Genomic DNA, 40,686 nt, shown 5'->3' with positions numbered 1-40,686 from the left:
GCGCTCAGCTCTCCGTCGCTGGCGACCAGTCGGAACACGTACACGCCCGGCTCGCTGAAGCCGACTTGGACCACCAGCGCATTGGTCGCACTGAACTGCACCGGGGCCGGCCCGCTGACCAGTTCCCACCACGCCGTCAATTGTCCCGGCACCAACGGCAGACCATCGTCGCCCGCCTGTCCAGCCAACACAACCCCGCCGGGCAGTCGCACCGTCTGATCCGGTCCGGCATCGACCACAGGGGCCTGGTTGATCGGGAGAGGCGGCTCTACCCTCACGGCCACCTCATCAGTTGCGCTCAGCTCTCCGTCGCTGGCGACCAGTCGGAACACGTACACGCCCGGCTCGCTGAAGCCGACTTGGACCACCAGCGCATTGGTCGCACTGAACTGCACCGGGGCCGGCCCGCTGACCAGTTCCCACCACGCCGTCAATTGTCCCGGCACCAACGGCAGACCATCGTCGCCCGCCTGTCCAGCCAACACAACCCCGCCGGGCAGTCGCACCGTCTGATCCGGTCCGGCATCGACCACAGGGGCCTGGTTGATCGGGAGAGGCGGCTCTACCCTCACGGCCACCTCATCAGTTGCGCTCAGCTCTCCGTCGCTGGCGACCAGTCGGAACACGTACACGCCCGGCTCGCTGAAGCCGACTTGGACCACCAGTGCATTGGTGGCACTGAACTGCACCGGGACCGGCCCACTGACCAGTTCCCACCACGCCGTCAATTGTCCCGGCACCAACGGCAGACCATCGTCGCCCGCCTGTCCGGCCAACACAGCCCCACCGGGCAGTCGCACCGTCTGATCCGGTCCGGCATCGACCACAGGGGCCTGGTTGATCGGGAGAGGCGGCTCTACCGTCACGGCCACCTCATCAGTTGCGCTCAGTTCTCCGTCGCTGGCGACCAGTCGGAACACGTACACGCCCGGCTCGCTGAAGCCCACTTCAACCACCAGTGCATTGGTGGCACTGAACTGCACCGGGGCCGGCCCACTGACCAGTTCCCACCACGCCGTCAATTGTCCCGGCACCAACGGCAGACCATCGTCGCCCGCCTGTCCGGCCAACACAACCCCGCCGGGCAGTCGCACCGTCTGATCCGGTCCGGCATCGACCACCGGCGGCGCGTTGGTGGGTTCGGGGGGATTGGGAACCGTGTAGCTGACCTCGTTGGAGGGCTCGCTCTCGAGGCCGTCGGCGGTATAGGCCGTTGCAACAAAATAATAGGTGACGCCGGGCTCCAGCCCGTCGATCACCGTGTTGGTCACATTCCCCACATCGACGCGAATCGGATGCACACCACTGACGGTGCCGTAATGGATGGCGTAGCCGACGACCCACTCGTCCGGGCTGGGATCCCACACAAGACCGACTTGTCCGGCGATGACCGGAGTCCCACCTCCCAAGAGCCCCACCAGCAGAGCCAGCCGACTCAGCAGGCGACGCGTTCGATGCAGCATGGCCAGCACGTCCTCATGCGTGTCCTCCTCCCCAGAGCACCAGCAGTGCCAGGCTGCACACCGCGCGAGTCAGATCGAAGCCCTGCCCCTCGTAGCGGCCCGAGTCAAACGGCCCAACCCGACTCCAGCCCTGGAAAACAGGCCAAAAACAGGGTTTTCCTCCCCACTTTGCCGACAGCGATCAAGACGATGGAAAGGCCCCCTTGCGAATCTCCCCACCTCCCGAGGCCGTCCTCACGTGTCACAAACTGCCCAAAAACAATGCACGGGCCGTCCAACATTGGGAAGCCATTTTCCCGCGGGGCCCTCAGTTTTGAAGCAATCCAAAGGCTCAGTCGCGCAGAATCAGGACACGTGATCACAAGGTGGGTTCATCGGACCGGGGAGTTCGCGGGCTCGACCCGGTCTGCGCTACATTCGGCACGGCTTTCGCTGCCCGGGGTCAGGCCAGCCAAGGGTAGATGGAAAGTCCCGACAAAGGGGGCCTCGCAGACCGGGCCGCAAGCCAATGGCAGTGACCTCCTGTGGATCAGGCCGTGCATGGTCGAGGCCTTTGCCGGAGTCGATGCCGCCTGCTTGCGCTGTCCGTCAACCTGGCACTCCACCCCCCGGCCGGGAACGGAGACCTGCCCCTGTCAGGGTTCACCGGTCAACAACGTCGCAGGACACTCTCCATGGCGGAGGCTGGCTGAACGGCCCTCGCCGTGCGGAAGGTGCACGATCCCGGGACGTCGGCGGCAGCCCCGCGGTCCGGGGATCACCCCCTTCCCGGGACGGTTGGGCGGGAGGCCGTTGCACCCGCAGCTCCACGGCTGGACAGTGACCGAGTGCCCGGCCCTGCCGGGCAAGGCCCGATTTCCCTCTTGCACCGGAGCCGGTCCCGGGCTTCAATAATGACGGCTGTTCGAGGTGGCTGGATAGCTCAGTTGGTAGAGCAGAGGACTGAAAATCCTTGTGTCGGCGGTTCGATTCCGTCTCCAGCCACCATTTCCTTTTTCGCACTCATCCCATCAGTGCCCGAACCAACGGCAGGCAGGTTCCCGGCGACGCGGCCCGAGGCGTGGCGCCATTGGTAGCGACCTTGGGCTGTCTTTCGCGAGGCAGGAAGGCCACAGCGTGGGATTGGAGTCGCCCAGGCCAATGGCTCAAGCCGAAGGTGAGCCCTTGACCCCGCCGCGGCCTTGCCCCCTGGACTTCGGTTCGGCTCGCTTGGATAAACCGACGGCGAATCGTTGCCCCCAGGAATCCTGACCTGCGCCGGAGGTGATGGCCACCGTCTGATCCCCATGAATGGGTGCATGCCGGGCCGTGTTCGACGCCCAAGCCGGGAGCGGGGCCGAAGAGACCAACGCGACGAGGGGTGGTCCGGATCGTCTTTCACCGGCCCGGCAAGGGCACGGGGCTTCCCGGCTCCGGGCTCAAGGTTCCCGGGCGAGCGGCCACGACGTCAATGGCGAAGAAAGAACCCCGTCCATGGATTGGCCATCCCAGACTCCCTTACTGCGGCATCCGAGTGCAACAAAAGTCGCACCTGACTCCGTTCCCGGGGACTGCATCCGGCCTACGCCGCCGGCTTCAGATGGGCGGGAAAGTGCTGTCCACAGCTCCGAGCCCTACCGTCTGTTGAACGCGTTCAAGCGTGCAGGATCGCCGCGGCTTGGGCCCCGCCGCTTCCCGTTGAATCGAGTGCGCTCTCGAAACCCGATCTGAGCCCGACTGGTCGGCTCCCCGTGGGGCGCGCCCCTCCGGTCTTTGGAGCGGGTTGTGACCGACCGTGGGTCCGCCGGAGGTGCGGCGCTGAGTTCGCGGGCGAGACGTTCGAAATCCTACCGCGCCTGACGCACGCGAATGGTGAATTTTCGCGCCTGGTTGTTCATCGAAACAAAACGCACCTGTTCCGTGGCGTTCTCGGTGAGGATCAACGTCTGGAACGGGGTTTCGTCGCCGATGCCGAAACCGTTGGCGTCCTTGAACACGCAGTTCACCTGCACCTCGATGCGACGGTTTTCGCGGTTGCGAATCTGGGCGATGACCTCCAGTCGGCCATCCGGCAAGACCCGCTCATGAATCCCGGAGCAGGTCACGGACCGCTGGGTGCCGGGATCCAACAGCACGAAACGCTCGGTGCTCTCGTAGGCCGGAGTCTTGGGCGTTTGCGGCAGATAGGGGCCCTTGTCGTGCGTCTGGCATCCGGTCAGAACCGCGCATGCGGCCAACGAAAAGAGCAAGGGGAGGTTTTTCATTGGGTCTGAGGTGTGATGGAAGTGTCGCTGACAAACAGGACAGCGTCCCGACCGTCGGTCGGCACGCGGAAATGGATGGTCTTGGTGCGGTTGGGGAGCGGTTGGCCGTTGGCGCCCAGGAACTCGATCGTGGCCGTATGCTCTCCCGGCGGCAGCCGCAATTGCACGAAGGTCAGGTACTGGGGCAGGTTGTCCCAGGTACGCGTATCGGCCTGCGGCCGGGTGGCGGCGGAAACCAGTTTGCTGGCAAGCCCGGCCACGACCAGCGCCGCGCCGGCTTCGTCCACGGCACTTTTGCGCCCCTGACCGGCCGCCGCGAGCACGGCTCCCCCAAAAATGGCAGCGTCACCGGCAGTGTCCGTCGCCTCCTTGAAGACTGCCTTGTTGCCCAGGATGTGGTCCATGACCCGTCCGCCGCGGGTGGTGGCCTGATAGTTCACGTCATCCACGGGCGCGGCCTGGATGCTGAGCCCGGCAACCTGCAATCGGGCCGATCGAACCGGAGACGAGGTGGTGCGGAACCGGAGTTGTTCGCCGTACGCTCCGGTCGCATATTTCAGCGGTCCCGGACCGAATTCCAGAAACACCAGGGTGTTGATGGCAGGATCCAAAGGCGGGAGGCTCGCCCCGCGCACATTGGCCTGGGCACGCCGGAGGGCATCCGTGGGATCGCCACCCAGTTTGGCCGTGGCCAGAGCCTCCAAATAATCCGGCAACACCCAATCGCCCGCGTAGGCCCGCTGTTCGGTGTCGCTGTCCTCGAACTGTGCGCTGCGGAAACAGGCCCGCGCATTGTCCAGCTCGCCATCGCGCCAGTACAGGATCCCTCGGTAAATGTAGGCCATGCTCCGTTCATAGGGCTCGCCCAAGAAGGGTTTCACCGACTCGGGCCGGAACAGGCTTCGGGCCTTGCGAGCCTCCGGGTTGGGACCGTGAATCCCCTGCAAGGTCAGCAATGCATCGTCCAACAGGGACCTGGCCAGGTCGAAGCGCCCCTGCCGCAGGGCCGCTGCCGCTGTGCGATACTGCCAGAGCACTTTGTCGCGCGGCGGTCCCTCGGCGATCATTCGCGGTCCGTCCACCAGGATGTCCCCGGTCAAGGGCGGGGCGGCCGGCCTGGAGGCAGCACAACCCAACAACAGGACCGCCGCAGAAACGGCACACACGCTCCACCCCAGGGACACACTCCGCCGCCCCGCTCCCGGAGTACACGACCTCCCTCTCGGAGATGCGCTCCGCACAACACCGCGCATGCCGGAACCCTGTTTCATGAAACAATCGACCAGCGCCCGCCCGGGGCTGGCGGCGACCCTCCGCATCAACGGTACGCGGCGTCTTCGAGCCCCTGCTTTTTCACTTCGGCCATGTCCTCCCACACGATGGCGCTGGTGCGGGCGTCGATGAGCTGGAAGGTGTACAGAATGTAATCGCTCGTGCCCGCCCGTGTCCGCGTCGACAACCCCTCCAGAGTTCCGGTCAGGAAGTAGTCCGCCCCCTTGAACTCCTGAACGTTCGGGTCGGTGGCCGCAGTCACGGCTCCCTCACGTTTCAGATTCCGCTCTCGTTCCAGCGTGGCCATGCGGTCGCGGGCCAGAAAGATGACCCTGCCCTGCGCCCGCGAATTGAGCTGGGCACGAATGCGCGTCAGGAAAATGTCCTTGTTGATGGGGAAACGGGTCTTGTTTTCCACGGGATCCAGCACCACCACCGGCGGCGTGGCCGCCTGCGCGATTTGCGGAATGGCCAGGATGCTGCGGGCCATCTTGTCGGCGACCGCCACCAGGTCCTGCGACTCGATCCCGGTGCCGGCGACGAAGCCCTGCTCATCCGGGTTCAATCGCGTCACCGGCACGCCCGAAGGGTTTTTGACGCCGCTGGATGCACAGCCGGTCATCCACAGGCTCAGAAGCAACATGCCGCAGCAATGGGTAATGGTTCTCATGCGAAGCTCTCCTTTCCATCGGACACAGGGACAGACTTAAAACCGGGGCGCTTCCGGAACGCGCGGAGCATCGGGAATCGGTGGCGGCGCCGTCCAGTAGTAGGTCGAAGTGGGACAGGGTCTCGAAGTGATTTGAGCGTGCGGAGAGGGAAGCGAGGGTGTCGGAGGTTCGGTGGTGACCCGGGGTGCCGACGACGCAGCAGCGGGAGCACAGGACGCCGCGGTCCCCGTGCTGGCCTGCGCCTGTTGCTCGGCCAGGGTCCCGACCAGCAGCCCGGCAGCGGCTCCGATCGCCAGGCCCGGCCCCACCGCCCGGGTCCCTGCTCCGATCAAGGCCCCGGAAGCCGCGCCTGCCAACGTCGCGGGCAAGATGTAGTTGGGTCTCTGTCCTGACACGGGAGCCGCAGCCGGCGTACCCATCGGGGAAACAAACGCGGTCGAGTAGCCGATCCATCCGCCGGATCGATGCGTGGTGTACCCGTAACCCACACTCACCGTGGACGCGGCAGGCCAGGTGCATCCCGGATCGCTTGCGCATCCCCCGGTTGCCACGTCGCGACTCAGGCCAAGCAACGTACCTGCGGCCAGTCCAATGCCCGCGCCAATGGCGGCGCCGTTTCCGGAAAAGACCTGCCCGCAGTCGGCTCCGGCCAGACCGCCGATCAACGCACCCAGGGCTGCCCCCCCGAAGGCTTCACGGGGCCACCCTTGAGCGGGTGTCAGCGCCGGGCACACCAGCGCCCCCGCCACCACCCAGCTGAACCATTGCAATCTCATCCCTTCCATTCGACGCAGTCTCCGCACCGCTATTCGTCAACTACATTACCACGCCACAAGCCGCCGGCAACGAACGGGGGAATCGTGTCCCTCGTTCAGACCCGGACTCGCTGCCTGCGATGACGATGCAGGGGTCGGCGCCGGAGTGGAGGAGAGAGACAGATGCGCCCGGGAAGTTTCGTGTAACACCTTGAAGCGCAGCGGGCATCGAAGCCCCTCCCCGTGTCGCCCGCACTGCGCGGAATGCGGGAGAGCAATCAGTCATTTAGCGCACATCGCCCCTGACGCTGCGATGCGCAGGCGCCAGATCCGTGAGGCAGGTTTCCCCGGGACCTGTTCGTGCTCGTCCGAAAACCGTCTCTGGCCTACCGGGCCCCGGTCCTTTGGTTCCCCGCGGGCCGTAAACCCGGAAACAGGACACGGCGCCATTCCTGAAGCCGGAATCCCGCACCCGGCGGGAAACCGCGTTCGGTGCACCCCGCCGCGCCCGCACATGCGTTGCGGACCGCGCACCCAGCAAGAAGCAGGGCCGGGTCCGCGTCCGATCCGGTGCAATCAAGCCCGCCTATTGTTGCGTTTTCAATTCGATGACATCGTGGGGTGCGGCCTCGCGCATGCCGGCGGGCGTGACGCGGATGTAGCGCGCCTTCTTCTTGAGCTCCGCCAGATTGGCCGCGCCGAGGTAACCCATGCCGGCCTGAATGCCTCCGATGAGTTGGGCCAGGACGCGATCCACCGAGCCCACGGCCTCTTTCAGAGCCTCGATGCCCTCCGGAGCCACTTTCTGATTCGGATTGTTCTCGTGGCCATAGCGGGCGGCCGAACCGGCCTTCATCGCGGCGAGGCTGCCCATGCCACGGTACCGCTTGTAGAGTTTGCCACTGATCTCGATGATCTCGCCCGGGGCCTCGTTGCAGCCGGCAAACAGCCCCCCACAAACCACGCCGTCAGCCAGCGTCAGCGCCTTGACGATGTCCCCCGACTTGTTGATGCCCCCATCGGCCAGAATCGTCACACCCAAACGCGCCGCCGCACGGCTGCAGACGTACAACGCCGTCAACTGCGGAATGCCCACCCCCGCCACCAGCCGGGTCGTGCAGATGGATCCCGGTCCCTGCCCCACCTTGATGATGTTGGCGCCGCATTGGGCCAGGTACTCGACCCCCGCCGCGCTGGTCACGTTGCCTGCGATGATGGGCAACTTCGGAAAGGCATCGCGCAACAGGCGTACCGTGTCGCCCACCCCTTTGCTGTGGCCGTGGGCCGTGGACACGGCCACCACGTCCACACCCCGTTCCACCAACGCGGCGACGTGATTGAGGATGCGCTCGCGATCCAGCTCGCCGAACGCATTGCGCACAGCGCTCACGGCCGCCCCGCAAATCAGCCGGTATTGTGCATCGCGGGCGGGTTTGAACTGGGACTTGCGCTCCTGGGCGATCCGTTCCACGTCGTTCATGGTAAAGAGGCCGCGCAGCTTGTCCTCGTCATCCACCACCAGCAGCTTGTGAATGCCCGGATGCTCCGTGAAAAACTTGTCCGCCCGCGCGATGGGATCGCGGCCGAGTTCCTTTCGATTGATGGTGTGCACCTGGGCGCGGGGCGTCATGACCTCGGCCACTTTCCGCTGGGCGTACCTGGGTTTCACCACATGCCCGGGGAGTAATCCCACCAGCCGCCCCTCCTGGTCCACAACGGGGAAGGTGCTGAACCCGTATCGCCGCTCCTCGATCATCTTCACCACGTCCCCGACATACTGGTCGGGCCCCACTTTGATGGGATCCGGAATCATGCCGGGCACGTGGTACTTGACGCGGCTGACCTCGGAGAGCTGCTGGCGCTCGGGCATGTTGTAGTGAATGAGGCCCAGGCCGCCGTTGAGGGCCATGGCAATGGCCATGCGCGACTCGGTCACCGTGTCCATGTCCGCAGAAACGATGGGAATGTTGAGCACGAGCCCCTCCGCGAGCCGCGTCTCCAGCTGGGTGTCCCGGGGCAGAATCTCCGAGTAAAGCGTCGCCAGCGTGACGTCGTCGTACGTGAACGCTACATGCGCATTGGCGGTAAAAAACTCATCCGCCGGAAGGTAAAACCGGGCGTCGAGGCCCTCTCGTTTTTGGGTAGCTGCCATGCCAGAGCATGCCGGCGAACTGCGGGCCGGGGCAAGTCCGAAATCCACCCCGCCGGAAGCCGAAGGTTCGCTGATCGAAGGAACCCAGCCGTTGGCCCGTGCGCAGTCACCGTGGGACGGCAGTTCTACAAGTACCCCATTCCAGGGAGCCGCGGTGGCCGACGGGGCCTGCAGGCCGCGGACCCACCCGAGAACCTCGCCAAGGTCGCGTTGCCGGGTTCCTCTGCCGCCGCCCCCCAACCGCTCGTGGGCGCGCATTCAAAACGCAGCAATCGCTTCTGACCCGCCAGGGCTTCGTTCGAACCGCCTGTCGGCTGATGGGCCCCCTTCATGGCACGCGAGCCCGGGCAGGGTGGATCAATGGAGACTCGCAAAGGCCCGGGTCTCATCCGGGTCGACAGGTCCATGGCGCCGGCTCTTCGCCGTGCCCGGGCCGGGCGGAGCCCATCCAACCTCAGGCCCGGGCCTCTTGGGTCCTGCCGGCCCTGAAGCCGTTCGGGCGGGTGGGCGCGAATGAAGAGCGTCAGAGTCCCGGTCCGGTGCAGTGAACTCTCGAGCTTGCGAATCCCGGCGCCGATTCGCAGGGCGATGAAGCCGGATCGGCGCAACGGAGGTGATCGTTTCCCCTCCGCCTGCGCCAAGCTTGTTCCCTCCCGCCCGGGTGTTAGAATGCGATCGTGAGTCAGACCTCCAGCAAACCGCTGAAGATGGTCACCTGCGAGGGGTGTCAGACCAAGGTCTTCATCCCGGGTGATTTGGAACCGCTGTCCACCATCCCGTGCTCCAAGTGCGGGCACCCCATCATGATGCCGATGATGATCGAGCACTTCGAATTGCGCAGCGTCATCGGCAAGGGTGGCATGGGCAAGGTGTACCGCGCCTACGACACGGTCCTGCAACGCATGGTGGCCATCAAGCTGATGCGCAAGGAACTGGCCGAGGACCCCAAACAACTGGAAGCCTTCTATCGCGAAGCCCGCATCTGCGCCTCCCTCAATCACACCAACATCATTCACATCTACAGCTTCGGCAATTACCAGGGCCAGCTCTACCTGGTCATGGAGCTGGCCGATCAGGGCAGTCTCGACTCCCGCATCGAGGCCCATCATCGTCTGCCCGAACTGCAGGTACTGGACATCGGCATCAAAATCGCCTCGGCCCTCGACCTCATGCTCAAACACAACCTGATCCACCGCGACATCAAGCCGGGCAACATCCTGTTCAATGCCGACAACGAACCGAAGCTCGTGGATTTCGGCCTGGCGCGGCGCGCCGACGCCCCGGCGACCGAAGAGGACGGCGCCTGGGGCACGCCCTACTACGTCGCTCCGGAAAAGGTCAAACGCGAGCCCGAGACGTTTCTCTCGGACATGTACAGTCTGGGCGGCACCCTGTACCACGCCATCACTGGGCATGTACCGTTCGAAGCCCCCACGGTGGAGGAACTGGTGGCCGCTCACGTCCACACGCCCCTGACTCCGCCCAACCTGGTCGTGCCCGAGATCACCCAACCCACCAGCGACGCCATCGTCAAGATGATGGCCAAGAACCCGTCCGACCGATTCCTCAGCTATGACGATCTCATCATGGCTCTCACGGCGGCTCGCAGTCAGCTGCTCGTGAAACAGTTCACCTCCAAGTCCGCCACCCAGCAGATCAAGGCCAAGACCAGTTGGTGGCGTCGCTGATGGCGCGAGGTCCCGGTTCCGCGGCGGCTCCGGCCGGCCCTTCGGCCCGGTGCTGCTGCGCACAAGCCGTCATGCGCAACTCCTCCGTCAACTCACGAGGGCAGGACCCGGCCAGGCTGCCCGAGGAGATCCGGCCGACAACTCTGCCCAGAGGAGTCTGTGCCTCAACCGATTGCGCACGACCCGAGTTTACACCCCTGCTCCGTGGTCCGCGCCGATGGCAGCAGGCCCCCGCCGTCCGGCGCGGTCTGGAACATCCGGGCCGATGCGGCAATCGGGGCCGGCCGACCGCATCTCGAGGTTTGAACAGGCGGTAGAACTTCCCCAGCCAGGTGGCCGGGACGGTGACCGGATTGGTCCAGCCGCTGGGCGAGTTGGTCCAAGAGCCGATCGTCGAATCCAGCCGTTCCTGCAGGACCCAGTGGGCGCCGGTCTCGGGCGACCAGGAAATCGTGGCAAAGCCGGGACCCACCGGAACGATGGTCAACGCGGGCGCGCCGGGCGTCTGCACCGCTTGCGGCAGGGCCTGGAACGTTGCGATGCATGCGCAGACGCACGCGCAAGCCCGCGGAGCGCTATCCAGCTGCGCCGGTACCCCCAAGGCATATGTACCCCGGCGCTGGCGCCGAGGGCTTCAACCCCGGCGGCGTATACTGTGGCAGCGTTTCCCTGGCAACATGCCCAGAAGGGCCTCGAAGTGAGGGCTCGCCGGGGTTTGGCCGACAGACCGGGCTTTCTCGCGAGTTGGACGAGCACGCGACCGGCGTTCTGGAGCCACCCAACCAGGGCAGGAACCTTGACAGGACTCATTTTCGGGGGCGGTACCGCCGGATCACCGGCCCGGGGCCGGAGCCAGGTTCATCCTTCCGCTTCCGCTCGCTTGGACATGCGAGGTGCAGCATGCAAACAGCGCCACATCGGATCTTGAGCGGAGTGCGCTTTCCGGTGGCCCGGGCAGAGGGGACGGTTTATAACTCTGCCGTGGCGTTTCGCGACCTGCCGAGGGAACAAACTGGCGTGTCCCTGTTGCAGCGGTCTTTGGCGCATGGCCGCCTGGGACATGCGTACCTTTTCACCGGGCCGGACCCGGCCGCGCTGGAACCGGTGGCTCGATCCCTGGCCAAGACCCTCCTGTGTCAGCAGCCGGAACGTTCGGCCGAGGGCGCACCCGTGGACTGCTGCGACCGCTGTTCTGGCTGCCGACGCGTCGACAGCGGAACGCACCCGGACGTTCACTGGGTCCGACCCGAATCCAAATCGCGCGTGATAGCCATCGATCAAGTCCGGGACCTGAGTCGCGAGATTTTTCTCAAACCGCACGAGGCCCCCTGGAAGGTGGGCATCTTGGTGGATGCGGATTGCTTGAACCTCCAAGCGGCGAATGCGCTGCTCAAAACCCTGGAAGAGCCGCCTTCGCGGTGCGTATTGATTCTGCTCAGTGCCGAGCCGGCCCGATTGCTCGAAACCATCGTGTCCCGTTGCATGCGCGTGCACTTCGCCGGGCCAGGGGCCTCCGGCCTGGACGCGGATGCCATCGAGTGGGTTCGGAGGTTCGCCGAAATGGCGGCGGAGACGCGTCGGGGCGTAATCGACCGCTACCGCATGGTGGATTTGATCCTGCAGCGGCTGGCCCAAGAACGGGAGCGGGCCGAGGCCGAGGTAAAGGCACGGTGGACCGAGGGGCCCGAGCAACCACCCGGCCCGCGGTCGGGGCCGGGGACGGAACCGACGGCCGAGCCTGCCGGGGAGGATGAAGGGCCGGCTGCCACGGCAGGCGGCTCGGAGGCGGCCGAAAAGGCTGCCATCGAAGCGGAGTATCGTCGGCGACGAGACCGTTTTCTGGGGGCCGTTCAGGGCTGGCTCCGCGATGTCTGGCTGGCGCGACTGGGCGCGCAGGAGGGGGCACGGCCGTTTTATCCCGGTTGGGCGGCAACGTCGCACCTGGCCTCGCGGCTCACAGAGGCCGAGGCCCTGCGAAACCTCAACGTATGGGAAGACCTCCAAAGCCTGCTCCGCCGAACCAACGTGCAAGAGTTGCTCGCCATTGAAACCGCCGTGCTGCAGCTGGAATTGGGCGAGCACGACGCCGCGATGCACCTCAAGTCCCGCGGCTGACGAGGTTCGAGCTCCGCAATGGAATCAGGTGGCAAACCTGGGAACCGCGCTTCTGACAAGACGGGAACTCGCGCAAACCCGCCGACCCGGCCCGATTCCAAGGCCCTGACCTTGGCTGTCCGGTGCTGGGGCATCGTGTGTGGTCTGGCCCTGGTGAAGTTCGGGAATCCGGTGATCATGGAAGGCTTTGTGTCATGGCCTTCCGACGGGTTCGAGTGGTTGCTGAGCCCGTGGCCGTTAACGTTAGGGTACGGCTTGGTCGCCCTTGCGCTCGGCTTGAGCCTCAGGGCAATGCCCGGCAGGCGCGGATGGAACCCTCGGTGGTTGGCCCTGGCACCCGCCGCATGGCTGGCGTGGCAATGCTTGTCGGCGCTGGACACCGTGGATCGGGCCCTGACCCGTCTCACTTTGCCTCACTTTATCGTTTGTGGAGCCTGTTTCTTCGCGGGCTACAAGCTGCTGGCCCTGCGACCCACCCTCCGTGGATTCTGGGCCGTCTGTGCCGCTGCCCTCTTATGGGTGCTGGCCTACGGTGTGGATCAACGGTTCCGTGGCCTGCCCGAAACACGGGCGTTCATTCTGGAACACGAGGCCACCCACTGGCAGAACTTCCCTCCCGAGGAGCGGTCCCGATGGGAGCGGAGCGGCGTTCTGATCCGAACCGCAGAAGGATGGACGGCGCATCCCATGTTGCTGGAGAAGGCGCGCAGCCTTCGGATCAGCAGCACGTTGTTCTATCCCAACACGCTTGCAGGGGCCCTGTTGCTGTTCGGCCCGCCCGTCCTTTGGGCCGTCGCCACCACACCCTTGCTCACCACCGGCGCCCGGGCCCTCATGGGATCGATCGTTGGCGGCGGGGCGCTGGCATGTCTCTACTGGTCCGGTTCCCGGTCGGGATGGCTGGTGGCGCTGGGATTGGGGTTGGTGACCTTCTTGGTCTGGCCCTGGCCGCGAACGACGAAGCTTGCGGTGCTGACGGTGCTGACCGTGCTCGGATTGGGGGTGTTCGCCTTCCGACACGCCGCCTTCTTCCAGCGGGGCGCGCCCAGCGTGGTGGCGCGACTGGATTATTGGGAGGCCGCCTGGCACACGGCTTGGGAGCATCCATGGCTGGGCACCGGGCCGGGCACCTTCCAACGACCCTACGAACAGCGGAAACGGCCGGAGTCGGAGATGGCTCGCCTGGCCCACAATGATTATCTACAGCAGGCGTCGGACTCCGGGTGGCCTGCAGCCCTGTTCTACGGTGCGTGGGTGTGGGGCGGGTTGATTTGGACGGGCCGACGTCTCTGGCGGCAGCCTGCTCACGAAGGGTTCTTTGTTTGGCTGGGGTTGCTGGGTTGGGCGGTCCAGAGCTGCGTGGAATTCAACCTTTACATTCCGGCGCTGGCGTGGCCGGCGTTCCTGTGGCTGGGATGGCTGGCGGGGGGCACGGGGGAAAACGATTCGACAAAGCCAGCTCATCCCGCATAGGATCGAGGCGCAATCCGGGGGACACATGCGCGTACTGTTTTTAAATGGGCCGAATCTGAATCTGTTGGGACGGCGGGAACCGGGCGTGTATGGGACGCGGACGCTGGCGGAGATCGAGGCAGAGGTCCGCCGTGTGGCGGCGACCATGGACGTCGAGGTGGAGTTTCGCCAGAGCAACCACGAAGGACAATTGGTGGACTGGCTTCAAGAGGCGGTGGGGCGGTTTGACGGAGTGGTATTGAACGCGGGGGCCTACACCCATACCAGCATTGCGCTGCGCGACGCAATTGCGGCCGTGGGCTTGCCGGTGGTGGAGGTGCATCTGTCGAATGTGCACGCGCGGGAGGTCTTTCGGCAGACGTCATTGATTGCGCCGGTGTGTCGCGGCCAGATCAGCGGTTTTGGACCTGGCTCTTACCTGCTGGGTTTGTACGCCATCGTTAGCGTTATCGAACCACGGAAACTCGGCTGGAACCCGTGACCGTGGCCGCTTTTGCCATGTTCCAGAGCCGGTCCGGGCGCCCGGTACGTGCGGCTTGACGCAGTCGGCCCCGCCCGTTTAGGCTCTGCCCTGTCCTGAACGTCAACGGCGACAATGAAGGCAGAGTCGGTTGCGACTGCTGCTTTTTTGATGCCGAGGGCGGACTCAGGCCGAGCGCGGGTCGTGACGGCTTGGACCAAAGTATCCATGGGCTGTTCGTGGGCCGAAATCCGGCGAATCGTGACCGGGGCCCCGTGTATTGCGCATCAGCTTCCAACCTTCAGGGCAAGAGCTCATGAGCCCTGACCCAAATCGCCAACCCCGTTGGAGTGAAAGGCGGCTGTTGTGGACCTGAAAGACATCAAAGCCATTATTGACCTGATGCGGAAAAACGCCGTGTCAGAGTTCGAGATGGAAAAGGAAGGGTTCAGAATCCGGCTGAAGCGCGCCCCCTCCCCCGGGGTGTCGCCTTCCGGGGAGGAGGCAGTCGGTGGAGTGGTCCCGAGTTTCCCGCCCGTGGTGGCTCCGGCAGGCCTCCCGGCGGCTGCGGCCGCTGTCCGGCCGCCTGCAGGCCCTGCCCCGGCGGTAGAGCCCGAAGCTCCGGAAATCGAGATCAAGTCTCCGATGATCGGTACCTTCTACCGCGCGCCCTCGCCGGAATCGGCGCCGTACGTCGAGGTCGGCTCGGAAGTGCACCCGGACACCGTCGTCTGCATCATTGAAGCCATGAAGGTGATGAACGAGATCAAGGCCGAGGTCCGGGGGATCATCACCCAGGTGCTGGTCGAGAACGCCAAGCCGGTCGAGTTCGGTCAGCCCCTTTTCAAGGTCCGGCCGCTGCCGGCCCCGGGTCCCTGAGCGGCCGGCGGAGGGGCCCACCCGACCCCTGGCTGACCCCGGCGGCTGGAAGACTCTGCGCCAACGACACCCACGATGTTCGAGAAAATCCTGGTCGCCAACCGCGGCGAGATTGCCGTGCGGATCATTCGGGCCTGTAAGGAGTTGAACATCCGCACGGTGGCCGTCTATTCCGAGGCGGACGCCAACTCGATGCACGTGCAGTTGGCCGATGAAGCGGTGTGCATCGGGAAAGCCCCGGCCTCGGAAAGCTACCTCCGCATCGACCGCATCATCAGCGCTGCGGAAATCACGGACGTGGACGCCATTCACCCCGGCTACGGGTTCCTGTCCGAGAATCCCCATTTCGCGGACGTCTGCGAAAGTTGCAACATACGGTTCATCGGCCCCAGCGCGCAGGCCATGAGCGCCCTGGAAAACAAGGCCGTGAGCCGCGCGCTGGCCAAGAAAGCCGGCGTGCCCGTGCCGCCGGGATCCGACGGTCCGGTGGAGACCGAGCAGGAGGCCATCGAAGTGGCACGGCGCATCGGTTACCCGGTGATGATCAAGGCCATCGCCGGCGGGGGCGGCCGGGGAATGCGCGTGGCGCACAATGACGTCTCTCTTGTCAAGGGGTACCACACCTGTCGCACCGAGGCGGAGAAGGCCTTCGGCAATTCGGGCGTGTACATCGAGAAGTACATCGAGAATCCGCATCACATCGAGTTTCAGATCCTGGCCGACCGGCACGGCCACATCATTCACCTGGGCGAACGCGACTGTTCCATCCAGCGGCGCAACCAGAAGGTGATTGAGGAAACCCCCTCGCCCCTCATCGAGACCCGCTTCAAAAAGCTGCGGGAGAAGATGGGCCGCGCGGCCATCAAGATCGCCGAGGCCGCCCGCTATACCAATGCGGGCACGGTGGAGTTCATCGTGGACAACCAGGGCAACTTTTACTTCCTGGAGATGAACAAGCGCATCCAGGTGGAGCACCCCATCACGGAGGAGGTAACGGGCATCGACCTGGTCCAACAGCAGATTCTGTTGGCCATGGGCGAGCCGCTCAAAATCAAGCAAAGCGACGTCCACTTCCGCGGCCACGCCATCGAATGTCGGATCAACGCCGAGGATCCCTTCGACGATTTCCGCCCCAGCCCCGGTCGCGTCGAGATGTACTATCAACCGGGCGGCCGCGGGGTGCGCGTGGACACCCACGTGTACGCCGGATACACCATCCCACCGTATTACGACTCCATGATCGGCAAGCTGATCACCTACGGGCGCGACCGACAAGAGGCCCTGCATCGGATGAGTCGCGCCCTTTCCGAGTACTACATTACCGGGATCAAAACCAACATCGGCCTGCAGCAGGCCATCCTGCAGGATCCGAACTTCCGCAAAGGTTCCTACGATACCGGTTTCATCGAGCGATTGCTCGGCAGTGCCCGACGGGAGTTGATCGAGGAACGTGCCTGAGAGGGAGGGCCCCTCGCGGGCTTTTGCGGGCAACCCGCCTCCGCCCGGCCCCAATCGCCATGTCCAATCCAGCCCCGGCCCCTGCAGAACTTCGCGCCTGCGCGGAGGATCTGCTGCAGGCATTGCCGGAGTTTGCCCGCCAGACGCCGGCCCCTGCCGCCGGCGAGTGGGGGGACGCGGCCTTCAACCGGCGTGCTCTCGAACTGTTCGCCCTGCAGTTCCGGTTCAATCCGCCCTATCGGCAATGGTGCCTGGCCCGCGGGACCACCCCGGACCAGGTCCGGCATTGGACACAAATCCCGGCCGTTCCCACTGCCGCATTTGCGGAGTTCGATTTCAGTTGCCTGGCGCCGGAGTCGCGAACCGCGGTGTTCCATTCCAGCGGCACAACGCGCCAACGACCCAGTCGCCATTTCCACAATGCCGATTCGCTACGGCTGTATGAAGAGGTCCTCTGGCGGGGGTTTCGCCGGGCCCTGTTGCCCGAAGACCCGTTTCCGGACGCGCTGGATTTGCTGATTCTCCTGCCCCCGGCCGCGTCGGCGCCGCATTCTTCCCTGGTGCACATGTGTGAGACCATCCGGCGCCGGATGAATCGCCCGGAAAGTGCCTTCCAGGGCAGTGTGGACGCATCCGGTGGGTGGTGGGTGGACCCGGCCGCGGTGTGGGCGCGACTCGAGCAATGCGCGTCGCTCGGACGCCCCGCGTTGATCCTGGCCACTGCCTGGCTGCTGGTCCGGGTATTGGACCATCCCGGTTCCCACCAGCGCCGGTTGTCGCTGCCCCCGGGATCGCGTCTGATGGAAACGGGCGGTTACAAAGGGCGGACCCGCGAGGTCCCGCCCGAGGAACTCCGCAAGCAAATCGAAGCGCATTGGGGCCTGCCGGAATCCGCCATTTTCAGCGAGTACGGCATGTGCGAGCTCAGTTCGCAGGCTTATGACCATTTCCACGTGCCGAATGCCGTTCGGGCTGCCGACCCGGGCCGGGCTCAGTCCACGGTCCGCGTCCGTGTGCGACGGCGATTCCGGTTTCCTCCCTGGGTGCGCTGGGAGGTGGTGGATCCCGAAACCGGGGCGGCCTGTGCCGAGGGTGCGGTGGGCCTGCTGCGGATCTGGGATCTGGCGAATGTGTTCTCGGTGCTGGCCGTGCAAACCGAGGATCTGGCCGTGCGCGTCCAGGACGGATTCGAGTTGCGCGGTCGGGCGGCCGGTGCGGCCCCCCGAGGTTGTTCCCTCATGGCCTTGGAGCCGGCCGATCCATCCCCCGTGGCCAACGTCCCCCGCTCATGAGCCTGCCCAGCTACTTTTTGGTGGACCTGCCCGAAGGGGCGCCACTCACCCCGCAACTGGTGGCGGATGCCTGTCACACCCTGCGCCGCAACCGCGAGCTTTACCTGGCCCACCGCACCACCTCCCAGTTGATCGGGCTGCTGGCCGAGCTGGGCCGCAACTGGCTGCAGCCCGACGACCCTTTCCGGCAGCGGGCGCTCCAGGAAGGTCCGGCCCACACCGGTTTCAGTCGGGCCACCCTGGAGCGCGGCCTGGACGCCTTCTTCGGAGGGCTGACCGAATCGAACCTGCGCCGGCTGCTTCGCCAGGACCTGGGCGAGGAGTCCGTGCTGGATGCCTTCCAACCCGCCCCGGAGCCCTCTCGACGCGTCCGCGCCCTGGGGCCACGGCTTCTGGTGCAGGTGGCGGCCGGGAATCTCCCCGATCCCACTCTTCTGTCGATCATCCTCGGTTTGCTGGTCAGATCGGCTCAATTCGTCAAATGCGCCTCCGAGGGCAGTTTTCTGCCGCGCCTGTTTGGTCATTCCCTGCGGGCTCTGGATCCCAAACTGGCGGCCTGTTTGGAGCTGGCCGTCTGGCCGGGCGGGCGTCAGGACCTGGAGGACGTGCTGCTGCGCGAAGGCGACTGCGTGGTGGTGACCGGAGAGGATGCCACGGTGGCCTCCGTGCGGGCGCGCACTCCGGTGACCACGCGGTTTTTGGGTTATGGCCATCGAGTCAGTTTCGGCTTCATTGCCGCGGGCGTGTTGCACGAGCTGAGCCTGGAAACCCTGGCGGATCGAGCGGCTGCGGATGTGACGGCTTGGGATCAATGGGGTTGTTTGTCGCCGCACCTGTTTTACGTGCAAACGGGCGCCGACCAGCAGTTTCCCTCGCAGTTCGCGGCCGCGCTGGCGGCGGCCCTGGAACGATGGGAGACCCGTCAACCCCGCGGTCCCTTGAGGCCCGAGCGCGCGGCCCTGATTGCTGCGCGCAGAGATCTCTACGCCGTGCGGGCCGCCTGTGGCGGGACCACCCGCATCTGGAACAGTGCCGGGTCCACCGCCTGGACCGTGGTGTACGAAGAAGAACCCGATTTCCAGTTGTCCTGTTTGGACCGGTTCGTGTACGTCAAACCCGTCACTTCATTGGCGCGGGCCCTTCAGGCCGCGGAGCCGGTCCGGCTCCACGTCTCGACCGTGGGTCTGGCCGCGCCGGCGGCCCAGCAGGCCGCGTTGGCGGAGGAGCTGGCCGCCTGGGGGGTTCGGCGCATCTGTCCGCTGGGGCAAATGCAACGGCCCCCGCTGACCTGGCACCACGACGGCCGACCGGCCCTGGGCGACCTGGTAACCTGGATCGACTGGGAATGCGAAGCTCCGACCGGGCAGACTTCTGCCGGACCGCCGTCCGGCTGACCGGCGGAAGAGGCGCCGATGGGTGGACCCGCGCCGCCCTGGCCTTTGGCCGGTGCGCAGGCAACCTTTTGTCCAAGGATTTGCTCGTCAGAACATGAAAGTGGAATTGCGGAAAACGTTTCAGTTCGAGGCGGCTCACCGGCTGCCCCATCTGCCGGAGGGACACAAATGTCGCCGCCTCCATGGACACAGTTTTCAGGTTGAGATTGTCGTGCGCGGCGAGTGCGATCCGCACCTGGGCTGGCTCATGGACTACGCGGAGATCGCCCGACGCTTCCAGCCCCTTTGGGAACAGCTCGACCATCGCTACCTGAACGAAATCCCCGGGCTGGAAAACCCAACCAGCGAAGTGCTGGCCGCGTGGATCTGGGAACGACTCAAACCGACCCTGCCGGAATTGGCCGAGGTGGTCGTGGCGGAGACCTGCACGGCCCGTTGCGTCTATCGCGGCGACTGAGCCCCGGCAGCCGAATCTCCGGCGACCTGCCGTGCGGCCTCTTCCAGAGCACGCTGCCGCCGCACGTGCTCGAAGAATTCCTCGGCGACGATGTAACCCACACAATTCGGGGCCCCGCAGTTGCACGGATAATCCCGGTACTCCGTCAGGTCGTATCCGTAGTTGAACGTCAACTCTTCTCCGGCCCGAATGTCCCGCAGGGCCAGGATCCAGATCCGCCCCTCGGCCTCGTCCAGTTCCGTCTCGCAGTTGGGCTGGCAGGAGTGATTCAAGAAACGCGCCAGATTCCACGGCACGTTCCCGTCGAGATCGAACTGATCGTTCAGGCAGAAGATATACACATTGTTGGCCGCGCAGCGGCGGGCCGATTCCTCCTTCGTGATCTTTTCGCCCACGTATTCGAGAATTCGCGTGCCGGCCGGGATGTCCCTGCGGGCAAATCCGCCGATCCCATGGATGGGGGACCGACGAAACACCACCCACTCCGTCTCCCCGACCACTTCCTCATTCGCGATGCGTTCCGTTGGACGCTCGGTGTTCATGGCGTTCATCGGCGCTGTCGGAATCACCGGGGCAGTTCAGTTCTTCGAATCCATGCTGGAGAAGAAATTGACTCCACGGCGCCCGGATGTCCACTGCCCGGCGCGTGAACGGGTCCCGATAGGCCAGCCGAATGGCCCGGAGTGCCAGCGGTCCAGCTCCCTCGCCACGGCCATACAGGTCATCCCCCAGCACCGGCAGGCCCGCCTCTGCCAGATGCACCCGGATCTGATGGGTGCGTCCCGTCCGGGGACGGCATTCGATCAGCGCCCGGCCGGCCCGACGGGCCAGGACGCGAAACTGCGTTTCGGCTTCCTTGCCGTGGCGCGGATCGACGCGAACCCGTCCGGGATGGCGCCGGTCCGGGGCCAGTTTCCATCGGCAGGTCCATTCCGACTGTTTCGGCTCCCCCGCAACCACCGCAAGGTACACTTTCTCCACCTGGCCGGTCTGGAACAACCTCGAGCAAGCGGTCAGCGCGCCCGGGCTCTTGGCCAGCAACAGCACGCCGCTGGTCTCGCCATCCAGCCGATGCACAAATCGCAGGTACTTGAGGCCCCGCGACCGCGCCCACCAATCGCCCGCCCGCACCGAGGATTCCAACGCCGCCTGCAGGTTGCGGGCCGTCCGCTGCCAGTGCACCGGCACCAGCAACCAACCGGCGGGCTTGTCAATGGCCAGCACTGACCGGTCCTCGTAGAGGATCGGGATGGGTTCTGCACCGGGCAGCTCGATCCAGTCGGGCTTGGCCATGAGTTCAAAAGGTTATCGAGGCCGGGTTCGAACCACAAGGCCGTGCGCGCCGCGTTTTGGCAACGAGACGCTTTTCGGCTCTCGAGCACCGGATGCATGGATGCCGAGGAAACGCCTTTCCCCTCGGCCTTCCCGCGGCGAGGACGCCCGGAATTGCGCCGAACTTTCGAGGGTGTCCAAAACGTGCAATGCACCGCTGGAAACGCGTCGGACCCTTCTGGCCGCGGCCTCGGACGTCCCGGGCACGAGCCCAAACGCAAGGAGAGCTGTTTGCGAATGCATCCGTCGCTCGATCCCGGGCCGGCCTCTTCCCGGTGGAGTCGAGCAACCCGGGCCCCGCCCGGAATTTGGGACGCCCCTCGTTTGACTTGGTCGGGCGGGCGGCGTAGGGTTGGTGCCAGTTGAAACACGAAGCTGCAAGGATACATCCATGAAACGATTCCTTTTGGCGGCGCTGCTCGGCGCCGTGTCGATGGTCTTCTCGCCCCTCTCCGCCGCGGAGCCCAAACTCGGAGATCCGGCTCCCGCCCTTCAAATCGCCGAGTGGGTCAAGGGCAACCCCGTGAACCTCGCTGACCTCAAGGGCAAGAAGGTCGCCGTCGTCGAGTTTTGGGCCACCTGGTGCCCGCCCTGCCGCGCCAGCATTCCCCACCTGACCCAGCTGCAGAAAAAGTTCAAGGACGTGGTCATCGTGGGCATCAGTGATGAAGACGTGGCCACGGTGAAAAAGTTCGTCGCCAAGATGGGCGACCAGATGGATTACGTCGTCGCCGTCGACAAGGATGAGAAGACCGGGCAGGCGTACATGGGAGCCTTCGGCGTGGATGGAATCCCCCACGCGTTCGTGGTGGACAAGGAGGGCCGCATCGTCTGGCACGGCCATCCAATGGGGGATTTGGAAAAGGTGCTCGAGGAGTTGCAGGCGGGAAAATTCGACCTCGAGAAGGCACGGAAACGCGCCGAAGCCCAGGAAAAGCTGGAGGCGTTCCAGGAAGCCGTGATTCAGGACGACCAGGCCCGCATCGAGGCGCTGGGCCGCGAATTGGAAGCGCTCGACGCGGAGGTCGGCCCGCTGTTGCGGGACCGGAAGTTCAACGCGGCCGAGATCCGCGACCTTATCCGGTTCCAGATGACCCTGGCCGAGTATCAGCAGGCCCTGGCCACGGAAGCGCCCGCAGAAACCCTGGCCGGCCTGGAGAAACGACTGGAGGAACTCGCCCCCAAAGACTTCGATCTGGCCGGAATGAAACGCCGCCTTGGTCACGCGCAGGTCTTCCGCCAATACTTCCGTGCAGTCGTCGGACGCGGCGACACCAATCAGGTGGAAAAACTGACCAGCCAGCTGAAAGAGCTTTCCGGCGTTCACCCCGACGATCTCAACGAATGGGCCTGGGCCTTGCTGACCGATCCGCGGGTTCGGCAGCGGGACCTGGCCCTGGCCACCCACCTGGCCAAGGCCGCCCTCGATGCTTCCGGCGCCACGAACGCATCCATCCTGGATACCTACGCGCGGGCCCTGTTCGATACCGGCAAGGTCAGCGAAGCGATCGAGTACCAGAAGAAGGCCATCGCCGTTGCCGAGGACGAGCCCACGCGACAGGCCCTGCGCGAAACGCTCAGCCAGTACGAGGCGAAAGCCCGCAAGTAAGCGTCCGATCTGGAACCTCCCGGAATCACCGCCGCCCACGCCCGGGCGGCGGTTTCCTTTTCACGCGCAGCCCCGGACGCGCACTCGGCCCGCGATTCAGAAGGGCCACACCCGCGGCGTCAGCCAGAGCGTGACCAGCCACGTGGCCACCGCCAAAAGCCCGCCGGCTTGCAGATAGTGCCGGAACCGGTATCGGCCCGGGCCCATCACAAGAATGGTGCTCTCGTGGGCGAAAGGCGTGCAGAAACACGCGGAAATGCAGATGGCGATGGCGACCATGAACGGTTTGGGGTCCACACCCATGACCACGGCCACCTGGTGCGCAATGGGGGCGAGAATGATGCCCACGGCCGAGTTGTCGAGGAAATGCGTCAGAATCAGCGTCACCAGGGCCAGTCCACCCAGCAGGGCCACCGGACCCCAACCCTCCAGCAAACGCACCGCCAACTCGGCCAGGTCCCGGGCCGCCCCCGTCTTTTCCACCGCCAACCCGAACGGGATGAGGCCCGCGGCCGTGACCACTGCCTGCCAGTCCACCACCCGATAGAGATCGCGGACTTTCAGACAGTCGAACACCACCACCAGCAGCGCGGCCACGGGTATCGAGACGGCCGGACTGAGCACACCGGTCGCAGCCGTTCCCACCACGCCCACCAGCAGACCCAGCGTCACCGCAGCCTTCCAACGGTTCAACGGCACGAACTCCTCCTGCGCCAAGACAATGAGGTCAGCATTCGATCGGAGCGCGCTGAGACCGGTGACGTGCCCCAGCAGCAACAACGAGTCTCCTTCCTCCAACGGGGTTTGGGCCGGCCGATCCTCGAGGCTGCGGCCGCGCCGCGCAATGCCGAGCACCGTAAAGCCGTATTGTTGGCTGAAGCCCACCTCCTCGAGCGTGCGCCCCACATAATTCGATCGTGGGGCCACCGTGGCCTCGACCGTCACCAGGTCCACGCTCCGCAGGGTCCGGTTATCGAGCGCCAGTTCCTCGCGCAACTGAAAGTCTCGTGACTTCAGCAAATTGCCAATCACCGGCACCGGGCCCTGCAGGATCAGCACGTCCCCGGCCTGCAGGTGCAGCCAGTCCGCCGGCGGGAGGCGTTCATTACCACGGATCAGACCCATCCAGGCAACCTCGCGGCCCAACCCGGCCACGACCTCCCTGACCGGTCGGCCGAGCTGGGCGGAGCGGGGCGTGACCATGACTTCCGTCAGATAATGCCGTGCCAGGCGGTCCTCCAGCGTTTCTCCCGGCTCTTCAGCCGGCAGAAAGTGTCGCCCCACCAGCATCAGCGCCGCGGCGCTGACGAGAAACACCCCGGCCGCCACCGGCGTCAAATCGAAAAACCCGAAACCCTGCCCGGTCTGCTGGCGCAGGATGTCGCTGACAATGATGTTGCTGCGGGTCCCGATGAGGGTCCACTGACCGCCCAGCAACGCACCGTAGGCCGCGATCATCAAAAAGCGCGAGGGCGACCACCCGCGCTCCCGGCAAATCGTCAGGATCAGGGGCAAAAACAGGATCACCACCGTCGTATCGTTGATGAACATCGAGGTGAGCGTCGTCGCCCCGAGGACGGCCAGTTGGAGACTCCCCTCGGTGCGCGCACAAGCGCGGAACAGCCGCATGCCCCACAGTTCGGTGGCTCCGGTGCGGGCCAGGGCGGCGCCGAACACGAACATGGCGGCCACCATGATCACGGCCACACTGCCGAAGCCGGAAAAACCCTCTGCCGGTGTGAGCAGCGGCCGCCATTCCCCGTCGGGCCGGGGCCATGGCACAATCAGTGCCAGCATCACCGCCAGCGCCGTCAGATCCATGCGCAGTTTCTGCGTCCAAAACAGGTACAACGCACCCGCCAGGATCACCGCCAACGCGACATACTCGAGGTTCATTGCGGTCCCGTGTACCGTATCGGCCTGACGAACAACACACCCGCCCCGGGGACGGGGCCATGATCCCCATCCCGAACGACCGGCAGCAGTTTGAAGAGCTTGGAAGCGGCCTGTCCAGCCCGGGACCAGGGGCCGCGGCCCCGGCCGGGCTCCGGACGAAAGGCCATCGGGGAGCGCGCCGCTCGGGCCGACCCGCGCCCGCGGCCGAAGGCGGGAATCCTCCCGGTCGAACCTGAAAACGGTGCGCGCTCAGTGCAGAAGCCGCGAGACCATGGCGTACAGGATCAACAGCAGCAGCACCACGCCCAGACCGAAGAAGAGGTAACCCATCGACCGGGCGATGCCCTTCCACCCTTCCCACTCGTCGCGCACGCGGAATCTCTCCAACTGCCCGGTGGCCAGCAGGCGCTCGTACCATCGGCGCCGTTCATGAAGCAATTCGCTGCGCGAGATGCGGCCCGAGAAAATCACGGTGTCCATCGGGAACTTCTCCAGCCGGAAATGCGTGTTGAAGAAGTGAATCGTGAAGATGAACCCCGCCGCCAACAGGGCCTCGTCCGAATGCACGATGTGGGCCACATTGATGACCCAACCCGGCAGGAACCGCGTGAAAAAGTCCGGCCACCACATGATCAGACCCGAGGTGCCGATCATGAAAACGCCCCAGAAGACCGCCAGGTAATCGAACTTCTCCCAGTAGGTCCACCGGTCGAACTGGGGCTTCGGCCCCTTGCCGAAGAACCAGCGGTTGTGCGCCACGAAGTCCCGCCAATCCTGCAGGGTGGGAATCATCGAGTCCGGGCCGAACAACACTTCCCGTACGCGGCGCCACTGCCAGCGGCCGGTCTGCGGATCCCGCACCCGGTGCCGCCCGCGCCACGCCTTGCCCACCAGGGCTGCCAGGTGCAGTCCGAAATACAGAAACGTCACCAGGGCCCCGAACCGATGCAACACCCGCGCCGTGTCCGGTCCGCCGATGACCCCAAACAGGGCTTTGGCCCAGTCGGTGTAGTAAAACTTGAGCGGCATGCCGGTCACCACCAACAACAGGAAACTGGTCACCACCAGCAGATGCAGGAAGCGCTCGAAGGGCGTGAACCGGGTGAACCATTCGTCGTCGCGCTGGATCTGGACCTTGGCTTCCCGGAAGGTCTTGGAATCGTGGAGATAGAGATAGAGGGTGCGGACCAGCCAGGCCAGCGTGTGGGCTCCGAAAAAGACAAAGACCCCCACCACCAGCGAGGTCATTCCCACAAAGACCGCATGCAACACCGGATAGTTCTCCCGGTCGAGCGGATTGGCATGCGGCTTGTACTGGGTGAAGCCGACCGTGGCCTTGGGATGGCATTGCTGGCAGGTCGCCAGAATGTGGTCCCGGGAAAGACGCGAGTCGGGGTGCGAAGTGGGCAACACGTCATGATGGCCGTGACAGTCGTAGCAGGCCGCCACGTCCGGCGCACGATTCGGCCGCCCCAGGACCATGGCCTTGCCGTGATAGGTCTCGTGATAGTAGGTGAGCCGATCCTGGTGGCATTGGCCGCATTTGCGGTCGCTGGTGGCCTTGAAATGACCGGAGGCGGGTGGCTCGATTTCGTGCGCCGAGTGGCAGGTGGTGCAGACCGGCGCACGTTTGTCTCCCTCCAACAGCCGTTGCCCGTGAATGCTGCGTTCGTAGATCTGTTCCACTCCCAGATGGCACCGGCCACAGGTCCGGGCGACATTCAGATGGTGCACCGGCGAGTCGCGGTCCACGCTGCGCTTGATGTCGTGAATCCCGTGACAGTCGTTGCAGGACGGCGCCACGATCAGGCCCCGGCGCAGCAGCGCCTGCCCGTGAATGCTGTCCACATAGTGGGCCGCCGCCTCCGGATGTTTCATCCGGTACTCTTCCGTCAAACCCGGGTTGCTGTGACATCGGGCACAGGTCCGGGGCAGGTTCAATTTGAAAACGGGCGAATCGGCGTGCCTCACGGGCAGGATGTCATGCGACCCGTGGCAATCCCAGCATTGCGCCGCGCCACTGGCCCCCAGGGTATGGCTCACCCCGTGGATGCTGGCGGCATACTGCCGGGCTTCCGCCTCGTGGCAACCGGCGCAGTTGGGCGGCGGCAGCGGCGTCGAATGGACCAGCTCCGGAATGCCTTCGTGACAATCGACACAGTCCAGCGCGGCATGCACGGACGCGGCAAAGGCGTTGGTGGGAAAGACCAACGGGATCACCTCCTGGCCGCGCTTGCGCGTCGTGGTGGGATCCAGATGACAGTCCAGGCAGTCCGCATTGGAGAAGCGTTCTGCGGCCCTCGCCCCCCCGACCAGCGCCAGCAGCAGGACCAGCACCAGCCACCCGCCGCCAGGGTTCTGCTGCGTGGCCCCGGGCTGCGCCGGCGGAACCAGGCACGCACGGGCCGCCGTGGGATCGGCCTGACGAAGAGTCCGGAAACGTCGCACCTCACAAACCTCCCGTGTGACAGTCATAACAGCCACCGTCCACCTCGTCGCCCGGATGCCGGAACGGTTGTCCCTCCGGCGTCAGCAGACGCAGCTCCTCGCCCCGGCCCTGGGCCAGAATCGCATGGCAGGCGTTGCAATCGCTGGTGATGCTGCGCCTGCCGTCTGCGGTCACATGTTTGCCTTCGTGACACCGGAAACACCCCGGCCAATACATGTGGCCGCTGTGATCGGGATACTTCTCCCACGAGGCGCGCATCTCCGGGAAGAAATTGTTCCGATAGATTTCCTGCACCACGGCGATGGCCTCTCGCACCCGTGGTTGGGCCTCGGCAAAGCGGTCCGGCGGATACGCCTCGGCCAGGAAGGTGGCAATGCGCTGCAGGGCTTCGGTACGGTTGGTGTAGGGTTGCGTCAGCGCGTACACGGCATTCGACTTGATCCAGGGCAGCCCCGGATCGATGCGACCCAGCAGGAGCGCCCGGTCGACCGCCTCGGTCGGGGGGCGGTACTGATGCGCCGGGCGATTGTGGCAATCCATGCAGTCCATCGTCCGGATGACAAAGCTTCCCGGATCATTGGTGAATCCCGGCTTGCGGAACTCCAGGGTCACCCCCTGACCGTCCACCAGCCGGACCCAGGGAATGCTCTGCCGGGTCGGATCCGGCACCCACTGGCCGTTCTCCCATCGCGCAGCCACATACTGCACGACGTTGGTCGGGTTCACGTGCCAGTGAATGCCACCCACCGGACCGTGGCGGGGATCACTGCCGCCCACTTTCATCGTCATCCGCACCACAAACGGCGTGTTGGTCTCGTCCGCCAGGAAATAGGCAAAGGTCCGATCCAGATCCCCGATGAATTTCTGCGGCCAGTGGCATTGCTCGCAGGTCTCCCGCGCCGGACGCAGATTCTTGATGGGCGTCGGAATCGGCCGGGGATATTTGTCCGCCAGGGTCGCATAGACCTGGTAGGTGCCGGAAAGTTTGGATTTTACGAACCAGGTCGCTCCCGGACCGATGTGACACTCCACACAAGCCACCCGCGCATGCGGTCCCTGCTGATGCGTCGTCCACTGCGGTTCCATCACCGTGTGACAGACCTGCCCGCAGAACTGGGTGGACTCGGTGAAGTGATACGTCTGATAACTGCCGACCGCCGAAAGCAGCAAAAACCCCACGCTCCCCGCCACAAAGGCGCCGAGCAACTTCCGGTCCCGCGGCCGTGTGAAGTCGAGGACCAGATGGGGGACGCCCGCGCCACCGCGCAGGCGACGACGCCGCTCGCGCCACATGCCCAGCACCGTCAGGCCCAGGCCGAGGAAAAGGAACGCCGGGGCCACCAAATACGTCAGAATGCCCAGGTACGGATTCCCGAACCGGGCCAGCGTATCCAGGGTGAACAACAGCAGGAACGAAAACAGGGCACCCCCGGCAATGACCAGCCCTGCCAGGCTCCACCAGTTTCGCCACAGCGGCGGCAGCGGTTGCGTGCCTCGGTTCTCCTCAGAGTTCACAAGGCCCTCCTGTGTTCGAGCGACCCGACCAGGTACCGAACGCGCGCGTCGACCCGCCCCGGAGTGCAACCCCCTGGGCGACCGCGCACCAGAATCGTCCGCGCCGGTGGTCCGGGGCGGACGCCATCCCCGGCACCCCGGTCCTCCCAGCGTCGCGCCCTGTGGGTCTCTCCGCGTTCATGCACCTGGCCCCCATGGTTGGGTACGAAACAGCCCGGACGGGTGGAGGCCGTGCTCGCAGTCCTCTCCGGATCCCGCGCCCCGGGATCCGTGTCCGCGAGGTCCGGCCTCGGTCCCATCCTCGAGGCACGGTAGGCAGAGGCGGACGGCGGAGCATTGCCGCCTTTGTCCAAGGTGCAACATATCTTGCCCCCGGGGGAACCCGCCGGCGGTGAAGTGGCAGACCCCGAACGCAGCCGCGCCACACGGCGCGGGGCCGACCGCTCAGGCAAGCCAAACCGAAGGCCCGGGGCGGCGGAGTCGTGAGCCAGTGGGCAGGCGTGTTCGGGCCGGGATCGTCCGTACGACACGCAAAGCCGGCTGGCTCCCCAAGCGGAGGCCACCGCCCCCAGGAGCCGCTCTTGCGCGCGCCCGCCCGAAAAGCCGGGGAAAATCAGGGACGGGCCTTGCCCCGCAGCGGGACCCCCTGCGGCGGGAACGGGGAGAAATTATCGCGGGAGAGGACGGCGCGTCTTTCGGAGGGTCCCTGTGAGTGCCGCAAAGCGAAGCGTCCCTTACATGCCCATGATCTGGTAGCCGCAGTCCACGTAGATCACCTGACCGGTGATGGCAGCGGCACCGTCGCTGGCCAGGAACAATCCCGTGGCTCCCAGCTCCTCCGGAAGCACATTCCGGCGCAACGGACTCTTGGCCTCGTAATGCCGCAACATCTCCGTGAACCCGCTGATCCCGCGGGCCGCCAGAGTATTGACCGGGCCGGCACTGATTGCATTGACCCGCACCCGCTGGGGGCCCAGATCGTAGGCCAGGTAGCGCACGCTGGCCTCCAGCGCAGCCTTGGCGACGCCCATGACGTTGTAATGCGGGACGACCTTTTCGGCGCCGTAGTACGAAAGGGTCAGAATGCTGCCGCCCTCGGTCATCAGGGGCGCGGCCGCGCGCGCCAGGGCGGTCAACGAGTAGGCACTGACGTCCAGGGCCACGCGGAACGCCTCGCGGCTGGTGTCCAGATACCGGCCCTCCAGGGCCTCGCGCGGGGCAAACGCCACCGAATGCAGCAACAAGTGCAACCGGCCGTGGCGCTGTCGCAATTCCTGAAATACGGCTTCGATTTGATCGTCCCGCGTAACGTCGCACGGCATCAACAAGGTGTCGCTGCCGAAGGCACTCACCAACTCGGCCACGTTCTCCTTGAGCCGTTCGCCCTGGTACGTAAACGCCAGGCGTGCCCCCTCGCGCGCCCACGCCTGGGCAATCGCCCACGCAATGGAACGCTTGTTGGCCACGCCGAACACCACGCCGATCTTACCGTCCAGCAAGCCCATGCGATGCCTTTCGCTTCGGATTCCACCGGGCCGGGGCCCCAAAACCGCCCCGCGTTTCAGCGCCCGGCACGGGTTCTTCGATGGCCCGCAAGATGGGCCAGCCGGGGAACGCAGGCAAGCCGACAAGAGCCGGCCCGTTACCGGTCCCCGGCACGCACCGTTGGGTCCGGCCCATCGCCCTCGGGAGCCCCTCCCAAACCATCAAACCGATTCTCCTTGCCTCGTCCCATCTCGACAGGCTCGGGGGTCCCTCATGCTCTTCCCGGGACCCGGCCCTCTCCCTCGATCTCCGCCCAAGAAGTGGCCTTCTTCATTCCGCGCAGGCGACCGTCTCCGTGCCTGATCCTGTGACCGAGTTGAAGCCCGTTGCGCCACCCCTTCGGAGATCCACCCTGCCGGGGGAAGCTGCTCGGGCGGTCTTTGATTCCTGATTGGGCCGGGCGAGGGGTATTGAATGCAACGCAGACATGCCGCGTGCCGAACCGCCCGCCGGTGCCACCGCCCTCCGCGGCCCGGGCCGCCCGGCCCTCATTTCACCTCGATTCTTCAGGTCACTGAAAGCGGCTCCATTCGCGGGTGCGGACGACCGCCTCTTGTTGGAGCGAGCCTTCGGAGTCGAGAAGTGCTTGGAAACGGGTCTTCCAAAGCGTGCCTGAGGTTTGTTCCGGATCGGACCGATGCGCGGGTCGATGGGGAACAGCAACCGCAGCCGCATCCGCGCGAGCCACCGGACCGAAACGGCCGACCCCACCCTCGGCAGCCCGCCCGGGGCCGCTCTCCGCACGTTGTCTCCACCATCTGGCCGGCTTCGGGCCGGGCGAGTGCTCGGAACCTTGCCGAGATTCCGAGCCCTCGAGAGGCGCGCAGATCGAAATCGCGGACTCCTCGCCCACCGGCTTGCGACCTGCTTCTGCAGCGGGGTTTTGAATGCGGTTCGAAATCCCGAGGACGCCGCGGGACCGGTGTTTCCCTGCGCGATCCCCTATTTCCGGGCCGCGCCACCCGGGGGCCCAAGGCTCTCGGGAGAGCTCCGAGATTGAGTGCTGGCAACCACCAAACCAGCATGGACGCGGATGGGGCCGCGCCTTTCGAAGTGACATTTTTTGAAGGCGCGGCCATGAAATCTCGTCGGTCAGAACAGGACTTATGAAAACCTCGCGACGTCGATTCCTTGCCCTTTCGGCGCTGGGCCTGGCTGCCGCGACCCGGCCCTCTGTTTCACAGGCGCAGAACCTGCCCAAGCCGCCCCAACCGGCACGATTACGGTTGTCGTGCCAGGAGGGCGTGGCCCCGGGCAAAACGTTGACCGAAAAGCTGGATTTCCTGGAGGCTCACGGTTTCGAAGGGATCGAGCCCTGGGGCGGCGGCCTGCCCGGGCGCGTGGAGGAGTTCCAGAAGGCCCTCCGGGGCCGGAAGATTCGCATCAGCGCGGTGTGCGCCGGCTTTGAAGGGGTCCTGATCAGCGAACAAGAAGAAGTCCGGCAAAAGGCCATCCGGTCCATCAAGGAAATCCTCACCGCCGCCGGGGCCCTCGGCGCCGTGGGCCTGATCGTCGTCCCTGCATTTCACGGCCAAACCAAGCTCGGCCACGTGGATGGTCGAGAATTGCTGGTGAAGCTCCTGCCCGAACTGGGGGAACACGCGCACAAGGCCGGCACGCGGATTCTGCTGGAGCCACTGAACCGACGCGAAACCTGGTTCTTGCGCCAGCTGGCCGATGCGGCTGCGATTTGTCGCGACGTGAATCATCCGGGTGTGGCCGTCATGGGGGATTTCTGGCACATGACCTGGGAGGAGCCCAGCGATTTCGCCGCATTCGTGGCTGCGGGGTCGTACCTCCAGCACGTGCACATCGCCAGTCGCAAGGAACGCAAAATGCCGGGTGAGGACGAGGGGGACAATTACGTGGACGGGATGCGGGGGTTGAAGTTCATCGGGTATCAAAACTTCATCAGCTTCGAATGCGGCAGCAAGGGGGATCCGCGGCAGAGCATTCCTGCCGCCGTGCGCCTGCTGCGGGAGCAATGGGCAGCGGCCTGAACCGGTGCCCCGGCACCGGGAACGGCCGTCTCAGCGGGAGGACCGGGGCACGCGGCCGTGCCCACGAGGGGGAGCGTGTCCCGCCTCAGGCGGTTTGCGGCCCCGTCTCGGGGATTACCGAGCCTTCCACACGTTCGGAGCCGACGTGGACCGAGTCCCGGCCGGACCCTGTGGCCGCTCCACCAGGCCCGGGTTCCGGAATCATTTCAGCTCCCCCGGGTCCCGCGCCCGGCACTTCTGCGGCGGTCGGGACGCTTTGGGAGATCGCTTCCGCCGCGGGGGCCACAGCAGGAGTCACAGCTCCGCTGGCCGCAACGGGTTCCGACGAACCGGATTGGGCGACGGCCGGAGGCGCGGTGTCCGAGGAACCGGCCGCGTCCGTCGGTCCCGACGAGCCCTCCACAGGGGCAGGTGCAACCACCGGGGAACTTCCGGTTTCCGACGCGGGCGCGGTCGGAGCCGGGGCTTTCCGATAAGGTTGGATGTTCTCGATCCGATGCCGGTGCACCGCACCGTGCAATTCGAATTCGATTTCCTCGCCCGGTTTGTGTCCCATGAGGGCCTGGGCCACGGGCGATAGATAACTGATGATGCCCTTGTCCGGATCGGAATCCCAGGCTCCGAGGATGGTGAGCGTCTCCCGCTGGCCGGTCTTCAGATCCGTCAGTTCCACCACGGTACCGGGTCCGACGGCATCGGCAGGAAAATTCGCAAAGTCCGTCCCGCGGGCCCGGACCAACTCGGCTTCCAGTTCTTCTTTGCGGCGCATGAGGATCTTCTGCATTTCCTTGGCCGCCTTGTACTCGTGGTTTTCGCTGAGATCGCCGTAACTGCGGGCAATTGCAATTTCGCGGGAGTTGGCCGGGATGCGCTTGTGAACCAGCTCGTCGTACTCCGCCCGGCGTCGCTCCAGGCTTTCCCAGGAAACCCAAAAGCTGGTGTCCTGCCGCGTCTGCTCGCCGGTGATCAGGGACTGGATGGCGGGATGACTCTTGACGATCCGCGCGAGCAGCGACCGCTTGTCCATGTCATCGAACACGGGCGAGAACTGCAGGGCGCGGGTGAGGTCCTTGATCACCTCGATGTCCGCCGCCGCGGTCAATTCCGCGATGAGACTGGCGTCGTCGAGGATGAAATCGCGCAGCCGGCTCGACCGCCGCTCTTGAAACTGGTCGCGTTCCAGGGCGGTGAGCATGGCACGAAACACCTCGGGACCGAGGATGTCCGCGAAGGAGTCGCTCCGTTCCTTGCCCAACCAGAGCAACAGTTCGCTGCTGGCGGTGTGGTGACTGATGTGGCGGGCCAGCGTCTCTTTGAGGGATTCCAAGTGGCCCGCCTGGATGAGCAACTGCGTCAACTCGCGACAGACCCGGGCGGAAACCTGATTGAGAGCCTCCAGGAACAACTGGGGCCAGCGATCGGGCCAGGCCTGTTGGAACGCTTCCAGCGCACGACGATGCTTGGCGGCGGGCAGCGCCTCCAGAATGGGCCCCGGCTGGGGATGGGCGGCCCAGATCGACACGGCGCTGAGTTGCGCGTCCTCCGCCGGCAGACCGGCGGCCTGGGCAAGCTCGTCGCGCACGAAAATGGCTTCCATGGCCAGGGCCGGCTGGGTGCGCTGATGGGAGGCAATCTCCTCGTTGAGAGCCGCCACGAGCTGACGCGCCACTTCGGCCTTGTCCACCAGGTCTTCCAGACTGCGCATGATCTCCGCCACCACCGCCAGACGCGCCTTCAACCCTTTGGCGGCCGCAAAGGTCTCCAGCAGCCGCTCATCCAACGTCCGCTCGGTCTTCTGGTAAACCACGGGTTCGCCCTTCTTCAGCGGCAGCTGGAAGTGCCCGTCCCGCTTCATCTGCTTGCGCACCTGGTCCCACCATGCCTTCCAATCCTCCGCGATGACGTCGGGCACCAACGCCTGCTGGATCTGGTCCACCGTGGCGCGCCCCCCGTAGCTCTCCAAGACGATCCGGACCAATTCCAGCGGTTGGGTCGCCGCCATCTGACGCAGGCCCTCCAAGTCGAGGGACTTACGGGCGAGGATATGGGTGGCGGGGATGGGCTGGAGCACTTCCGAGGCAAAGGACAACGCCATCATGTGCCCCGGCCGCCCCGGAAAATCGATGGTAAAGCGGGCAAACACGGGGTCCACCGACCGGATACGCCCCAGGCCCCAGGAACGGTGCCAGCAAAATCCGCAAGTGGCCAGGCGTACCAGCGGTTCGATGTGGCGGGGTTCGATCTTGCCCGCCTCAGCCAGTTTCTCGAATGCTTCTCGCATAGAACAGAATGGTCACGGCCTGCGTGGGGACAGGAACCGGACGCCAACATTAAACGCAGTGAGCGCACAAAAACCAAGAGAAATTGCCGCTCGGATCCTGCAGCAACACGCGCGCACTGGACAGTTCGTGGACGCGCTGCTGGAACGCGAACTGGCGGGCGAAACCCTCTCGCCAGCCGACCGCCGACTCTGCCAGGAGCTGGTATACGGCGTCGTGCGGTGGCGGGCCACACTGGACTGGTTGATCGCGCGCAAGACCGGCGACCGTGCCCAGCCCCCGCGCCTCCAGGACGTGTTGCGGCTGGGGCTCTACCAGATCTTTTGGCTGAACCGGATCCCCGATCACGCCGCCGTTCATGAAACGGTCGAACTGGCCAAGCGACTGGGCCTGGCCCCGCAGGCAGGCTTCGTGAACGCGGTGCTCCGCGCCTACCTGCGCGAAGCCGGTCCCACCCGCCAGCTTTTGCACGAGCTCCAGGCCACCGCTCCTCACCTGGGCTGGTCCCACCCCGAATGGCTCGTCCGCCGCTGGCTCGACCGATGGGGCCCGGACCGGACCCGCCAGTTGTTGCACTGGAACAACACGCCGGCCCGAAACTACGCACGCGTCAACCTCCTCAAAACCGACCCTGCCCGGCTCCTGGAGCGATGGCGCCAGAAGGAAAACGTGGAGTACGATTTCTTCCGGCGCGACTGGCTGGAGGAAAACCTCGTGTTCGAACTGCGCCACCATCCTCCCCTGGCCCGGCTGGGTTCGTTTTGGGACGGCTGGTTTTACGTCCAGGATCCCAGCACCCTGCTGGCCGTGAACATCCTGCAACCCAGACCGGGCCATCGCTTGTTGGACTGGTGCGCCGCCCCGGGGGGCAAAACCACCTACGCCGCCCAACGGATGGAAAACCAGGGCCGCATCCTGGCCCGGGACACCGACCCGGAACGACTGGAGATGCTGCGCGAGAATTGCGAGCGCCTCGGCATCACCTGCGCCGAAATCCTGCCCGCCGAGGCCCCCTGGCCCGACTGGGCCCGCCAGGGCTTCGACCGCGTCCTGGTGGACGTGCCCTGCTCCAACACCGGCGTCCTGCGCCGTCGCGTGGACCTGCGCTGGCGCCTGCAGGGCGAGGAATTGCATCGCCTGCCGCCCACCCAGCTGGAACTGCTCAAGCAGGCCGCCCAGCACGTCCGGCCCGGAGGCCTGGTCGTCTACAGCACCTGCAGCCTGGAACCTGAAGAAAACGAACAGGTCGTGCGCGCCTTCCTCCAAACCACGCCCGGCTTCAGCCTGGAGCAGGAACGCATCCTTCTGCCCTTCGTCGACGGCGTGGACGGCGCCTACGTAGCCCGCTTGCGCCGCCGCGGTTGAACCCGGCTCACCCTTTGGCCGGCGGCACGCGCAACTCCAGATGCAACTCCCGCAACTGCCGCGGCTCCACGGGCCCCGGCGACTCCGTCATCAAGCAGGTGCCCTTGGCCGTCTTGGGGAAGGCAATCACATCCCGGATGCTGGGCGTGCCACACAACAACGCCACCAGACGGTCGAACCCCAGCGCAATCCCCCCGTGCGGCGGGGCGCCGTACCGAAACGCCTCGAGCATGTACCCGAAGCGCGCCTTGACCAGATCCGGAGGCAGTTGGAGCACCTCCTCGAACACGAGCTTTTGCACCTCGGGTTGGTGAATGCGGATGGACCCGCCGCCCAGCTCCACCCCGTTCACCACGATGTCGTAGTGCTGTCCCCGCACGCGCCGCGGATCGGTCCGCAGCAACGGGATGTCCTCGGGCACCGGCGCCGTAAACGGATGATGACTCGAGTACCACCGGTTGTTCTCCTTGTCGAAGCTCAACAACGGAAAATCCTCCACCCACAGAAAATCGAACCGCATCGGGTCAAGTCGCAAACGACCGCTTTGGCGCAGCCATTCCGCCACCTGCAGGCGCAACCGACCCAGGATCTCGCAGGCCACCTGCCACTCGTCCGCGGCAAACAACACCAGGTCGCCCTCCTCCATCTGCAGGCGCTGTTGCAGGGTCGCCTTTTCGCCCTCGCTGAAAAACTTCACGATGGGCGACTTCCACTCCCCGTTTTCCACCTTGATGTAGGCCAGGCCCTTGGCCCCGAACTCGCGGGCCAGGCTCGTCAGTTGCTCCATCTGCCCCTGCGTGGCCCCCGCCATCCCTTTGGCATTGAGGGCCTTGACCACCCCGCCCTGCGCCACCGCCCCGCTGAACACCTTGAACGCGCTCGACCGAAACGTCTCCGTCAAATCCACCAGCTCCATCCCGAAGCGCGTATCGGGCTTGTCAATGCCGTAGCGGTCCATGGCCTCGCGAAACCGCAGCCGCGGGAAGGGCCGCTGCAACTCGATGCCCAACGCCACCCGCCAGATCCGCTGCAACAATCCCTCCACCAGCGCGTAAATGTCCTCGCGCTCGACAAAACTCATCTCGATGTCGATTTGCGTAAACTCCGGTTGGCGGTCCGCCCGCAGATCCTCGTCCCGATAACACCGGGCCAGCTGGAAGTACCGCTCCACGCCCGCCACCATCAGGATCTGCTTGAACTGCTGCGGCGACTGCGGCAGCGCGTAAAACAGGCCCGGATGATTCCGGCACGGCACCAGGAACTCGCGCGCGCCCTCCGGGGTGGACTTGAACAGCGTGGGGGTTTCCACCTCCAAGAATCCCTGCTCCTCCAGATACACCCGCGTAGCGGTCGCAACCCTGGAACGCAACCGCAGGTTGCGCAACATCTCGGGCCGGCGCAGGTCCAGATACCGGTACTTCAAACGCAGTTCCTCGTTCACCCGGGCAGCGACCTCCGGATCGTCCACCGGAAAGGGCAGCACCTCCGCCCGGTTCAACACCTCCAAACCCTGCGCCACGACCTCCACCTCGCCGGTGGCGATCTTCGGATTCACCGTGCCCTCCGGACGCAGGCGCACCCGACCGGTCACCGCCACCACACTCTCCGGCCGCAGCGAAGCCGCCAGCTCGAACACCTCCGACGACACCTCCGACGGATCGAACACCGTCTGCGTGCGGCCTTCACGATCTCGAATATCCAGAAAAATCACCCCACCCAGGTCCCGCCGGGAATGCACCCACCCGGTCAACGTGACCGTCTGTCCCGCATGGACCGGGCGCAGCTCATTGCAATGATGCGTTCGTTTCATCATCCATGCAGCTTGGAAAAAACCGCCAATGCGAATCCAGATCAAAGCTGGCCCGCGGGTCCAGCGAAGGGAGGAAGGCTTTCCCCGGACCCGCCCATCCGAAATCCACGCCGCCCGGAAAACGGAAAGCCGGAGACATGAGGTTTCCCGCGCCCGGCAGACCGAACGGTGCAAACGCCCGGGCCCCGTGAAAGTCACCCCGGCTCGAGCGACAGAACTCGCGCAGCCCGAACACCCGTCGCGGCCCGACAACACGCGTTCGGCCCCCGCGACGGCCCGCTCCGCGGGCAGAGCCCGGCACGCGCCCCGGGCGGCAGGCGGGACAACAACCGCGCACGAGGATTGCGCCGACCCACTCAAGAGCCCGGGCCCCGCTGCATCCCTCGGTGTCCAGACCGTCGCGGGGCGGGCCCCCTTGCAAAAGGGCTCTCCCGCTGCCTCTGACCTTTGCGTTCCAAGCGGCGGCCGCCACCCCACACCGAGACCCGGCAGAGCCTGCGCACGGGTTGTCCGCAATTTGGCAAACCCACCGCTGTTCTCCCCCGGGACCGTCTTGGCTCCCCGCCGGCCCTGGAAGTCGCCCGGCCCCGGCGCATCTTCCGTGCCGAGCAGGATGCCCCCGTTGGACCGAGGCAGTCATTTCCGGCCATCGGTTCGCCGACCGGGAGGGTGACACCCGCCCGAGCAGCGTCGGAATGGTCCCCGAGGTTTTCGAGAGAGAATCGGTCCTCCTCATCGTTGAAACCGCTGACGCAATCGCCGACAGGTTCCATCCCCGCGGGACCAAACCCCTCCGGGGTGGCACCAGGCGGGTCCCTGCGCTATGTTGGCGCAGGCAACAATCCACAAAGGACGACCATGAAAAGACTGCTCGCCGTACTCGCCGGATGGCTCCCTCTGGTGGCATTCACCGTGACCGCTCAGTCGGTTTGGCTCGAAGATCTGCCGGAGGCCCTGAAGAAGGCAAAGGCCGAAAACAAGCATGTGCTGATCAACTTCACCGGTTCCGACTGGTGCGGCTTTTGCATCAAGCTGCAGAAAGAAGTCCTGTCCACGAAGGAATTCGCCGATTACGCAACCAAACACCTGGTCCTGGTCGAGCTCGATTTCCCGCGGCAAAAGGCCCAATCCGAGGCCCGCAAGAGCGCCAACCGCAAACTGCAAAAACAGTACAAGGTGGAAGGGTTTCCCACGCTGGTCCTGCTCGATCCGCAAGGCAAAGAGGTGGCCCGCATGGTGGGGTACGGCGGCGGTGGTTTCGCGCTTGTAAAACAGAAGCTTCGTCTGCCCAACGCGCCATGAGTCCCCTCGACTCCGGCGCTTGTGGCGGCCGGGACGCACGGGATCGAAGGAGGCCCCTGCGCCGGGGTTCATGGCCAAGCGAATCCGGTGGGCTGAAGAGGTGATGGACGTTCCCCTGCAGCGTTGCGGCCCCAGCGCAGGCAGTGGTCATCGCCCTTGACGCGGCATCAGCCTGGGCAGGCGCCGACGGACGGACGAACCCGGTGGCACCCGGCCCCCTCAAGGGCCGGACAGGTTGGAAGTGCACAAGTTGTTTCGCTCTGCCGGCTTCTGATCTCGATGCGCAGCGCAGCAAATCTCACGATGCACCCGGGCGTTGGCGGGTCCCCGGAAACGAGCCTTTGACGACGAGGTGACACGAACGGATCCGTCATTCCGAACAGTTCCCACGGACGCGAGGGATGCTGCGCACGAGCGCCCCGACCGCCCGGCCGGGCGAAGGCCCTCATCTTTCGAGCCCTGCCATTCCCACGCTCCACCATTGCCGGACCTCGCCTCTCCGGGCTCGGCCAGACGGCCGGGTGAGATCTCTTGGCGCAGTGTTTGCGGCCTCAGCAACGGCCGCCACCGCCCCGGGACCCGGCGAATGCGGACGCTGTGCCAAGCGATGGCCCTGCTGATCCTGGGACCGCTGATCGGAACAGCCGCAGCCCAATCGCTCACTTATCCGGACCTGGTGCGTCGCCTCGTGGATTTGGAGCACCTCGCCACGCTGCCCCAAGCCGGAGAGCGCACCACCCAATGGTCCAGTTACGATCGCCGCAGCCGGATCGAACCGGCCACGGGACGATTTCTCGACTGGCACGCCAACGCGGACGGCCACGGCGTGATCCGTCGGGAAGGAAATCTCCAGGTGCTGGCCGAGATGAAAGGCCCGGGCGTCCTCTGGCGCATGTGGTCCGCGTCGCCCAAACAGGGCCGGGTGCGGATCTACCTCGATGACGCGCCGGAACCCGCAGTGGACCTGCCCTTCCTGGGCTACTTCAACCGCGAGCACGCCCCCTTTGATCGCCCTGCCCTGGTCCACACGGCCGCGCGTGGATGGAACAACTACACCCCAATCCCGTACCAGACATCGTGCAAGATCGTGGCCGAGGAAGGATGGGGCGATTACTACCACTTCACTTACACCACATTCCCGGAGGGTACGGTCGTGCCGACCTTTCGAAGCGAGTTGAGCGCGGAAGACCGGTCGGCCCTGGAGGAGCTGGACCGGTTGCTGCAGCAGTGTGGCCCGCGCGTGCCGCAGGACTCTCTCGGCCGGGACACGTTCGAGGGCATCCTGGGCCCGGGGGACGGCCATGCGCTGCGCCGCACGGGACCCGCAGCCATCACGTTTTTGCGCGCCCGAGTCGAGGGGCTGACCCGGCCGGCCGACGAAGAAGCGCTGCGCGAGCTGGTGCTCGAAATCACCTGGGACGACGAGGCACGACCGGCGGTCTGGTCGCCGCTGGGCGACTTTTTCGGGACCGCCCCCGGAGCCAACCCGTATCGCTCGCTGCCCTGCGGGCTCACCGAAGACGGGTGGTTTTACGCCCAATGGTACATGCCCTTTGGCCGGTCCGCGGAAGTGCGCCTGCTCAATGAAGGTGCCCAACCACGCAAAGTCCACCTGGAGGTGTTCACGGAACGATTGCGCCGGCCGCCCGAGTCCTACGGCCGCTTTCACGCCAAGTGGCACCGGGACGAATTCCTCCCCACCGAAGCAACCCGGGAGCTGGACTGGCCGTTGTTGAAGACCCGGGGCCGGGGCCGCTACGTGGGCGCGATGCTGCATGTCTGGAATCCCCGGGGCGGCTGGTGGGGCGAAGG

28 protein-coding genes and 1 tRNA gene (1 of these 29 cut by a window edge) are annotated in these 40,686 nt (G+C 65.4%); 15 read left to right on the top strand and 14 right to left on the bottom strand.

Annotated elements, in window-relative coordinates; genetic code table 11:
• Nucleotides 1-1,463, bottom strand: a 1,463-nt coding sequence (locus ACPDIT_RS10235; RefSeq protein ID WP_423443152.1) for a PKD domain-containing protein, incomplete at its 3' end; no start/stop codon positions are given.
• A gap of 911 nt (nucleotides 1,464-2,374) precedes the next feature.
• Here ACPDIT_RS10235 and ACPDIT_RS10230 point away from each other — a divergent pair.
• Nucleotides 2,375-2,450: transfer RNA gene (locus ACPDIT_RS10230), tRNA-Phe, on the top strand.
• A gap of 839 nt (nucleotides 2,451-3,289) precedes the next feature.
• Here the strand turns inward: ACPDIT_RS10230 and ACPDIT_RS10225 are convergent.
• From ACPDIT_RS10225 to guaB, 5 genes are all read right to left on the bottom strand, one after another.
• Entirely contained in the window at nucleotides 3,290-3,706 is a 417-nt protein-coding gene (locus ACPDIT_RS10225; protein WP_423443150.1) for a DUF1425 domain-containing protein, read from the bottom strand.
• Entirely contained in the window at nucleotides 3,703-4,872 is a 1,170-nt protein-coding gene (locus tag ACPDIT_RS10220; protein WP_423443148.1) for a hypothetical protein, read from the bottom strand. The genes ACPDIT_RS10225 and ACPDIT_RS10220 overlap by 4 nt, the downstream gene beginning before the upstream one ends.
• Nucleotides 4,873-5,024: 152 nt before the next feature.
• Entirely contained in the window at nucleotides 5,025-5,648 is a 624-nt protein-coding gene (locus tag ACPDIT_RS10215; protein WP_423443146.1) for a penicillin-binding protein activator LpoB, read from the bottom strand.
• A gap of 36 nt (nucleotides 5,649-5,684) precedes the next feature.
• Nucleotides 5,685-6,425: a glycine zipper family protein gene (locus ACPDIT_RS10210; protein WP_423443144.1), complete on the bottom strand. Its 741-nt coding sequence runs from the start codon at nucleotides 6,423-6,425 to the stop codon at nucleotides 5,685-5,687.
• A 565-nt stretch (nucleotides 6,426-6,990) separates the two neighbouring features.
• Nucleotides 6,991-8,556: an IMP dehydrogenase gene (gene guaB, locus ACPDIT_RS10205; protein WP_423443142.1), complete on the bottom strand. Its 1,566-nt coding sequence runs from the start codon at nucleotides 8,554-8,556 to the stop codon at nucleotides 6,991-6,993.
• A gap of 677 nt (nucleotides 8,557-9,233) precedes the next feature.
• Between guaB and ACPDIT_RS10200 the strand changes: the two genes are divergently transcribed.
• The 9 genes from ACPDIT_RS10200 (at nucleotide 9,234) to queD (ending at nucleotide 19,772) form a co-directional block, all read left to right on the top strand.
• Nucleotides 9,234-10,244 (top strand): serine/threonine protein kinase, encoded by a 1,011-nt coding sequence (locus ACPDIT_RS10200; protein WP_423443140.1) that lies wholly within the window; start codon nucleotides 9,234-9,236, stop codon nucleotides 10,242-10,244.
• Between the two features lie 900 nt (nucleotides 10,245-11,144).
• Complete coding sequence (locus tag ACPDIT_RS10195) at nucleotides 11,145-12,359, top strand: hypothetical protein (RefSeq protein ID WP_423443139.1); 1,215 nt, start codon at nucleotides 11,145-11,147, stop codon at nucleotides 12,357-12,359.
• A 111-nt stretch (nucleotides 12,360-12,470) separates the two neighbouring features.
• Nucleotides 12,471-13,832, top strand: coding sequence for an O-antigen ligase family protein (locus ACPDIT_RS10190; protein ID WP_423443137.1), 1,362 nt, complete (start codon nucleotides 12,471-12,473; stop codon nucleotides 13,830-13,832).
• A 25-nt stretch (nucleotides 13,833-13,857) separates the two neighbouring features.
• Nucleotides 13,858-14,313, top strand: a complete 456-nt coding sequence (gene aroQ, locus ACPDIT_RS10185; RefSeq protein ID WP_423443135.1) for a type II 3-dehydroquinate dehydratase — start codon at nucleotides 13,858-13,860, stop codon at nucleotides 14,311-14,313.
• Nucleotides 14,314-14,658: 345 nt separating this feature from the next.
• Nucleotides 14,659-15,171, top strand: coding sequence for an acetyl-CoA carboxylase biotin carboxyl carrier protein (accB, locus tag ACPDIT_RS10180; protein WP_423443133.1), 513 nt, complete (start codon nucleotides 14,659-14,661; stop codon nucleotides 15,169-15,171).
• 75 nt (nucleotides 15,172-15,246) lie between these two features.
• Complete coding sequence (accC, locus tag ACPDIT_RS10175) at nucleotides 15,247-16,629, top strand: acetyl-CoA carboxylase biotin carboxylase subunit (RefSeq protein ID WP_423443131.1); 1,383 nt, start codon at nucleotides 15,247-15,249, stop codon at nucleotides 16,627-16,629.
• 59 nt (nucleotides 16,630-16,688) lie between these two features.
• Entirely contained in the window at nucleotides 16,689-17,921 is a 1,233-nt protein-coding gene (locus tag ACPDIT_RS10170; RefSeq protein ID WP_423443129.1) for a hypothetical protein, read from the top strand.
• Nucleotides 17,918-19,315 carry an acyl-CoA reductase gene (locus ACPDIT_RS10165; RefSeq protein ID WP_423443127.1) on the top strand — a complete coding sequence of 466 codons (1,398 nt, stop codon included), beginning with the start codon at nucleotides 17,918-17,920 and terminating at the stop codon, nucleotides 19,313-19,315. The genes ACPDIT_RS10170 and ACPDIT_RS10165 overlap by 4 nt, the downstream gene beginning before the upstream one ends.
• 94 nt (nucleotides 19,316-19,409) lie before the next feature.
• A complete protein-coding gene (gene queD / locus ACPDIT_RS10160; protein ID WP_423443125.1) occupies nucleotides 19,410-19,772 on the top strand; it encodes a 6-carboxytetrahydropterin synthase QueD in 363 nt (120 codons plus the stop codon).
• Here queD and ACPDIT_RS10155 read toward each other — a convergent pair.
• Both ACPDIT_RS10155 and ACPDIT_RS10150 read right to left on the bottom strand, forming a co-directional pair.
• Nucleotides 19,757-20,314: an SET domain-containing protein gene (locus tag ACPDIT_RS10155; RefSeq protein ID WP_423443123.1), complete on the bottom strand. Its 558-nt coding sequence runs from the start codon at nucleotides 20,312-20,314 to the stop codon at nucleotides 19,757-19,759. The two genes, queD and ACPDIT_RS10155, sit on opposite strands and share 16 nt — an antisense overlap.
• The gene (locus tag ACPDIT_RS10150) at nucleotides 20,277-21,065 is read right to left on the bottom strand and encodes an RluA family pseudouridine synthase (protein ID WP_423443121.1); all 789 of its coding nucleotides are present in this window, start codon (nucleotides 21,063-21,065) and stop codon (nucleotides 20,277-20,279) included. Before ACPDIT_RS10150 ends, ACPDIT_RS10155 begins: the two co-directional genes overlap by 38 nt.
• 430 nt (nucleotides 21,066-21,495) lie before the next feature.
• On the opposite strand from ACPDIT_RS10150, the gene ACPDIT_RS10145 reads away from it, so the two are divergent.
• Nucleotides 21,496-22,713: a redoxin family protein gene (locus tag ACPDIT_RS10145; protein WP_423443119.1), complete on the top strand. Its 1,218-nt coding sequence runs from the start codon at nucleotides 21,496-21,498 to the stop codon at nucleotides 22,711-22,713.
• A 96-nt stretch (nucleotides 22,714-22,809) separates the two neighbouring features.
• Here ACPDIT_RS10145 and ACPDIT_RS10140 read toward each other — a convergent pair whose 3' ends face one another.
• The 4 genes from ACPDIT_RS10140 to ACPDIT_RS10125 form a co-directional block, all read right to left on the bottom strand.
• The gene (locus ACPDIT_RS10140; RefSeq protein ID WP_423443118.1) at nucleotides 22,810-24,609 is read right to left on the bottom strand and encodes an SLC13 family permease; all 1,800 of its coding nucleotides are present in this window, start codon (nucleotides 24,607-24,609) and stop codon (nucleotides 22,810-22,812) included.
• 249 nt (nucleotides 24,610-24,858) lie between these two features.
• Nucleotides 24,859-27,084 carry a hypothetical protein gene (locus tag ACPDIT_RS10135; RefSeq protein ID WP_423443116.1) on the bottom strand — a complete coding sequence of 742 codons (2,226 nt, stop codon included), beginning with the start codon at nucleotides 27,082-27,084 and terminating at the stop codon, nucleotides 24,859-24,861.
• Nucleotides 27,059-28,573, bottom strand: coding sequence for a cytochrome c3 family protein (locus ACPDIT_RS10130; protein WP_423443114.1), 1,515 nt, complete (start codon nucleotides 28,571-28,573; stop codon nucleotides 27,059-27,061). The genes ACPDIT_RS10135 and ACPDIT_RS10130 overlap by 26 nt, the downstream gene beginning before the upstream one ends.
• Before the next feature lie 734 nt (nucleotides 28,574-29,307).
• A complete protein-coding gene (locus tag ACPDIT_RS10125) occupies nucleotides 29,308-30,078 on the bottom strand; it encodes an enoyl-ACP reductase FabI (RefSeq protein ID WP_423443112.1) in 771 nt (256 codons plus the stop codon).
• A 1,146-nt stretch (nucleotides 30,079-31,224) separates the two neighbouring features.
• Here ACPDIT_RS10125 and ACPDIT_RS10120 point away from each other — a divergent pair.
• Nucleotides 31,225-32,118 (top strand): sugar phosphate isomerase/epimerase family protein, encoded by an 894-nt coding sequence (locus ACPDIT_RS10120; protein WP_423443110.1) that lies wholly within the window; start codon nucleotides 31,225-31,227, stop codon nucleotides 32,116-32,118.
• Between the two features lie 85 nt (nucleotides 32,119-32,203).
• On the opposite strand, the gene ACPDIT_RS10115 is transcribed toward ACPDIT_RS10120, so the two are convergent.
• Nucleotides 32,204-34,399, bottom strand: coding sequence for a GreA/GreB family elongation factor (locus ACPDIT_RS10115; RefSeq protein ID WP_423443108.1), 2,196 nt, complete (start codon nucleotides 34,397-34,399; stop codon nucleotides 32,204-32,206).
• Between the two features lie 58 nt (nucleotides 34,400-34,457).
• Here ACPDIT_RS10115 and rsmB point away from each other — a divergent pair, with 58 nt between their 5' ends.
• Complete coding sequence (rsmB, locus tag ACPDIT_RS10110) at nucleotides 34,458-35,762, top strand: 16S rRNA (cytosine(967)-C(5))-methyltransferase RsmB (RefSeq protein ID WP_423443106.1); 1,305 nt, start codon at nucleotides 34,458-34,460, stop codon at nucleotides 35,760-35,762.
• Between the two features lie 7 nt (nucleotides 35,763-35,769).
• Here rsmB and aspS read toward each other — a convergent pair whose 3' ends face one another.
• On the bottom strand, nucleotides 35,770-37,572 hold the full coding sequence (gene aspS / locus ACPDIT_RS10105; protein ID WP_423443167.1) for an aspartate--tRNA ligase: 1,803 nt from the start codon (nucleotides 37,570-37,572) through the stop codon (nucleotides 35,770-35,772).
• Between the two features lie 738 nt (nucleotides 37,573-38,310).
• On the opposite strand from aspS, the gene ACPDIT_RS10100 reads away from it, so the two are divergent.
• The gene (locus ACPDIT_RS10100) at nucleotides 38,311-38,874 is read left to right on the top strand and encodes a thioredoxin family protein (RefSeq protein ID WP_423443104.1); all 564 of its coding nucleotides are present in this window, start codon (nucleotides 38,311-38,313) and stop codon (nucleotides 38,872-38,874) included.
• 607 nt (nucleotides 38,875-39,481) lie between these two features.
• Nucleotides 39,482-40,686, top strand: partial view of a DUF2961 domain-containing protein gene (locus ACPDIT_RS10095; protein ID WP_423443102.1) — the 5' portion only. Its footprint extends 829 nt past the window's final position; 1,205 of the gene's 2,034 nt are visible here — the first part of the coding sequence; it begins with the start codon at nucleotides 39,482-39,484; its stop codon lies beyond the right edge, outside the window.

This window comes from Limisphaera sp. VF-2 (genome assembly GCF_049537125.1).
Classification (GTDB): Bacteria; Verrucomicrobiota; Verrucomicrobiia; order Limisphaerales; family Limisphaeraceae; genus Limisphaera.
The sequence above is the reverse complement of the archived record's forward strand: the minus strand, read 5'-3'. Positions and strand labels throughout refer to the sequence as shown.

Coding starts and splice junctions, on each gene's coding strand:
- ACPDIT_RS10225 (WP_423443150.1), bottom strand. CDS start 3,706: ATGAAAAACCTCCCCTTGCTCTTTTCGTTGGCCGCATGCGCGGTTCTG.
- ACPDIT_RS10215 (WP_423443146.1), bottom strand. CDS start 5,648: ATGAGAACCATTACCCATTGCTGCGGCATGTTGCTTCTGAGCCTGTGG.
- ACPDIT_RS10210 (WP_423443144.1), bottom strand. CDS start 6,425: ATGAGATTGCAATGGTTCAGCTGGGTGGTGGCGGGGGCGCTGGTGTGC.
- guaB (WP_423443142.1), bottom strand. CDS start 8,556: ATGGCAGCTACCCAAAAACGAGAGGGCCTCGACGCCCGGTTTTACCTT.
- ACPDIT_RS10195 (WP_423443139.1), top strand. CDS start 11,145: ATGCAAACAGCGCCACATCGGATCTTGAGCGGAGTGCGCTTTCCGGTG.
- aroQ (WP_423443135.1), top strand. CDS start 13,858: ATGCGCGTACTGTTTTTAAATGGGCCGAATCTGAATCTGTTGGGACGG.
- accC (WP_423443131.1), top strand. CDS start 15,247: ATGTTCGAGAAAATCCTGGTCGCCAACCGCGGCGAGATTGCCGTGCGG.
- ACPDIT_RS10170 (WP_423443129.1), top strand. CDS start 16,689: ATGTCCAATCCAGCCCCGGCCCCTGCAGAACTTCGCGCCTGCGCGGAG.
- ACPDIT_RS10165 (WP_423443127.1), top strand. CDS start 17,918: ATGAGCCTGCCCAGCTACTTTTTGGTGGACCTGCCCGAAGGGGCGCCA.
- queD (WP_423443125.1), top strand. CDS start 19,410: ATGAAAGTGGAATTGCGGAAAACGTTTCAGTTCGAGGCGGCTCACCGG.
- ACPDIT_RS10155 (WP_423443123.1), bottom strand. CDS start 20,314: ATGAACACCGAGCGTCCAACGGAACGCATCGCGAATGAGGAAGTGGTC.
- ACPDIT_RS10150 (WP_423443121.1), bottom strand. CDS start 21,065: ATGGCCAAGCCCGACTGGATCGAGCTGCCCGGTGCAGAACCCATCCCG.
- ACPDIT_RS10145 (WP_423443119.1), top strand. CDS start 21,496: ATGAAACGATTCCTTTTGGCGGCGCTGCTCGGCGCCGTGTCGATGGTC.
- ACPDIT_RS10140 (WP_423443118.1), bottom strand. CDS start 24,609: ATGAACCTCGAGTATGTCGCGTTGGCGGTGATCCTGGCGGGTGCGTTG.
- ACPDIT_RS10135 (WP_423443116.1), bottom strand. CDS start 27,084: ATGACTGTCACACGGGAGGTTTGTGAGGTGCGACGTTTCCGGACTCTT.
- ACPDIT_RS10125 (WP_423443112.1), bottom strand. CDS start 30,078: ATGGGCTTGCTGGACGGTAAGATCGGCGTGGTGTTCGGCGTGGCCAAC.
- ACPDIT_RS10120 (WP_423443110.1), top strand. CDS start 31,225: ATGAAAACCTCGCGACGTCGATTCCTTGCCCTTTCGGCGCTGGGCCTG.
- ACPDIT_RS10115 (WP_423443108.1), bottom strand. CDS start 34,399: ATGCGAGAAGCATTCGAGAAACTGGCTGAGGCGGGCAAGATCGAACCC.
- aspS (WP_423443167.1), bottom strand. CDS start 37,572: ATGAAACGAACGCATCATTGCAATGAGCTGCGCCCGGTCCATGCGGGA.